This window comes from Bradyrhizobium sp. 172 (assembly GCF_023101065.1).
Lineage (GTDB): Bacteria > Pseudomonadota > Alphaproteobacteria > Rhizobiales > Xanthobacteraceae > Bradyrhizobium > Bradyrhizobium canariense_D.
The window spans coordinates 111957-166839 of sequence record NZ_CP064701.1; the positions used below are offsets into that span (position 1 = coordinate 111957).

General features: G+C 64.7%; 57 protein-coding genes (1 of these 57 running past the window's edge). 20 read left to right on the plus strand and 37 right to left on the minus strand.

Annotated features, from left to right (window positions below; translation table 11 throughout):
* Window positions 1–3: the final stretch of an argininosuccinate synthase gene (gene argG, locus IVB07_RS00545; RefSeq protein WP_018459769.1), read on the plus strand. The gene continues 1335 nt to the left of window position 1, outside the view; only the last 3 of its 1338 coding nucleotides appear in the window; its start codon lies beyond the left edge, outside the window; it ends in the stop codon at window positions 1–3.
* A 77-nt stretch (window positions 4–80) separates the two neighbouring features.
* On the opposite strand, the gene IVB07_RS00550 is transcribed toward argG, so the two are convergent.
* The 11 genes from IVB07_RS00550 to sdhC form a co-directional block, all read right to left on the minus strand.
* A complete protein-coding gene (locus IVB07_RS00550) occupies window positions 81–2129 on the minus strand; it encodes an OmpA family protein (RefSeq protein WP_247295786.1) in 2049 nt (682 codons plus the stop codon).
* A 185-nt stretch (window positions 2130–2314) separates the two neighbouring features.
* Window positions 2315–2557: a hypothetical protein gene (locus IVB07_RS00555; protein WP_018459772.1), complete on the minus strand. Its 243-nt coding sequence runs from the start codon at window positions 2555–2557 to the stop codon at window positions 2315–2317.
* Window positions 2557–3042 (minus strand): pyridoxamine 5'-phosphate oxidase family protein, encoded by a 486-nt coding sequence (locus IVB07_RS00560; RefSeq protein ID WP_018459773.1) that lies wholly within the window; start codon window positions 3040–3042, stop codon window positions 2557–2559. The genes IVB07_RS00555 and IVB07_RS00560 overlap by 1 nt, the downstream gene beginning before the upstream one ends.
* Before the next feature lie 72 nt (window positions 3043–3114).
* Window positions 3115–3501 carry a VOC family protein gene (locus tag IVB07_RS00565; protein ID WP_247767440.1) on the minus strand — a complete coding sequence of 129 codons (387 nt, stop codon included), beginning with the start codon at window positions 3499–3501 and terminating at the stop codon, window positions 3115–3117.
* 22 nt (window positions 3502–3523) lie between these two features.
* Entirely contained in the window at window positions 3524–4348 is an 825-nt protein-coding gene (locus IVB07_RS00570) for an FkbM family methyltransferase (RefSeq protein WP_018459774.1), read from the minus strand.
* Between the two features lie 127 nt (window positions 4349–4475).
* Window positions 4476–6431 carry an ABC transporter ATP-binding protein/permease gene (locus IVB07_RS00575; RefSeq protein ID WP_026233875.1) on the minus strand — a complete coding sequence of 652 codons (1956 nt, stop codon included), beginning with the start codon at window positions 6429–6431 and terminating at the stop codon, window positions 4476–4478.
* A 53-nt stretch (window positions 6432–6484) separates the two neighbouring features.
* Window positions 6485–8656: a hybrid sensor histidine kinase/response regulator gene (locus IVB07_RS00580; protein ID WP_247295784.1), complete on the minus strand. Its 2172-nt coding sequence runs from the start codon at window positions 8654–8656 to the stop codon at window positions 6485–6487.
* 189 nt (window positions 8657–8845) lie between these two features.
* Complete coding sequence (locus IVB07_RS00585; RefSeq protein WP_018459776.1) at window positions 8846–9628, minus strand: succinate dehydrogenase iron-sulfur subunit; 783 nt, start codon at window positions 9626–9628, stop codon at window positions 8846–8848.
* A gap of 42 nt (window positions 9629–9670) precedes the next feature.
* Entirely contained in the window at window positions 9671–11506 is a 1836-nt protein-coding gene (gene sdhA, locus IVB07_RS00590) for a succinate dehydrogenase flavoprotein subunit (RefSeq protein WP_018459777.1), read from the minus strand.
* A 4-nt stretch (window positions 11507–11510) separates the two neighbouring features.
* Window positions 11511–11927 carry a succinate dehydrogenase, hydrophobic membrane anchor protein gene (gene sdhD, locus IVB07_RS00595; protein ID WP_007598776.1) on the minus strand — a complete coding sequence of 139 codons (417 nt, stop codon included), beginning with the start codon at window positions 11925–11927 and terminating at the stop codon, window positions 11511–11513.
* Entirely contained in the window at window positions 11924–12322 is a 399-nt protein-coding gene (gene sdhC / locus IVB07_RS00600) for a succinate dehydrogenase, cytochrome b556 subunit (protein WP_018459778.1), read from the minus strand. The genes sdhD and sdhC overlap by 4 nt, the downstream gene beginning before the upstream one ends.
* Window positions 12323–12844: 522 nt before the next feature.
* Here sdhC and IVB07_RS00605 point away from each other — a divergent pair.
* A complete protein-coding gene (locus IVB07_RS00605) occupies window positions 12845–13705 on the plus strand; it encodes a sulfite exporter TauE/SafE family protein (RefSeq protein ID WP_018459779.1) in 861 nt (286 codons plus the stop codon).
* Here IVB07_RS00605 and IVB07_RS00610 read toward each other — a convergent pair.
* Complete coding sequence (locus tag IVB07_RS00610) at window positions 13702–14211, minus strand: hypothetical protein (RefSeq protein ID WP_204512880.1); 510 nt, start codon at window positions 14209–14211, stop codon at window positions 13702–13704. The two genes, IVB07_RS00605 and IVB07_RS00610, sit on opposite strands and share 4 nt — an antisense overlap.
* Before the next feature lie 28 nt (window positions 14212–14239).
* Complete coding sequence (locus tag IVB07_RS00615; RefSeq protein WP_018459781.1) at window positions 14240–15769, minus strand: malonyl-CoA synthase; 1530 nt, start codon at window positions 15767–15769, stop codon at window positions 14240–14242.
* Between the two features lie 110 nt (window positions 15770–15879).
* Between IVB07_RS00615 and IVB07_RS00620 the strand changes: the two genes are divergently transcribed.
* The 4 genes from IVB07_RS00620 to IVB07_RS00635 all read left to right on the plus strand — a co-directional run bounded on the left by IVB07_RS00620 (window position 15880) and on the right by IVB07_RS00635 (window position 19106).
* Window positions 15880–16641 (plus strand): SDR family NAD(P)-dependent oxidoreductase, encoded by a 762-nt coding sequence (locus IVB07_RS00620; protein ID WP_018459782.1) that lies wholly within the window; start codon window positions 15880–15882, stop codon window positions 16639–16641.
* Window positions 16642–16941: 300 nt separating this feature from the next.
* Window positions 16942–17496, plus strand: coding sequence for a fasciclin domain-containing protein (locus IVB07_RS00625; RefSeq protein ID WP_018459783.1), 555 nt, complete (start codon window positions 16942–16944; stop codon window positions 17494–17496).
* 183 nt (window positions 17497–17679) lie between these two features.
* Window positions 17680–18309: a cytochrome b/b6 domain-containing protein gene (locus tag IVB07_RS00630; RefSeq protein ID WP_018459784.1), complete on the plus strand. Its 630-nt coding sequence runs from the start codon at window positions 17680–17682 to the stop codon at window positions 18307–18309.
* Between the two features lie 14 nt (window positions 18310–18323).
* Window positions 18324–19106, plus strand: a complete 783-nt coding sequence (locus tag IVB07_RS00635; RefSeq protein WP_204512876.1) for a molybdopterin-dependent oxidoreductase — start codon at window positions 18324–18326, stop codon at window positions 19104–19106.
* Between the two features lie 138 nt (window positions 19107–19244).
* Here IVB07_RS00635 and IVB07_RS00640 read toward each other — a convergent pair whose 3' ends face one another.
* Window positions 19245–20435 carry a YbfB/YjiJ family MFS transporter gene (locus IVB07_RS00640; protein ID WP_018459786.1) on the minus strand — a complete coding sequence of 397 codons (1191 nt, stop codon included), beginning with the start codon at window positions 20433–20435 and terminating at the stop codon, window positions 19245–19247.
* Between the two features lie 132 nt (window positions 20436–20567).
* On the opposite strand from IVB07_RS00640, the gene leuB reads away from it, so the two are divergent.
* Entirely contained in the window at window positions 20568–21680 is a 1113-nt protein-coding gene (gene leuB, locus IVB07_RS00645; protein WP_018459787.1) for a 3-isopropylmalate dehydrogenase, read from the plus strand.
* 148 nt (window positions 21681–21828) lie between these two features.
* Here the strand turns inward: leuB and IVB07_RS00650 are convergent, their stop codons facing one another.
* Window positions 21829–22215 (minus strand): hypothetical protein, encoded by a 387-nt coding sequence (locus IVB07_RS00650; RefSeq protein ID WP_018459788.1) that lies wholly within the window; start codon window positions 22213–22215, stop codon window positions 21829–21831.
* Window positions 22216–22371: 156 nt separating this feature from the next.
* The gene (locus IVB07_RS00655) at window positions 22372–23160 is read right to left on the minus strand and encodes a hypothetical protein (protein ID WP_018459789.1); all 789 of its coding nucleotides are present in this window, start codon (window positions 23158–23160) and stop codon (window positions 22372–22374) included.
* Window positions 23161–23276: 116 nt separating this feature from the next.
* Between IVB07_RS00655 and IVB07_RS00660 the strand changes: the two genes are divergently transcribed.
* Complete coding sequence (locus tag IVB07_RS00660) at window positions 23277–24311, plus strand: aspartate-semialdehyde dehydrogenase (RefSeq protein WP_018459790.1); 1035 nt, start codon at window positions 23277–23279, stop codon at window positions 24309–24311.
* Between the two features lie 115 nt (window positions 24312–24426).
* On the opposite strand, the gene IVB07_RS00665 is transcribed toward IVB07_RS00660, so the two are convergent.
* On the minus strand, window positions 24427–25071 hold the full coding sequence (locus IVB07_RS00665) for a carbonic anhydrase (RefSeq protein WP_018459791.1): 645 nt from the start codon (window positions 25069–25071) through the stop codon (window positions 24427–24429).
* A gap of 110 nt (window positions 25072–25181) precedes the next feature.
* Here IVB07_RS00665 and IVB07_RS00670 point away from each other — a divergent pair, with 110 nt between their 5' ends.
* Window positions 25182–26063, plus strand: a complete 882-nt coding sequence (locus IVB07_RS00670; protein WP_018459792.1) for a CoA ester lyase — start codon at window positions 25182–25184, stop codon at window positions 26061–26063.
* 108 nt (window positions 26064–26171) lie between these two features.
* Window positions 26172–27866, plus strand: coding sequence for a caspase family protein (locus IVB07_RS00675; RefSeq protein WP_247295776.1), 1695 nt, complete (start codon window positions 26172–26174; stop codon window positions 27864–27866).
* 51 nt (window positions 27867–27917) lie between these two features.
* On the opposite strand, the gene IVB07_RS00680 is transcribed toward IVB07_RS00675, so the two are convergent.
* From IVB07_RS00680 to IVB07_RS00695, 4 genes are all read right to left on the minus strand, one after another.
* The gene (locus IVB07_RS00680) at window positions 27918–28337 is read right to left on the minus strand and encodes a hypothetical protein (protein ID WP_026233876.1); all 420 of its coding nucleotides are present in this window, start codon (window positions 28335–28337) and stop codon (window positions 27918–27920) included.
* A gap of 225 nt (window positions 28338–28562) precedes the next feature.
* Window positions 28563–29348: a hypothetical protein gene (locus IVB07_RS00685; protein ID WP_018459794.1), complete on the minus strand. Its 786-nt coding sequence runs from the start codon at window positions 29346–29348 to the stop codon at window positions 28563–28565.
* Window positions 29349–29484: 136 nt separating this feature from the next.
* Entirely contained in the window at window positions 29485–30090 is a 606-nt protein-coding gene (leuD, locus tag IVB07_RS00690) for a 3-isopropylmalate dehydratase small subunit (RefSeq protein ID WP_018459795.1), read from the minus strand.
* Window positions 30091–30196: 106 nt separating this feature from the next.
* A complete protein-coding gene (locus tag IVB07_RS00695; RefSeq protein ID WP_026233877.1) occupies window positions 30197–30598 on the minus strand; it encodes a metallopeptidase family protein in 402 nt (133 codons plus the stop codon).
* A 154-nt stretch (window positions 30599–30752) separates the two neighbouring features.
* Here IVB07_RS00695 and IVB07_RS00700 point away from each other — a divergent pair, with 154 nt between their 5' ends.
* The 3 genes from IVB07_RS00700 (at window position 30753) to IVB07_RS00710 (ending at window position 32072) form a co-directional block, all read left to right on the plus strand.
* Complete coding sequence (locus tag IVB07_RS00700; protein ID WP_018459797.1) at window positions 30753–31034, plus strand: hypothetical protein; 282 nt, start codon at window positions 30753–30755, stop codon at window positions 31032–31034.
* 57 nt (window positions 31035–31091) lie between these two features.
* On the plus strand, window positions 31092–31352 hold the full coding sequence (locus IVB07_RS00705; protein WP_026233878.1) for a hypothetical protein: 261 nt from the start codon (window positions 31092–31094) through the stop codon (window positions 31350–31352).
* A gap of 159 nt (window positions 31353–31511) precedes the next feature.
* Window positions 31512–32072: a hypothetical protein gene (locus IVB07_RS00710; RefSeq protein WP_026233879.1), complete on the plus strand. Its 561-nt coding sequence runs from the start codon at window positions 31512–31514 to the stop codon at window positions 32070–32072.
* A 53-nt stretch (window positions 32073–32125) separates the two neighbouring features.
* Here IVB07_RS00710 and IVB07_RS00715 read toward each other — a convergent pair whose 3' ends face one another.
* From IVB07_RS00715 to ffh, 7 genes are all read right to left on the minus strand, one after another.
* Entirely contained in the window at window positions 32126–32335 is a 210-nt protein-coding gene (locus IVB07_RS00715; protein ID WP_018459800.1) for a hypothetical protein, read from the minus strand.
* A 95-nt stretch (window positions 32336–32430) separates the two neighbouring features.
* Window positions 32431–33837, minus strand: a complete 1407-nt coding sequence (gene leuC / locus IVB07_RS00720; RefSeq protein ID WP_026233880.1) for a 3-isopropylmalate dehydratase large subunit — start codon at window positions 33835–33837, stop codon at window positions 32431–32433.
* A gap of 323 nt (window positions 33838–34160) precedes the next feature.
* Window positions 34161–34544, minus strand: coding sequence for a 50S ribosomal protein L19 (gene rplS, locus IVB07_RS00725; RefSeq protein ID WP_018459803.1), 384 nt, complete (start codon window positions 34542–34544; stop codon window positions 34161–34163).
* A gap of 110 nt (window positions 34545–34654) precedes the next feature.
* Window positions 34655–35410 carry a tRNA (guanosine(37)-N1)-methyltransferase TrmD gene (gene trmD / locus IVB07_RS00730; RefSeq protein ID WP_018459804.1) on the minus strand — a complete coding sequence of 252 codons (756 nt, stop codon included), beginning with the start codon at window positions 35408–35410 and terminating at the stop codon, window positions 34655–34657.
* A 118-nt stretch (window positions 35411–35528) separates the two neighbouring features.
* Window positions 35529–36074, minus strand: a complete 546-nt coding sequence (gene rimM, locus IVB07_RS00735) for a ribosome maturation factor RimM (RefSeq protein WP_018459805.1) — start codon at window positions 36072–36074, stop codon at window positions 35529–35531.
* Between the two features lie 9 nt (window positions 36075–36083).
* Window positions 36084–36416, minus strand: coding sequence for a 30S ribosomal protein S16 (gene rpsP / locus IVB07_RS00740; RefSeq protein WP_007598827.1), 333 nt, complete (start codon window positions 36414–36416; stop codon window positions 36084–36086).
* Window positions 36417–36502: 86 nt separating this feature from the next.
* On the minus strand, window positions 36503–38050 hold the full coding sequence (ffh, locus tag IVB07_RS00745) for a signal recognition particle protein (protein ID WP_018459806.1): 1548 nt from the start codon (window positions 38048–38050) through the stop codon (window positions 36503–36505).
* 330 nt (window positions 38051–38380) lie between these two features.
* On the opposite strand from ffh, the gene IVB07_RS00750 reads away from it, so the two are divergent.
* A complete protein-coding gene (locus tag IVB07_RS00750) occupies window positions 38381–39445 on the plus strand; it encodes an MBL fold metallo-hydrolase (protein ID WP_018459807.1) in 1065 nt (354 codons plus the stop codon).
* An 88-nt stretch (window positions 39446–39533) separates the two neighbouring features.
* Here IVB07_RS00750 and IVB07_RS00755 read toward each other — a convergent pair whose 3' ends face one another.
* Both IVB07_RS00755 and IVB07_RS00760 read right to left on the minus strand, forming a co-directional pair.
* Window positions 39534–40253, minus strand: coding sequence for an SIMPL domain-containing protein (locus IVB07_RS00755; RefSeq protein ID WP_018459808.1), 720 nt, complete (start codon window positions 40251–40253; stop codon window positions 39534–39536).
* Between the two features lie 5 nt (window positions 40254–40258).
* Window positions 40259–41032, minus strand: a complete 774-nt coding sequence (locus tag IVB07_RS00760; protein WP_026233881.1) for a GyrI-like domain-containing protein — start codon at window positions 41030–41032, stop codon at window positions 40259–40261.
* Between the two features lie 220 nt (window positions 41033–41252).
* Here IVB07_RS00760 and dapF point away from each other — a divergent pair, with 220 nt between their 5' ends.
* The gene (gene dapF, locus IVB07_RS00765) at window positions 41253–42128 is read left to right on the plus strand and encodes a diaminopimelate epimerase (RefSeq protein WP_018459810.1); all 876 of its coding nucleotides are present in this window, start codon (window positions 41253–41255) and stop codon (window positions 42126–42128) included.
* Window positions 42128–43381 (plus strand): tRNA (N(6)-L-threonylcarbamoyladenosine(37)-C(2))-methylthiotransferase MtaB, encoded by a 1254-nt coding sequence (gene mtaB / locus IVB07_RS00770; protein ID WP_018459811.1) that lies wholly within the window; start codon window positions 42128–42130, stop codon window positions 43379–43381. Before dapF ends, mtaB begins: the two co-directional genes overlap by 1 nt.
* 162 nt (window positions 43382–43543) lie before the next feature.
* Here the strand turns inward: mtaB and IVB07_RS00775 are convergent, their stop codons facing one another.
* Both IVB07_RS00775 and IVB07_RS00780 read right to left on the minus strand, forming a co-directional pair.
* Window positions 43544–44653, minus strand: a complete 1110-nt coding sequence (locus IVB07_RS00775; protein WP_247295774.1) for a DUF2336 domain-containing protein — start codon at window positions 44651–44653, stop codon at window positions 43544–43546.
* 136 nt (window positions 44654–44789) lie between these two features.
* Window positions 44790–45491, minus strand: a complete 702-nt coding sequence (locus IVB07_RS00780; protein ID WP_026233882.1) for an RNA pseudouridine synthase — start codon at window positions 45489–45491, stop codon at window positions 44790–44792.
* 60 nt (window positions 45492–45551) lie between these two features.
* On the opposite strand from IVB07_RS00780, the gene ftsY reads away from it, so the two are divergent.
* Window positions 45552–46499, plus strand: a complete 948-nt coding sequence (gene ftsY, locus IVB07_RS00785; RefSeq protein ID WP_018459814.1) for a signal recognition particle-docking protein FtsY — start codon at window positions 45552–45554, stop codon at window positions 46497–46499.
* A 3-nt stretch (window positions 46500–46502) separates the two neighbouring features.
* Window positions 46503–47105 carry a septation protein A gene (locus IVB07_RS00790; RefSeq protein WP_007598838.1) on the plus strand — a complete coding sequence of 201 codons (603 nt, stop codon included), beginning with the start codon at window positions 46503–46505 and terminating at the stop codon, window positions 47103–47105.
* A 179-nt stretch (window positions 47106–47284) separates the two neighbouring features.
* Here the strand turns inward: IVB07_RS00790 and IVB07_RS00795 are convergent, their stop codons facing one another.
* The 5 genes from IVB07_RS00795 to ccmA form a co-directional block, all read right to left on the minus strand.
* Window positions 47285–47881 carry a DsbE family thiol:disulfide interchange protein gene (locus IVB07_RS00795; protein ID WP_018459815.1) on the minus strand — a complete coding sequence of 199 codons (597 nt, stop codon included), beginning with the start codon at window positions 47879–47881 and terminating at the stop codon, window positions 47285–47287.
* A 24-nt stretch (window positions 47882–47905) separates the two neighbouring features.
* Window positions 47906–48091, minus strand: a complete 186-nt coding sequence (gene ccmD, locus IVB07_RS00800) for a heme exporter protein CcmD (protein WP_018459816.1) — start codon at window positions 48089–48091, stop codon at window positions 47906–47908.
* Complete coding sequence (locus tag IVB07_RS00805) at window positions 48088–48876, minus strand: heme ABC transporter permease (RefSeq protein ID WP_018459817.1); 789 nt, start codon at window positions 48874–48876, stop codon at window positions 48088–48090. The genes ccmD and IVB07_RS00805 overlap by 4 nt, the downstream gene beginning before the upstream one ends.
* A gap of 91 nt (window positions 48877–48967) precedes the next feature.
* On the minus strand, window positions 48968–49636 hold the full coding sequence (gene ccmB / locus IVB07_RS00810) for a heme exporter protein CcmB (protein ID WP_018459818.1): 669 nt from the start codon (window positions 49634–49636) through the stop codon (window positions 48968–48970).
* Window positions 49637–49910: 274 nt separating this feature from the next.
* Window positions 49911–50513 carry a heme ABC exporter ATP-binding protein CcmA gene (gene ccmA, locus IVB07_RS00815; protein WP_026233883.1) on the minus strand — a complete coding sequence of 201 codons (603 nt, stop codon included), beginning with the start codon at window positions 50511–50513 and terminating at the stop codon, window positions 49911–49913.
* A 242-nt stretch (window positions 50514–50755) separates the two neighbouring features.
* Between ccmA and acnA the strand changes: the two genes are divergently transcribed.
* On the plus strand, window positions 50756–53476 hold the full coding sequence (gene acnA, locus IVB07_RS00820; RefSeq protein WP_018459820.1) for an aconitate hydratase AcnA: 2721 nt from the start codon (window positions 50756–50758) through the stop codon (window positions 53474–53476).
* A 234-nt stretch (window positions 53477–53710) separates the two neighbouring features.
* On the plus strand, window positions 53711–54487 hold the full coding sequence (locus IVB07_RS00825) for a DUF1223 domain-containing protein (protein WP_026233884.1): 777 nt from the start codon (window positions 53711–53713) through the stop codon (window positions 54485–54487).
* Window positions 54488–54883 lie beyond the last annotated feature (396 nt).

A 54883-nucleotide genomic window follows, 5' to 3' on the forward strand; every position in this document is an offset into this window, starting at 1 on the left:
TGACACGCTCCATCCGGGCTACGAAACAAAACAAAAAATGGCCGGGATTGCTCCCGGCCATTTTGCATTTGTGTGTCGCCTCAGCGCGGCGGCGCGGTGCCGGGCGGGGGCGGCGGCAGCGAGGCCTGGCCGCCGTTGAGCAACGGCGTGATGTTGCGGACGGTGACGCGCCGGTTGATCGCGCTCGGTCCTTGCGTCTGCTCCTTCAGGTACTGCTCGCCATAGCCTTGCGACGTCAGGTTTTCAGACGGCACACCGAATTGCTGGGTCAGCAATTCGGCCGCGGACTGCGCACGACGGTCCGACAATGACAAATTGTCGACGTCGTTGCCGACCGCGTCGGTGTGACCTTCGATCAGGAACACCACGCGCGGGTTGGCCTGGATCGCACGGTTGAGACCGTCCGCGATCGACTGCAGCTTCGCCGCCTGGTCCGGTGGGATGGTCCACGATCCGGTCTCGAAGTTGATCGTGTTGAGGTCGATGCTCGGCATTTGCATGCGAACATTCGGGCTGTAGCGGATCTCGTCGAGCGTGTAGCGACGGTTGATCCGCTGCACCGGCGGCGCCACCATCGTCTCGTAGATCACGTCCGGCGAGGCCTCCTGGGCGTCGACGATATAGCGATCGTAGGGCATGTTGACGACGGGCGGCGGCGCGTCGACATAGAAACCGCCGACCGACTGCGGATCGCGGTAGCTGTTGTCGATGATGACGAGCTCGCGCCCGGCCGGGTCCCTGCGGATTCGCCGCAGCAGCCGACCGTCCTGACCTACAACGGTAATGATCTCGCTGCCGTCGGGACGGATCACCACGGTGCGGGTATCGGCGCCGACAGTTTCGGTGCGGATGTCGCGGGCGCCATAGCGGAAGCGATAGAGATCGTTGCCGCGGACGTAGGTCTGCCCACCCGGATCGCGGATGATGATGCGGTCCGGCTCGGTGTAGACGGTGCGGCCGCCTTCGACCGACTCGCGGCGCTGGTTGCGGTAGTCGGCGATGGTGGCGCCGATCACGGCACCGGCGACGACACCTGCACCGATCGCGAGCGGCGTCAGGTCACGCTGCGGCGGACGCGGCGGTGGCGGCAGGGGCGTGGTCGTCGTGGGCGCGGCGCGGAACGCCGGCGCAACCGTGGGCGCCGCGTATTGCGCCCTGTTGGGCGGCGGGGTCGCAGCCGCCGAGCCCGGCACGGTGCTCGGTGCAGCGGCGCCGGCGGGGGGAGCCGGCGGCCGGGGCGGGGCGCCTGCCTGCGGCTGGGTCGGCGGAGCTCCGGCAGCGGGTGCACCAGCAGGAGGCGCACCACCCTGGCGTCCAGGGGGCGGTGTCACGGCGCCACCGGGGGCCGGCGTCGTTGTCGGAGCCGGAGTTGCACTAGGCGCAGGAGGCGAACCTGGACGGCCGGGCGGCGGCGTCGGAGTGCCACCGGGAGTCGGCGTGGCCGTCGGCGCGGGCGTGGCGCCTGGAGCAGGTGACCCTGCAGCCGGGGGCGCACCAGGACGTCCGCCGGGAGGCGGCGTACCGGGGCGGCCAGTCGGCGGCGTGCCCGGCGTGCTGCCTGGAGCCGGCGTCGCGGTCGGCGCAGGAGTCGCCGTCGGTGACGGTGTGGCTGCAGGTGCAGCCGGAGCACCCGGTCGCGCGGTCGGAGCGGCCGGCGCAGGCGACGGTGTTGCCGTGGGCGCCGGCGCTGGGCGTCCCTGCGGAGTTGCTGCCGCAGGCGGCGTCGGTGCGTGCTGCGGAGCCGCGGCGGACGGCGGTGCTGGCGGCGGGGGAGCCGGGCGCGCGGAAGGCGGTGCCGGAGGCGGCGGTGTCGGCGCGTGCTGTTGCGGAGCCGCAGCCGGGGGCGGCGCTGCTGGGCGCGGCGGTGCCGCAGCCGGCGGAGGCGCTGCCGGCGGATGGGGAGGTGCAGCTGCGGGCGGCGGTGCGGCCGGGCGCGCGGGCGCCGCAGGCGGCGCGGCCGCTGGTGGTCCCTTCGGCGGCTGCTTCGGTTTTCCGTCAGGGCCGGTCTCTTGTGGCTGCGCCTGCGCGACGACAAGCGGCGGCGCGCCTTGTGCATGCGATGCGGAGCTTGCGAATTGCATCGCGGTCAGAGCCGTGGTGGCAAGCAGCACGAAACGAAGGTTGGTCATGTGGTGAACTTCCCCGGAAGGTTCTTTGACGAAGTGTTCGGATGAACAGCTACGCGTTAGGCCGGATTGTGGCGGACGAAGCGGACGCGGCCCGATTTATTTCTGCACGCAAATCACCTCACTATGGTGACGTTCATTGCGCATTCAGACGCAGGTTGCAATTGCCTCGGATCTGATGCGTCGCCTCATGCGCGATCCCGCGGCGGACTTGCATCCGTCGCGGGATTCGGCGTGAGCGGTCCGTTCGGTCCGCGTGATGGAATCTCTTCAGGCATGCGGCCCGGCAATTCGTCGGGCGGCGCTGGCGAGCCGGGCTCGCGCACCGGCGGTGCGATTTCAGGCTGCGGATTGCTCGGCGGAATCCCCGGCGGCGGTTCGGTGGGCGTACCGGGCGTCGACGGCGGTATCTCGGGCGGCTCGATCGGCATTACATAGAGACCTTGCGGTTGTCGCCGAGATCGGGGCGCGTGTTCGTCACCGCCGCGGCCGCCATCTTCACATAGGAAATCACGGTGCCGGGCGAGTCCCAGAACTCGGCATCGTCAGGCGTGACCTTGAGCACGCGGATGTTCGGATCTTCCGCAGAGTCCCACCACGCCTTGGCCGGCGTCGAGAACAGCTCCTTGATCTTGGCACGGTCATTGGAGATCATTGCGGTGCCCGTCAGCGACACGTATTTCTGGCTGCCGGCATCTGCGAACGACAGGTTGATGGACGGATTGCGCGCGATCTCCTCGTCCTTGTGACGCCGCGCGTCGGTGAGGAAATAAATCGTGTTCGCGTTGCGGTCGAGATAGGCGCTCATCGGCCGCGCGCGGAGCTTGTCGCCATCGCGCGTCACCAGCATCGCGAATCCGATCGTCTTCATCAGATCCCATACGCGGTCGACGTCGCGGGCATTGTCGTTGGCCATGTCGTGCTCCTTCTTGCAAGGGACGACAACGGCGCGCGCGGAACGAGGTTCCGGCCGAAGGATGGAACTTATCTATTCCGGCGCGTGGCAAACCGCCTCGATGTTGTGTCCATCAGGGTCGAGCACGAAGGCGCCGTAATAGGTCGGATGGTAATGCGCCCGGATGCCCGGCGGCCCGTTGTCGCGCCCGCCCGCTGCAATCGCCGCCTTGTAGAACGCGTCCACCGTGGCGCGGTCCTTCGCCAGAATCGCGACATGCACCGGCTTGTTCAGCGCGCCCTCGCCGCCGATCCAGAAATCCGGCTTGCCGTCGGCGCCGAAGCCGGCGGCTGGATCGTGTCCGGTCTGCTCCTGCGTGACCTCCATGATCAGGCTGCAGCCGAGCGGCGCCAATGCCTTGGCGTAGAACGCCTTGGCGCGCTCATAGTCGGAGACCGGGAAGCCCATATGGTCGATCATTCGTAACATCCGTTGTTCGTCGTCAGCGCGACAGGAACGTATTGCTCCGCGTCTTGCGCGCAACCACGAAACCGCGCGCGACCATGTCGGCGATACAATCGTCCCGCCATTCCTTTTGCGACAAATGCTCGATTACCACCGCGCGCGGCCATAGCAATTGCGGCGCGTCGCGGAAGAAGCCGATCAAAACGCGATCCTCGAAGCCCTCGACGTCGATCTTCAGCGCGTCCACCTTGGTGACGCCGGCCTCGCCGAGAATGCGCGTCAACCGCAGCGAGGGCACCTTGATCGCCTCGGCGCTGGCCGTGCCGGTGACGACATGCGTGGCACCGAGATTGTCGCCGCCGCTCTCGATCATCAGCTCGCCGTCGCTGTCGCCGGCGGCCGCCTGCACCAGGCGCACCTGCGTCGCTTTCGACGCGGCCTGGTTGAACGACAGCCGTCCAAACGTCATCGGATGCGGCTCGATGGCGATCACTTTGCCTGATGGCCCGACCTGTCGCGCCATCACCAGCGCGAAGGTGCCGACATTGGCGCCGACGTCGACGAACACGCCGCCCTCCGGGGTGTGCTGGCGCAGGAAGTCGAGCTCGTCGAGATTGTAATCGGGATTGAACAGCGCGCCGCGCTCGGTGGCGCTGCCCTGGTGATAGAAGCGGAACGATGCGCCCTGGTATTGCACGTCGATGGGACCACCGCGCAGCAGGTTCACCAATCGCGACAGCCAGGGCCGGAACGCGCCGCGCTTCAGCCCCGATTGTGTCGCGAGGCGAATGATCGCGGCCTGCGCCGCGTTCGGCGCAAACGCGCCGAACGGCGCGGACGAAGGGGCATTATCGGTCGCCAAGTCAAAGTCCTCGTTGCAAGCGGCGCATGCATAGCCGGTTTTGCCGGGGACTCCAACGCTCGATCCGGGCAACAATCTCTGGGTCGTCCCGGCCTTCGCCGGGACGACGAAGAAAAGAGACCGCCCCTCACGCCGCCTTTTTCGGCGCCTTGCGCTGGCGCAGGAAGCGGCCGAGCAGCTTGCGCTTGCCCTTGCGCGGGATCAGGTCGATATCGCTGACGAGTTTTGCGCCGCCCTTGCGGCGCTCCAGCACGATCTTGCGGCTGTGGAAGGCTTCCAGCTCGACACGATGCGCGACGCTGACGATGGTGGCCTTCGGCAGTTCGTCGGTGATCATCTTCATCATCTTGTCCTGGCTCTTCTCGTCGAGCGCCGAGGTCGCCTCGTCGAGCACGACGATATCCGGGTTGTGCAGCAACAACCGCGCGAAGGCGAGGCGCTGCTTCTCGCCGCCGGACAGCGTCTGGTCCCAGGGTGCTTCTTCCTCGATCTTCTCCTTGAGATGGTCGAGGCCGACCTTGTGCAGGGCCTCGCCGATCTCCTCGACCGTCCAGTCGTCTTCCGCGCCGGGATAGGCGACGGCACGACGCAAGGAGCCCGACGGCACGTAGGGTCGCTGTGGCAGCATGAACAGCCGCCGGTCGGGATGGAAATTGACGCTGCCGCCACCCCATGGCCAGAGCCCGGCGATGGCGCGCACCAGCGTGCTCTTGCCGGTGCCGGATTCGCCGGCCACCAGCAGCCGCTCGCCACGCTCGATCACCACCTCGGTCTCGCCGACCACGGCGGTGCCGTCATCGAGCGTGACGGAGAGATCCTTCAGCTCCAGCATGGCGTCATTGCTGGTCTCGCCGCGCTTGATGCGGCCGAAGCCGTCGCCCAGCTCGGCGCGCTCGAGGCCGTCGAGCGACATCATCAGCGAGGCGATGCGGCGAGCGCAGGCATTCCAGTCGGCGAGCCGCGGATAATTGTCGACCAACCAGCCGAACGCGCTCTGCACGATGGTGAAGGCGGAAGCCGCCTGCATCACCTGACCCAGCGTCATGCTGCCGTCGAGGAATTTCGGCGCGCACAGCAGAAGCGGCACGACCGGCGCAACGAGGCTCGATCCCTGCGACACCAGCGTGGTGCGCATGTGCTGACCCGCGAGCCGCGCCCATTGCCGCAGCACGTTGGTGAAATTGCGGTCGATGCCGTCGCGCTCCTCCTCCTCGCCGCCGAGCAGCGCGATGCTCTCGCCGTTCTCGCGCACGCGCGTCAGCGTGTAGCGGAAATCGGCCTCAGCCTGGTTCTTGTCCTCGGAGACCTGCACGAATTGGCGGCCGATCACCAGGATCGAGCCCGATGCGATTCCCGCATAGAGCATCGCGGCGATCACCAGGAAGCCGGGAATGGTCACCGACGATCCCGCAAGGGTGACGGTGAGCGCGCCGCCGATCGTCCAGAGCACGACGATGAAGGTCACGGCCGACAGCAGCGCGGACGTCACGCCGGCGAGAAAATCCACCGGAGAATCGGTCGCGACGCGCAGATCCTCCGCGATCCGGTATTCCGGATTCTTGTGGTCGCCGCTGACGAGATTGAGCTGGTAATAGCGGCCGTTGCCAAGCCAGCGCGTCAGCACGCTTGCCGTCAGCCACGCCCGCCAGCGCCGCTGGATGCCCATGCGCGCGAACACTTGTGCCACGCCGAGCACGATGCTGCCGATCGCGAGCGGGAAGAATACCGCGGTGAGATGGAAGACGGTGGACGCCTCGCGCTTCTCGATCGCGTCGAAGATCGCCCGATTCCAGACATTGATGCCGTATTGGAAGCCGACGGTGAGGACGATCAGCAGGCCGAGGCCGACGGAGTAGAGCCACGCAAGCCGGTCGCCGTTGCCGCCCCAGAAGCCGCGCGCGCTGATCCAGAAGCGGGTGAGGAGATAGTCCTTGCGGGCCTGCTCGGCCTCTTCAGGCGACAGCTCCGGGTCGGGCTCGACCAGCTCGGGCGGCGGCGGAGCCACTTCCCCGCCGGTCTCGCCGATGATTTCGACGATGGGCGGCTTCTTGCCCGATTCGCGTTTTCTGACCGGCTTTTGCATGGCCGGATAACGCAAGCTAAATCAAAAGGTTCCCGTAGGTTCCGGGCGTCAGCTCACTCGGCGGCGCCGTCGCGCACCCGGCGCCGCGCGACCCGGTGCAGCACGCGCGATAGCTGATCGATCGCGTAGGGCTTCTGCACGAGCTCGAAATCGACCTTGCCGTCCTGGGACAGCGCCTCGCTGTAGCCGGTGGTCAGCACGACCGGCACGCCGATGCCGCGGTCGCGGACCGCCTGCGCGAGATCGAGCCCGGTCATGCCGGGCATCACGATGTCCGAGAAAACGACATCGAAGCGATCGGCATCCATGACCAGCTCGGCGAGTGCATCGGTTGCGTTGTCGATCAGCGTGACGCTGTAGCCGAGCTCGGTGAGGCCGTCGGCCGCGAAATTGGCGAGTTCGATATTGTCCTCGACCAGCAGCACCGACATGCCGCTGCCGGCCACGGCCGGGGCCGTATTCGGTGCCTGCCGCTGCGGCAGCAAATCCGGCGCCACGCGCGGCAGGTAGAGCGAGAAGGTGCTGCCGTGGCCGACCTCGCTGGTGACTGTCACCTCGCCGCCGGACTGCCGGGCGAAGCCGAACACCTGCGATAGGCCGAGACCGGTGCCGTGGCCGATCTGCTTGGTGGTGAAGAACGGTTCGAAGATGCGCTCGAGCCGCGTAGCCGGAATGCCGATGCCGGTGTCGCTGACGGCAATGCCGACGAAACCGTGTTTGCCAGCAAGGTCACGGCCGCCTGAAAGATCAGGGTTGCCCGAGACGGGAGCCCGCGTGTCCGCAATGGTCGCCGCGGCCTCGACGTTGAAGACGATCCTGCCCTTGCCGTGCATGGCATCGCGCGCATTGGTCGCCATGTTGATCAACGCCGTCTCGAACTGGCTTGCATCGGCATTGACGAGGCAGGGCTCGGCCGGCAGCCGCATCGCGATTTCGATCGCGGGTCCGAGCAGCGTCGCGAGCATGTCGTGCAGCGACTGCAACCGCGCGCCGACGTCGAACACCTCCGGCTTCAAGGTCTGGCGGCGCGCGAAGGCGAGCAGCTGCGATGTCAGCTTGGCTGCGCGCCCGACCGCGTCTGCGATGGCCGTGATGTAGCGCTGGCGCCGCTCCTCGCTCAGCTGCGGCCGGTTCAGCAGGTCAACGGAGGCGCGAATCACGGTCAGGAGGTTGTTGAAGTCGTGCGCGACGCCGCCGGTGAGCTGGCCGAGCGCCTCAAGGCGCTGGCTGTGCTTGAGCGCCTCCTCGGCTTCGCGCCGCGCGGCGGCCTCGGCCTGGAGATGCTGGGTGCGCCGGAACGCGAACGCCAGCAGCAGAAACAGCAGCGCGGTGGCGGGAATGCCGAACACCAGATGCTGGCCCATGGTGGCGAACCAGCGCGCGCGGATCGCCGAGGTCTCCAACCCCGCGCTGACATAGATCGGGTATTCGGCGATGCGTCGGTAGCCGATGCGGCGCTCGACCTCGTCCCATGGCCAGGCAATGGTGATGAGGCCATGCTCGGGGTGAGCTGCGATGCTGCGGCCGACCGGCCCGTTAGGATCGAGCCTGAGGTCGCGATCCAGCCGCGGAAGATGCGCCAGCACCACGCCGTCGGTGCGTCCCATGGCGAGGAAGCTGCCAGGGTCGGAGCCGATCCGGGCATAAAAGCTCTCGAAATATTCCGGGAGGACAGAGGCCTGGATCACGCCGATGAAGCTGCCGTCGTCGGAGCCGCGGCGGCGGCTGACCCCGAAGAAGCGCGCGCCCTGATAGGGCTGGCGCGGCGTCAGGGGAACACCGATGTAGCTGCCGATGGTCTGGTCGACATGGGCGGCAAAGTAGTCGCGGTCCGCAAAGCTCTGCGCCGGCGGCGGCGAGGCCAGGCTGTTGACCAGCGACTTTCCGTCCGCATCGAAGATCCATGCCGATTTGAGCTGCGGCAGCGAATCGGAGAGTTGCTTCAGGCGGCGGTGCAGGGCCGGCTCGCGCGAGCGGATGATGTCGTCGGGCATGCCGCGCACCACCTCGTTGATCTCGGCGAGGCTGCGGTCGATGGTCTCGAACACCTTGAGCGCATGCTCATGCGCGACATCGAGGGTGCGCTCGATCTCGCGGTCGGCGATATCTTTCGTCGAGGTGTAGGAGATCGAGGCGGCGATCGCGAACAGCGCAATCGGCAGCGCCAGGGACGCAGCCATCATCCACTGCAGCAATCTCAGCGAATTGCGTTGTGCGCCCTGCACGGTCGCTCCGGTCCCACGCCGGAGAGCTTACTTGAATTTCGCGCCGGGAAGGAAGCGGCTTGTGGCGGGAACCAGAGGTTGCAACCCGCCTGCTTGCGCGCGCAGGGGTGCAGGCAAAATCTACTCGAACACCTGCCCGTCGTAGAATGCCCCGGCCGTTCCGGCCGGGGATCGCAGCATGAATGACGCCTAGATCTGGCGCTCGACCATCTTGAGCTTGAGCTCGGCGATGGCTTCCGCCGGGTTGAGGCCCTTCGGGCAGGCCTTGGCGCAGTTCATGATGGTGTGGCAGCGATAGAGGCGGAACGGGTCCTCGAGATTGTCGAGCCGCTCGCCGGTCGCCTCATCCCGCGAATCCGATACCCAGCGGTTGGCCTGGAGCAGCGCGGCGGGACCGAGGTAGCGCTCGCTGTTCCACCAATAGCTCGGGCAAGAGGTCGAGCAGCAGGCGCAGAGGATGCATTCATAGAGGCCGTCGAGCTTCTCGCGGTCTTCGTGGCTCTGCTTCCATTCCTTCTGCGGCGTCGGCGAGGTCGTCTTTAGCCACGGCTCGACCGAAGCGTATTGTGCATAGAAATTGGTGAGGTCGGGGATGAGGTCCTTCACGACAGGCTGGTGCGGCAGCGGATTGATCTTCACCGCGCCGTCCTTCACGTCGTGCATCGAGCGGGTACAGGCCAGGGTGTTCTGGCCGTCGATGTTCATCGCGCAGGAGCCGCAGACGCCTTCGCGGCAGGAGCGGCGGAAGGTCAGCGACGGGTCGATGTTGTTCTTGATCCAGATCAGGCCGTCCAGCACCATCGGCCCGCAATCATGGGTGTCGACGTAATAGGTGTCGACGCTGGGAGTCTTGCCGTCGTCCGGATTCCAGCGATAGACGCGGAATTCACGGACCTCAGTCGCGCCCGCGGGCTTCGGCCAGGTCTTGCCGCCTGATATCTTGGAGTTCTTCGGAAGTGCGAATTCAACCATTTCGATAAAGCTTTCGCTGTTCGCTCAGTACACGCGCGCCGTTTAGTAAACGCGAGCTTTGGGCGGGATGTACTGGACGTCGTTGGTCATGGTGTAGTCGTGAACGGGGCGGTACTCGATCTTGACCTTGCCGGAATCTTCCAGCCAGGCCAGCGTGTGCTTCATCCAGTTCTTGTCGTCGCGCTCGGAGAAGTCCTCGCGGGCATGCGCGCCACGGCTCTCGGTGCGGTTGGCGGCCGAGTTCATCGTCACCACCGCCTGCGAGATCAGATTGTCGAATTCGAGCGTCTCGATCAGGTCGGAATTCCACACCAGCGAGCGGTCGGATACGGCGATGTCGATGATGCCGCTATGGACCTTCTCGATCAGGTTCTGGCCTTCGCTCAGGATGTCGCCGGTGCGGAACACCGCGCAATTGTTCTGCATCACGTGCTGCATGCCTTCGCGCAGCTTCGCGGTCGGCGTGCCGCCGGAGGCGTAGCGGTAGTGGTCGAGCCGGCCGAGCGCCAGGTCGGACGAATTCGCCGGCAATTCCGGCTGGCTGGCGTTCGGCGTGAGCTTCTCGGCGAGGCGCAGCGCCGCGGCGCGTCCGAACACGACGAGGTCGATCAGCGAGTTGGAGCCGAGGCGGTTGGCGCCGTGCACGGAGACGCAGGCGGCCTCGCCGATCGCCATCAGGCCGGGGATGATGGCGTTGTCGTCGCCGTCCTTCTTGGTCAGGACTTCGCCGTGATAGTTCGTCGGGATGCCGCCCATGTTGTAATGCACGGTCGGCACAATTGGGATCGGCTCGCGCGTCACGTCGACATTGGCGAAGATCTTTGCGGATTCCGAGATGCCCGGCAGGCGTTCGGCCAGCACCGCGGGATCGAGATGGTCGAGATGAAGGAAGATGTGGTCCTTCTTCTTGCCGACACCGCGACCTTCGCGAATCTCGATGGTCATCGCGCGCGAGACGACGTCACGCGAGGCCAGATCCTTGGCGGAGGGCGCATAGCGCTCCATGAAGCGCTCGCCCTCGGAGTTGACGAGATAGCCGCCTTCGCCGCGCGCGCCTTCGGTGACGAGACAGCCCGAACCGTAGATGCCGGTCGGGTGGAACTGCACGAACTCCATGTCCTGCATCGGCAGACCGGCGCGCAGCACCATGCCGCCGCCGTCGCCGGTGCAGGTGTGCGCCGAGGTGCAGGATGCATAGGCGCGGCCATAGCCGCCGGTGGCGAGGATCACGGTCTGGGCGCGGAAGCGGTGCAGCGTGCCGTCATCGAGCTTGAGCGCGATAACGCCGCGGCAGGTGCCCTGGTCGTCCATGATCAGGTCGATGGCAAAGAACTCGATGAAGAACTCGGCCGCGTGACGCAGCGACTGGCCGTACATCGTGTGCAGCATGGCGTGGCCGGTGCGGTCGGCGGCGGCGCAGGTGCGCTGCGCCTGGCCCTTGCCGTAGTCCATGGTCATGCCGCCGAACGGGCGCTGGTAGATCTTGCCGTCTTCGGTGCGCGAGAACGGCACGCCCCAATGCTCGAGCTCGTAGACCGCCTCGGGCGCGTTGCGCACCATGTATTCGATCGCGTCCTGGTCGCCCAGCCAGTCCGACCCCTTCACGGTGTCGTACATGTGCCAGCGCCAGTCGTCCTTGTGCATGTTGCCGAGGGACGCCGAGATGCCGCCCTGCGCCGCGACGGTGTGCGAGCGGGTCGGAAACACTTTGGTGATGCAGGCGGTACGAAGACCGGCTTCGCTGCAGCCGACCACGGCGCGCAGGCCTGCGCCGCCGGCGCCGACCACGACGACATCATAGGTGTGATCTTCGATCGGATAGGCTTTGCCGTTGGTGGCGGGAGCGCCGTTGCCCTTGCCATTGGTCTCTGTGGCCATGGGTTTAGACTCCGGAGGAAAGTTTCAGGATCGCGTAGGTCGAGGCGAGCGCCACGGCGAACGAGAAGAAGTTGTTGAGCATGATCGAGATGAGCTTCAGCTTCTCGTTATGGATGTAGTCCTCGATCACGACCTGCATGCCGATCTTCATGTGCCAGGCGCTGGCGAAGATGAAGAGCAGCAGGATCACCGCGATCGGCAGCGAGCCGAGAATCTGTGCGGCGCCGGCCTGGTTGCGGCCGAGCAGCATCATCACGATCACGATCACGGGGATCATCAGCAGCGTCATGGCGACGCCGGTGATGCGCTGGCGCCAGAAATCGGAGGTGCCCGAATGCGCCGCGCCGAGATTGCGCACGCGGCCGAGCGGGGTGCGCATGGAGGAGCCCTTCGGGGCGCCGTGGGATTCGTCGAAACTCATCGTCCGCCTCCGATCGCGTAGGCGATGATCCAAATGAGGACCGTGAGCACGATGCCGCCGATCAGGGCGCCCCAGGTCAACGCTTCGCGCTCATTGGCCTTGAAGCCGTAGCCGAGGTCCCAGACGAAATGCCGGATGCCGCTGAGCATGTGGTGCATCAGCGCCCAAGTGTAGCCGAACACGATCAGGCGGCCGATGATGCTGCCGGTGAAGGCTTGGACGTGGCTATAGGCGGCGGGGCCGGAGGCCGCCGCAATCAGCCACCAGGCCAGCAGCAGCGTTCCGGCGTAGAGGGCAATTCCGGTGGCGCGATGGACGATGGAAAGCGCCATCGTCAGGGTCCAGCGGTAGGTCTGAATGTGCGGCGAAAGCGGTCGTTCGATCCGTGCGGTCATGGGCTTCAATTGCTTTATTGCGGCCCAGCATGGGGCGCGCGGGGATCGCGAAAGGTCGGCTCTATTTACGGAGTCGATTTCACCTGCGCAATCACCAAATCGCCATAAACCGAACTTGAGTTCAGCTCTAGGCCCTTGATGTAACAAGGCCAATCGGAGACTTGGTATACCAGAGGGGTGGCGCACCGGCTAAAGATAGAATATAAATTCACCTCTTGTAATGAGACCCGAGACGCATTGAAATTACTATTGGAACGGCTCCAAGCCGCTGCGGGCCGGCCAGGGTTCGAGCCAGTCAGTTCATGACGTTCGAACCGGTAGGGATGGTCGGCAAGCAATCTCCAAGTTCCGCGAAGCGCGCCGATTTTTCGCGAGACGGGCGGATATGCGCAGTCCGCATCCCACCCCGGACCGGAGATGCGGCGGTCGACCCGACAAATCAGATCGCCTAGAGCATTGCGGGCAGCCGTTTCCGAGCGATGCATCGGAGAAGTTGCGACCCATCGCCGGGGCAGGTCAGGGGTGATTGCAGGACTTGATATCAAGGAGATCGCCGAACTCGCGCTGCTGCTGATCGCAACCGGCGCGCTCTCCGGATTTTTGGCCGGCGTGTTCGGCATCGGCGGCGGCGCGATTCTGGTGCCGGTGTTCTACGAGTGCTTCCGCATCGCCGGTGTGCCGCTCGAGGTGCGCATGCCGCTCTGCATCGGCACTTCGCTCGCTGTCATCATTCCGACCTCGATCCGTTCGTTCCAGGCGCACTACAGGCGCGGCGCCGTCGATCTTGCGATCCTCCGGGTCTGGTGGCTGCCGATCCTGATCGGCGTCGTCGCCGGCAGCGTGGTCGCGCGTTACGCGCCGGAGCGACTGTTCAAGATCGTGTTCGTCGCCGTCGCTTGGTCGGCCGCGGTACGGCTGATCTTCGCGCGCGAGAGCTGGAAGCTCGGCGATGATCTGCCGAAGGGCCCCTTGATGCGAATCTACGGCTTCTGCGTCGGCATTTTGTCGACGTTGATGGGCATCGGCGGTGGCCTGTTCTCGAACCTGCTGATGACGTTCTACGGCCGCCCGATCCACCAGGCAGTGGCGACATCGTCGGCGCTCGCGGTCTTGATCTCGATCCCCGGCGCGCTCGGCTACATCTATGCCGGTTGGCCTGCGGCGGTGAGCTACCCGGCCGTTGCAGCCCTGCAGGTCCCGTTCGCGCTCGGTTACGTCTCGCTGATCGGCGCGGTCCTGGTGATGCCAATGAGCCTTGTGACGGCACCGCTCGGTGTGAAGGCTGCGCATGCAATGTCGAAGCGGACGCTGGAAGTCGCGTTCGGGTGCTATCTGTTCATCGTCGGCAGCAGGTTTGTGATGAGCCTGGTGGGTGGGCACTAATTGACGGACCGGTCCTTCAATCTCACTTCGCTGTGGCCCCACATTTGAAGATTGCCTTGCGCCTCCAGGAGGTCGGCCTCAACCAACGCCTGAATGCGGGCCGCAAAGACCTCAAAATCGACGGGAGCCGCTAGCGCTTCTTCCTTTTCGACCCTCTCAACCGCGCAGTACAGGACCATTGCGAACTTCTGCCATCGCGACTTCATGACAGAGAAAATGACGCGATCCAAATCGGTCTCCAGCACAGAGGACGGAAGTGAAACGTCTTCCCACCGGAGTGTGCTGTCGATGGTGGCAGGCCGTCCCGGCGGTTCAAGATCCGGAAATCGCTTGTAGATCAATCGCAGAAGCTTGAATTGCAAATGGAAAACCGCCGTTACGAGCGGATCTGCAAACAGCTTTCGGCCGTCATCGCCAACATCGACGATCGCGGCCTCCGCTCGCCGGAATGCTGCGGCGGCATCGAGCAGGTGCTTGTGTATCTTCTTAGCTTGCTCTCGGTTCATGTCCCCCCAGCCCGGAGCAGTTGCGCCCCTATTTCTTCGCGTAAAGATCCTTGTACGTATCCCGCAGCACGTTCTTCTGCACCTTGCCCATGGTGTTGCGCGGCAGCTCGTCGACCACGAAGACCCGCTTGGGCATCTTGAACTTGGCCAGCCGGCCGTCGAGCGCCTTCAGCACCGCGGCCTCGGTCACATCGGCGCCCTTGTTGCAGACCAGCACCGCCGTGACGCCCTCGCCGAAATCAGCGTGGGGCACGCCGATCACGGCGGATTCGATCACGCCGGGCATGGCGTCGATCTCGCTCTCGATTTCCTTCGGGTAGACATTGAAGCCGCCGGAGATCACGAGATCCTTGCCGCGGCCGAGAATATGGACGTAACCCTTGGCGTCGATCTTGCCGAGGTCGCCGGTGATGAAGAAGCCGTCGTCGCGGAATTCCGCCTTGGTCTTCTCCGGCATGCGCCAATAGCCCTTGAACACGTTCGGGCCCTTGACCTCGATCATGCCGATTTCGTCACGGGGCAGCTCCTTGCCGGTCTCGGGATCGGTGACGCGTACGGACACGCCGGGGAGCGGAAAGCCGACCGCGCCGGGCACGCGCTCGCCGTCATAGGGATTCGACGTGTTCATGTTGGTCTCGGTCATGCCGTAGCGCTCGAGCACCGCGTGCCCCGTGCGCGCCGACCATTCGCGATGGGTTTCGGCGAGCAGCGGCGCCGAGCCCGAGACGAACAGCCGCATGTGCTTTGTGGTTTCGCGCGACAGCGCAGCGTTCTGGAGCAGACGGGTATAGAACGTCGGCACGCCCATCAGCACCGTGGCACGCGCCATCAGCTTGATGATCAGATCCGGGTCGAGCTTCGGCAGGAAGATCATCGATGCCCGCGCAAACAGCGTCACGTTGGTCGCCACGAACAGGCCGTGGGTGTGGTAGATCGGCAGTGCGTGGATCAGCACGTCCTTGTCGGTGAAGCGCCAGAAGCCGACGAGCGAGAGCGAGTTCGACGCCAGATTGTCGTGGGTCAACATCGCGCCCTTGGAGCGGCCGGTGGTGCCGGACGTGTAGAGGATCGCGGCGAGATCGTCGTTTGCGCGCGCCACCGTGGTGAATTCGCTGCTCGTCTTGTCGGCGGCGTCCGTCAGCGAGCCCTTGCCGTCAGGCCCGAGCGTCTCGACTTTGGCCTTCACCTTGGCGGCGATGGGGGCGAGGCCCTCCGCCTTGGCGGGATCGCAGACCACCAGCGAGGGCTCGGCATCGCCGATGAAGTAGTCGAGCTCGTTGAGCGTATAGGCGGTGTTGAGCGGCAGATAGACTGCGCCGGCCCGCACCGTGGCCAAATACAGCACGATGTTGGTCACGGACTTCTCGACCTGCACCGCAACGCGGTCGCCGGGCTTCACGCCGCGCGCGACCAGCACATTGGCCATCTGTCCGGCCCGGGCGATCAGATCACCATAGCTGATGCGGACCCCGTCATGCGTCTCGATCGCGAGGCGCTTCGGATCGTCGAGGCCGTCGAACAGGCGGGAAAACAGATTGGCGTTGGCAGCTTGGTTCATGCAAGATTTCCTCGACCGCAAGGCTTGACCGCAACGATCGTCAGAGGCCGGTCAAAACCGAGGGCTGGATTAGCAAAAACCGCCCCGATGAAGCAACGGAGACAGTTTGCATGACCAAAAACGGGAAACGCGTGGCCTGGGTGACAGGCGGGGGCAGCGGGATCGGGGAGGCCGGCGCCGAGGCGCTGGCGGCCGACGGCTGGACGGTGGTGGTTTCGGGCCGGCGCAAGGACGCCCTGGATACCGTGGTCGCGAAGATCGCCCAGACGGGCGGGGCCGCCGAGGCCATCGCGCTGGACGTGTCGGTCGCCGCCGCGGCCCAGAAGGCGGCTGATCAAATCGTTGCGAAGCACGGCCGGATCGACCTGCTGGTGAACAATGCCGGCATCAATGTCCCTAAGCGGAGCTGGAAGGACATGGAACTGGAGGGCTGGGACCAGCTGGTCCAGGTCAATCTCAACGGCGTGCTCTATTGCATGCGCGCGGTGCTGCCGACGATGCGCAAGCAGCAGGACGGCTCCATCATCAACGTCTCGTCCTGGGCCGGCCGCCACGTCTCGAAAATGCCGGGCCCGGCCTACACCACGACCAAGCATGCGGTGCTGGCGCTGACGCATTCCTTCAACATGGACGAATGCGTCAACGGCTTGCGCGCCTGCTGCCTGATGCCGGGCGAGGTGGCGACCCCGATCCTGAAGCTGCGCCCGGTGGTACCGAGCGAGGAGGAGCAGGCCAGGATGCTGCAATCCGAAGATCTCGGCCGCACCATCGCGTTCATCGCGAGCATGCCGGCGCGGGTGTGCATCAATGAACTGCTGATCAGCCCGACGCATAATCGCGGGTTTATCCAGACGCCGCACAACAGGGATTGAGCGGCAGGTAGATCGTCGAGGCGCGTCATTGCGAGCGAAGCGAAGCAATCCAGCGGTGCATCCGCGGTGGCAGCCTGGATCGCTTCGTCGCTTCGCTCCTCGCAATGACGCCCCCCACGGAGAACCACGCACTTAGTTTCACCCATCACAAAGAAGTTTTGTTCGAAACCGCTTCGCAAACGCTCCCGTAGTTCGAGCCAACGACGGCGCTGCTGCTTCACACTCGCAGGTCGCAGCCACTGTTGTTGCCCAACTCGAACGCCGGCAATCGCCGGTCACAATCCAATCGGGAGACCCTCCATGTCGAAGCGTATTGCCTATCTCACCGCTGCGGCCTTCAGCGCGCTGGCCATCACCGCGACCGTCGTCGCGCCCGCCCGCGCCGAGGAAAAGACCGTCATGGTCGGCGGCGCCGCGATGTTCCCGTCCAAGAACATCGTCCAGAACGCCGTCAACTCGAAGGACCACACCACGCTGGTGGCGGCGGTGAAGGCGGCCGGCCTGGTGCCGACGCTGGAAGGCAAGGGTCCGTTCACGGTGTTCGCGCCGACCAACGCCGCCTTCGGCAAGCTGCCGGCCGGCACCGTCGACACTCTGGTGAAGCCCGAGAACAAGGCGACGCTGACCAAGATCCTCACCTACCATGTCGTGCCCGGCAAGCTCGAGGCGTCCGACCTCACCGACGGCAAGAAGATGAAGACCGCCGAAGGCGAGGAGCTGACGGTGAAGAAGCAGGACGGCAAGGTCTGGATCCTCGACGCCAAGGGCGGTACCTCGATGGTGACGATCTCCAATGTCAACCAGTCGAACGGTGTAATCCATGTGGTCGACACCGTGCTGATGCCGGCGACGTAAACACCGCGCCGTCCGGCTTCATCCCCGAACCGGATGCGACGAAATGGCGAGCCGGGGGTACCCGGCTCGCTTTATTGTGACCACGATAGCCAGCCGACATGGATTCGATGCCGAACAGGGCGTAACGAAAGCGGAAGCATCGGCGTATAATTGCTGTCAGACGATGTTCAGGACGGAACCGCCATGTCGAGCCTCACAGTCACCGACGAGCAGGTCAGCGCCACCCCGGCCAAAGTGATCCAGCCGGCCTGGGTCCGGGTCATGCACTGGATCAACGCTTTCGCCATGATCCTGATGATCCTGTCGGGTTGGCAGATCTACAACGCCTCGCCGCTGTTCGGTTTCAGCTTTCCGCGCGAGTACACGCTCGGCGGCTGGCTCGGTGGCGGCCTGCTCTGGCACTTTGCGGCGATGTGGCTGTTGATGATCAACGGCCTTGCCTATCTCGTCACCGGCCTTGCCACCGGCCGCTTCCGGAAAAAACTGCTGCCGATCACCCCATCCGGCGTGCTCCACGACGTCAGGGCTGCGCTGACCTTCAAGCTCGGCCATGCCGATCTCTCCGTCTACAATTACGTCCAGCGCGTGCTCTATGCCGGCATCATATTGATCGGCGTGATCATCGTGCTGTCGGGGCTGGGAATGTGGAAACCGGTGCAACTGCACTGGCTCGTGTCCCTGTTCGGCGACTATCCGACCGCGCGCTACATCCATTTCTTCTGCATGGCCGCGATCTGCGCCTTCCTGGTCATTCATGTTTTACTCGCGCTGCTGGTGCCGAAGAGCCTGCGCGCGATGATCATCGGCCGTTGAGTGGAGAGAGAGTCATGGCGAAGCGCTCATTCCTGATCCCGGGCGTCGACAAGCGGCTGCTGATCAAGGATTCCATCAAGACGATGCCAGAGGTCAGCCGCCGCCGCTTCATCGCGGGCGGCGCAAGCCTCGGGGCGCTGACGCTGCTCACCGGCTGCGACGTGATCGACTCGTCCTCCGCGGAGGAGATGCTGAAGTCGGTTTCGAAATTCAACGATGCCGTGCAGGATTTCATCTTCAATCCCGACGCGCTGGCGCCGACGTTTCCCGAGAGCGCGATCACAAAACCGTTTCCGTTCAACGCCTATTACGATCTCGACGACGCGCCCGATGTCGACGGTGCCGACTGGAAGCTCGAAGTCCGCGGTCTCGTCGAGAACAAGAAGTCGTGGACGCTTCCCGAGCTGTACAAGCTGCCGCAGGCTACGCAGATCACCCGTCACATCTGCGTCGAGGGCTGGAGCGCGATCGGCAGCTGGACCGGTACACCCATGCGCGACTTCCTTAAGCTGATCGGCGCCGACACCCGCGCAAAGTATGTCTGGTTCCAGTGCGCCGACAAGGACGGCTACAATTCTCCGCTCGACATGCGCACCGCGCTGCATCCGCAGACCCAGATGACGTTCAAATATGCGGGCGAAATCCTGCCGCGCGCCTACGGCTTCCCGATGAAGATCCGCGTGCCGACCAAGCTCGGCTTCAAGAACCCGAAATACGTGGTGTCGATGGAAGTCACCAACGACTACAAGGGCGGCTATTGGGAAGACCAGGGGTACAATTCGTTCAGCGGAAGCTAGCTGTTGTCGTCCCGGCGAAGGCCGGGGCCCATACCGCGAGGTCTATCGATTTTCGCTAGATGCCAATCCCGAACGACCAGTCTTCCCCAAAATGCTCCCTGTGGTTATGGGTCCCGGCCTTCGCCGGGACGACACTTGTTATGAGGCCGGCTCCACTTTCCGCTGGCACAGCGCGGCAACCGCGCCCAGCGCCAGCAGCGCCGCCGACACATTCAGCGCGTAACTCAAGCTCCCCAGCGCGTCCGTGATCGCGCCGACCACGATCGGGCCCAGCGTCTGGCCGACGCCGAACGAGATCGTCATCGCCGCGATCGCGGTCGGCCACACCTCGGGCGGATAGTTGAAGCGCACGAAGGCGGTGGTCGAGCCGACTACGGCGAAGAAGGCGACGCCGAACACGATCGCCGAGACCGCGAGCCATGCCGGCGAATGCCCGAGCATCGGCAGGGCGGCGCCGAGCGCGTTGGTGCCGAGGATGATGGCGGTGGCAAGACCACCGCGATCGAGCGCGAGCACGCGGCGCCAGGCCCACGGCGTGACGAAGGCGCTCAAGCCAATCAGGCTCCAGAACGCGGCCTGCGCTGCGGCCCCGCCGCCGCCGTCGCGCACATAGGCGATCATGAAGGTCATGTAGGCGATGTAACCCGCGCCAAACAGGAAGTAGCCGGCGAGGTAGATCAGCACCGGAAAAATGGCGAAGGCGCCGTGGCCGCCTTGCGAGAAACGCACGCCGCTCTCGATGCGGACCAGGAACAGCGGCACGGTCATGACGACAGACAGCAGCGTCATCGCCCACCACACGATCCACCACGAGCCCGGCCCGAAATATTGCAGCGTGAACGGGGCGATCAGGCCCGAGGCGAGAATGCCGATGCCGGGTCCGGCATAGAACAGGCTCAGCAGGAAATTGGCCCGCTCCGGGCGCGACTGCGCAATGGAAGCGGCCAGCGCGCCGCCGGCGACGAAACCGGCCGCGGCGCCAACGCCCAGCACGAGACGGGCCAGGCTCAGCGCAACGAAGTTCCCGGTCAGCGCGCAAGTCGCAAGCGCGGCGACGCAGGCCAGGGTTCCGCCACGGATCGCGGCCGACCAGCCGACCCGTTCGATCAACCGGGATGCCACAAGCGCGCCCGCGAGGTAGCCGACGGCGTTGATGGTGTTCATGAAACCGGCCGCCGAGTAGGACCAGCCGAGGTCCTCCCGCATGTCGGGCAGCACCAGCGAATAGGCGAAGCGGCCGATACCCAGCCCAACCGTCGCAGCCAGCGACAGGGTCAGGATCAGCCGCGCGGGATGGGCGTCGGGCGGGGGACGTTCAGGGGCGTGCAAATGGGTACTCCGGCATGCGCAGTGTGGCAGGCCCTGCCCGCGTTGCACAGAACCGAAGCGGCAATGGTGTCTTGCCAAGCACGCAACGCCGCTCTAGCACTCCGGCCGAAATCGACCTCAGAGGAAACGACCATGGCGACCCACAAACTGCTGCTGCTTCCCGGCGACGGTATCGGCCCCGAGGTGATGGGCGAGGTGAAGCGGCTGATCGACTGGCTCAGTTCGGCGGGGATCGCCAAGTTCGAGACCGACACCGGCCTCGTTGGCGGTTCGGCCTATGACGCACACAAGGTGTCGATCTCGGAAGGCGACATGGCCAAGGCCAAGGAGGCCGACGCCATCATCTTCGGTGCGGTCGGCGGTCCCAAATGGGACGCGGTGCCCTACGAGGTGCGCCCCGAAGCCGGCCTACTGCGCCTGCGCAAGGATCTCGGTCTGTTCGCCAACCTCCGTCCCGCGGTCTGCTACCCGGCGCTGGCGGAGGCCTCCAGCCTGAAGCGCGAGGCGGTCGAGGGCCTCGACATCATGATCGTGCGCGAACTCACCGGCGGCGTCTATTTCGGCGAGCCCAAGACCATCACCGATCTCGGCAACGGCCAGAAGCGCGCCATCGATACCCAGGTCTACGACACCTATGAGATCGAGCGCATCGGCCGCGTCGCCTTCGAGCTTGCGAAGAAGCGCAAGAACAAGGTGACGTCGATGGAGAAGCGCAACGTCATGAAGTCGGGCGTGCTCTGGAATGAGGTCATGACCCAGGTCCACAAGCGCGAATATCCCGACGTCACGCTCGAGCATCAGCTCGCCGATTCCGGCGGCATGATGCTGGTGAAATGGCCGAAGCAGTTCGACGTCATCGTCACCGACAATCTGTTCGGCGACATGCTGTCCGACATTGCTGCGATGTTGACGGGATCGCTCGGCATGCTGCCCTCGGCCTCGCTCGGCGAGGTCGACGTCAAGAGCAAGAAGCGCAAGGCGCTGTACGAGCCCGTGCACGGCTCGGCGCCTGATATCGCAGGCCAGGGCCTCGCCAATCCGATCGCGATGATCTCGTCCTTCGGCATGGCGCTGCGCTACTCCTTCGACATGGGCGCGCTCGCCGACAAGGTCGACGCCGCGATCGCCGCGGTGCTGGCCAGCGGCCTGCGCACCGCCGACATCAAGTCGGAAGGCACCACTGCCGCCTCGACCACGCAGATGGGCGAAGCGATCTTGAAGGAATTGCAGAAGCTGCACGCTTAGAGCCGTAGCCCGGATGGAGCGAAGCGAAATCCGGCGTTCTTCCCGCGTGTCGAAAATCCCGGATTGCGCTTCGCTCCATCCGGGCTACACGACAAACAAAAATGGCCGGGCGCGAGCCCGGCCATTTGATTCGGTCGATATGTCCGCCTCAGTACAGCGGGAAATTCTGCGGATAGCCGCCAACATCCTGCGGCGTGCTCAGCGGCTGGCGATCGATCGGGCGGTTGAGATTTTCGCGCGCGAAGGTCGGATAGCCTACCGCCGGCGGGAAGGCGTAGTCGGAGAACTTGCGGTCGCCCGGATTGACCTCGGTGCCGCCGTCGAGCCAGGAGCGCTTGCTCACATAGATGCGGGTGCGGCCCTGCTGATAGCTCGAATTGGGGCCGCTCGGGCCGTAATAGTGACGGCCGCTGTCATAGCGCTGCTTCTTGGTGTCGGCCGAGGCGGGTGTCGCGAAGGCTGAGGACATGGCAATCACGGCGCCGGCCGTAAGCCACATCGCCAGTTTGTTCGCGGCAGAGAAATTCGAGCTCATCACGTCCCCTTCAGGCGGCAAGCCGCCAATCAATTTCACGCTCATACTAACCCGGCCGGGGCGGCTGCAACTAGGTCTATTGGGTCACACCAGCGCTGAATAATCGTGCGCGCCGGCAAAAGTTGCATGGATACAGCCACTTGAGCTTGATGCCGATCAGAGCGCGCCGCGCAACTGCGCATTGGCGGCGCCGAGCAGCCAGTCCGACGCGCCCGGGGGCGCGCAGGGGCGGCGCTTCAGCTCCGCATGGGCGAACAATTCGGCCAGCTTCGGCTCGTTGCCCGAGGTCAGCAGCGTTAGCCGGTTCAGCGTGCAGGCGATCGCGGCGCGCCGCGCAGGCAGGCTGTCGCCCTGGCAGGAGAATCCGGAGATCTGGAGCGCCGGCTCCTCGCTGCGCTTGAGGTAGCCGAGGCAGGCCCGCGCGCCCTCCGCCGGACCGGTCGGCTGGAATAGGGCGACGGGGCCGAATTTCGTGTCGATCAGGCCGGCTTGCTCCAGCGGGGTCGCGGTGCCCAGTCCCATCCGGACGGCCAGATCCATTGTTGCTGGACGCGTCACGTCGAATTCGCCGCCTTCCCGGTAAATCTCGAGCTCGGCCACGGTCCTGTCTGCCTCGCTGGCCCAGCGCATCACGTCCCTGCGGCCGCCTTCGGGATGCCTGAAGATCGCGTAAGAAGCTGTTTTTTCTGACGAATCGAGCCGGCTAAGGGCGAAGGCCGGAGGCGACCGGTCGGCCACGCTCCAATCGGGCTTCAGCGCCGGATCATCGTCGCGCAAGTTGGGCAGCTGGCCGAGTGCGGCAAGGCCGAGGATGGCAAACAGTACCAAAATCCCCACATAGGCGAACAGGCGCGCCAGCGTGCCGACGACCTCGTCGGCGAAGGCTGCAAGCGCCAGATGGATCTGGGTGGGGTTTGCGGCCGTGCTGGCCTCGGGCGAGTGCATCCACGTCCCTAAGGCATGGTCCAACGTTGTCTTGAGGCCGGTTCTCGCATAGAAGCGCTGCTCTTCCTGTTTAAGCCTCAGCTTCAGGAAAGAGCTTTTTCGTCGGAGAGTGAACGATGGGTTACAAAGTCGCAGTCGTCGGCGCGACCGGCAATGTCGGACGGGAAATGCTCAACATCCTCGACGAGCGCAAATTCCCTGCGGACGAGGTGGTGGCCCTGGCGTCACGCCGCAGCATGGGCGTCGAGGTCTCCTACGGCGACCGCACGCTGAAGGTCAAAGCGCTGGAGCATTACGACTTCTCCGACGTCGACATCTGCCTGATGTCGGCCGGCGGAGAGGTGTCGAAGGAATGGTCGCCGAAGATCGGCGCCGCCGGCACGGTCGTGATCGACAATTCCTCGGCCTGGCGCATGGACCCGGACGTGCCGTTGATCGTGCCGGAAGTGAATGCGGACGCGACTGCGGGCTTCAAGAAGAAGAACATCATCGCCAACCCGAACTGCTCGACCGCGCAGCTCGTGGTCGCGCTCAAGCCCCTGCACGACAAGGCGACGATCAAGCGCGTCGTGGTCTCGACCTATCAATCGGTGTCGGGCGCCGGCAAGGACGCGATGGACGAACTGTTCTCGCAGACCAAGGCCGTCTACACCAACCAGGAGCTGATCAATAACAAGTTTCCGGCGCGCATCGCCTTCAACGTCATCCCCCAGATCGACGTCTTCATGGAGGACGGCTACACCAAGGAAGAGTGGAAGATGATGGCGGAGACCAAGAAGATTCTTGATCCCAAGATCAAGCTCTCCGCGACCTGCGTGCGCGTGCCAGTTTTCGTCGGCCATTCCGAGGCCGTCAACATCGAGTTCGAGAACCCGATCAGCGCGGACGAAGCACGCGACATCCTGCGCAAGGCGCCGGGTTGTCTCGTCATCGACAAGCATGAGCCCGGCGGCTACGCCACGCCGTATGAAGCCGCCGGCGAGGACGCCACCTATATCAGCCGTATCCGCGAGGACGCGACGGTGGAGAACGGTCTCGTGCTGTGGTGCGTCTCGGATAATCTACGCAAGGGCGCCGCGCTCAACGCGATCCAGATCGCGGAAGTCCTGATCAACCGCAAGCTGATCAGCGCGAAGAAGAAGGCGGCGTAAGCCGTGCTGCCGTAGGGTGGGCAAAGACGCGAAGCGCCGTGCCCACCATCTTTCCACAATTGCTAGAAAAGTGGTGAGCACGCTTCGCTTTGCCCACCCCACAAGAGCTGCGGACCTACGCCATCTCGCGCGCGTTCCTGAATTCCTTCGCCGCCTTGTCCAGCACGAACAGTGATCCCTCCGCGACGCCGAAATAGGCGCCGTGGGTCTGCATCTGGCCGCTCTCGACCGCCTTCTGCACGAACGGGAAGGTCATCAGGTTTTCCAGGCTGCGGAACACCGCGGCCTTCTCGATGCGCTCGACGAATTGCGCCATGGTCTCGTGGTCGCGCTGCTCCACCACTTCGCCCGGCTTGATGAACATCTGCATCCATTTGCCGATGAAGTCGCCCGGCGTGAGCGGCTCGATCTTGTCGACGAAGGCGCGGATGCCGCCGCACTGGGCGTGCCCGAGCACCACGATGTGCTTCACCTTCAGCACCGTCACGGCATATTCCAGCGCCGCCGAGACGCCATGCGCGTTGCCGTCGGGCTGATACACCGGCACCAGATTGGCGATGTTGCGGACGACGAAGAGTTCGCCCGGCCCGACGTCGAAGATCACTTCGGGCGAGACGCGGCTGTCGCAGCAGCCGATCACCATCACTTCAGGGAACTGCCCCTTCACCGACAGCTCGCGGTAGCGGGTCTGCTCGGTCGGCAGCCGCTGGGTGGCGAAGGCCTTGTAGCCTTCCAGCAAATGCTCTGGGAATGTGGTCATGGCCTATGCCTAATCATATACCGCTGGGACGAACAAGCCTTTCGAATAGGCAGGCCAGATGCTATCGGCTTCGGTCGGAATGAGATGAGGAAACCGGAAGGAACGCTTGCATGACCCGCCCGCGCCGCAGCCATCTGTTCATGCCCGGCTCCAACCCCCGCGCGCTGGAAAAGGCGCGCAATCTCGCCGCCGACGGCCTGATCCTCGACCTGGAAGACTCCGTCGCGCCCGATGCCAAGGCAGTGGCACGCGATGGCATCGCGGCCGCGATCGCGGCCAAAGGGTTCGGCAAGCGCGAGATCCTGATCCGGACCAACGGCCTCGACACGCCCTGGTGGGCCGACGATGTCGCGATGGCGGCGAATGCCTCGCCCGACGGCATCCTGGTTCCAAAGGTTTCACGCGTGGAGGAGCTCGACACGATCGGCCGCCGTCTCGCCGAACTCGGCGCGGCGCCGACCGTAAAGGTCTGGGCCATGATCGAGACCGCGCGCGCGGTACTGCATGCCGAAGAACTCGCTGCCGCCGGGCGCGATCCAGCGCGGCGCCTGTCAGGCTTCGTGTTCGGGCCCAACGACATCTCGCGCGAGACGCGCATCAAGATGCTGCCGGGCCGCGCGGCGATGATCCCGATGATCTCCCATTGCATCCTGGCGACGCGCGCCCATGGCCTCGAAATCCTCGACGGCCCCTATAGCGACATCGCCAACTCCGATGGTTTCGCCACCGAATGCGCGCAAGGCCGCGATCTCGGTTTCGACGGCAAGACGCTGATTCACCCCTCGCAGATCGAAGCCTGCAACGCGATCTTCACCCCGCCGGAGGAGGAAGTCGCGCGCGCGCGAAAGATCATCGCCGCGTTCGAGCTGCCGGAGAACGTCTCGCGCGGCGCGATCCGTCTCGACGGCGCCATGGTGGAGCGGCTGCACGCCGACATGGCGCGGCGCACGATCGAGATCGCGGACGCGATTGCGGCGATGGGGAAGGGCTGAGGGCAGGCGGTTGCGCTCAAGCCGAACGAACATTGACGCGGTTACCGGTATGCTCGGGGAGCCGCGGTTCTCTGAACGACCACGATCCCGGCTTTTCCCGTTGCGGTGGTGAAAGACAATGCTACCCTCACGCTCGATATTGATCCGGGCAAGCATTTGATGCGCATTTTTTTCCTAGCAGTCCTTCTCGTTACGTCATTTCCATTCGCCACGCCGGCGCTTGCGCAGCAGGTTCGGGTTGCGCTCGTCATCGGTAACGGCGCCTATGAGAAGGTAGCCGAGTTGCCGAACCCGACGCGCGATGCGGCCGACATCGGCCGCGCGCTGGAGCGGCTCGACTTCAAAGTCACCCAGGTCAAGAACGCGACTGCGCAAGAGATGAGGAAGTCTGTCGTCGAGTTCGGCCGCTCTGCGGAGGGAGCAGACCTTGCGGTCGTTTTCTATGCCGGACACGGCATGGAGGTCAGCGGCGAGAACTGGCTGATTCCGGTCGGCGCAGAGCTGCGCAGCGATACCGACATCGAAAGCGAGGCCATCAGCCTGCGCTCGGTGAGCCTTCAGGTTTCGAAGGCACGAAAGTTGGGCCTTGTGATACTGGACGCATGCCGCAACAATCCTTTTGCCGCAAAGATGAGACGCTCGCTGAGCACCCGGGCCGTGGCTCGCGGACTCGCTCCGACGGAGCCATCCGATAACGTTCTGATTGCGTACGCCGCCCGGGACGGTACTACGGCAAGCGACGGGGATGGCCGGAACAGCCCATTCACGGCATCGCTCCTTCGCCACATTGAAACGCCGGGGCTGGAGATATCGTTTCTGTTTCGTCGTGTTCGTGACGACGTGATGGCGGCCACCAGACGCGAGCAGCAGCCTTTCGTATACGGCTCTTTGTCGAAGGAAGAGATTTACCTGAGAGCTCCGGTGGCGAGCGCTCAAGCGCCAGTCGCGTCGGCTCCCGCGCCTGCAGATGCCGCGGAGGACGAGAAGTTTTGGCTGGCTATCCAGACGTCCACGGTGGCAGGCCTCTACGAGGAGTTTCTGACCAGGTACCCCCGCAGCAGCCACGCCGCAGAAGCGCGCCAGCGGGTGAAGAATTTCAAGGCCAACGAAGTTGCGGTGCTCTCATCCCCAGCTGCCCCTCCGAAACCGGACGCAAAAACCGTCGTCCGAAATCTATTTGCGCCCGAAGATAACCAGAAAGTTGCAGCCATCGCGGCAGCTCAGCAACTCAAACTGCCAAGCTACGCTATATCGCCTGATCAGAATGATCCGCTCAATGCTAACTCCAGATTTGTCGGCGTGTGGTCCAACAAACGTGGATGGACGAATGGCAAAGGACGGTATGCCATGCTGATCGTTACGGAAGTCTCTGCCACCGGGTTAGCCAAGGGACACTACCTCTGGGGACCGCCGACAAAGGCATCGTGGGTGAAGGATGAGGCGGGGTACCGGTCGTTTGCCGAATACATTGTGAACGACAAATTTTCCATCAGCGGAACACCCGTCACCGTCAGGATGGACAAGAACGTCCTTACGCTGTCGTCCGTCAACAAGGAAAATCCAACTGAGAAGGCGAACATAGAGCTCCGCCCTGTCTGGAAGCTCGTGCCAGCGCCGGAGGATGCTTCAAGCAAGCGCGAGAAAACCTCGCAGCCTCGTGCCGCCAAAAAGGAAAGCGCGGCCGAACCGAGCCCGTCAGGCAATGTCAGTGGGACGAGCATGGAAGAGCGCTATCGTGCTTGCAGAAAACTCGTCAAAGGATTTGCCCGGCGCGAGGCTTGTGCCCGTACGGGCGTGATCTAGCACCGGCGGGACATCCTGCCGCTAAACTAATCCTTTGATAAGGGCAACGCCTTAGCGATGCGCGTGATCCGCACGGTCGAGCGACTCCAGTGTCGAGGCATTGGCGCAGAAGCCGTGATAGTTCTCCGCGGCGGTGCCGTCGGCCAGCTCGCGATCGCACTGGCCCTTGTGGCTGCAAAGCGCGCACACCCGCTCCATGTCGCGCAGCAGCAGCGGATGCGCGCGGCCGAGCCCTTCGGCACTGATGCCGAGCTGCTCCAGCATCTTCGGCAGCTCGTCGGCGGCGTGCTTGCCGTGACGGACCAGATCTTCCAGATCGTCAGGCGCGATCCGCAGGTCTTGCGCGATCCGGTCGAAATCGGCGCGGTCGAGCTGCCGGATCTCGTTCAGCTCGCGGCGATGCTTCAGCCAGCTTGCAAAGGACTCGATGAGGTCCTGGACAATGGGATAAGGCCTGGTTGCGGTGCTCATGCGAAGCTCCATTCGAACGACGGAATTGGAGCGAGATTAGGCACAATGGTGCAGGTGCGCGTTGCGCTGGATCAAATACAGCTCTCGTGTCCCGGACGCGCTGCAGCGTGAAGCGCTGCTCGCAGAGCCGGAGCCATCTCGCCGCATCGCTGGGCCCCGGCTCAGCAACGCACCGCTTCGCGCTGCGCTGCGTCCGGGCGCGAGAGCGCCGCACAGCGGAGAAAATTATGCGAACCGCTCCGCCGCCCACGCATACAGGCTGCCCGGGATCGGCTTCTCACCGCCGCGGCCCTTGGGCGAGATATGCAGGCCGATGATGTCGCGGTCGGTGACGAGGCCGAGATAGCTCGAGGGATCGAAGAACAGTTTTGGCTCGGCATGCACGGCGTAGAACGATTGCTTCGGCAAGGCGCAGTGCAGCTCGCCGGTGCGGCGCGCGAGCGCGGTGAGTGCCGCCGGCCCGAAGATCGCGACGCGGATGTCGGAGAGGCGGTTCGAGCCGCCGCGCAGGCGGCGCATCGCAAACGTGACGCGATGGCGCAGCGACAGCCAGTTCGGCGTCAGCTCCTCCTGCTCCATCAGCTCTTCGAAAGCGGCAACGATGCCGTGTTCAGGTGGAAGGTAAATCACGGAGTTGCCGAGCTGGCGCGGCCGCTCCCACGCGAAATAGGGCTTTGCCGGATCGATCTCGACGGGCCTGAGCAGCAGCACGTCGGCGTCGAGCCAGAGGCCGAGGTCCTTCGCCATCAGCTTCATGCGGAAGAAGTCGCTGAACTGAAGCGTGGTCCAGTCGCGCCAGCTGCCGTCCGGCTGCGGCGGTCGCAATCGTTCGGAGAACGCATGTGGCAGGATAGCTTCGGCATCGGCATTCTCGACGCCTGCGGGCAGGCCGGGAATGGTGTCAAAACTGTAGACCGTGACCTTGTGGCCGGCAGCCAGCTGCGAGCGCAGACAGGTCTGGCGCAAGGCGTCCATCGGGCCGTGCCAGAAGGTGACGATGTCGGGCAGCATGCGCGGAGCTTAGAGCATGATCCGGAAAAGTGTGCAGCGGTTTTCCGACAAGATCATGCTCGAAAGATACGGGATAATCAGAACAAAGAAAAAGCCCCGGCGCTTGTAGCACCGGGGCTTGAACAAAAACTTGAGATCAGGCCCAGGCGCGTTCGCGCTTTAGCTTGTCCTCATAGGTGTCGATCGAGGCCTTCTTCTCCATCGTCAGGCCGATGTCGTCGAGGCCGTTGATCAGGCAGTGCTTGCGGAACGGGTCGATCTCGAACTTGACCTTGCCGCCGTCGGGACCGCGGATCTCCTGGTTCGGCAGGTCGATCGTCAGCGTCGCGTTGGCGCCGCGCTCGGCGTCGTCGAACAGCTTGTCGAGGTCTTCCTGGGCCACGCGGATCGGCAGAATGCCGTTCTTGAAGCAGTTGTTGTAGAAGATGTCGCCGAACGAGGTCGAGATCACGCAGCGGATGCCGAAGTCGAGCAGCGCCCAGGGCGCGTGCTCGCGGCTCGAGCCGCAGCCGAAATTGTCGCCGGCGACCAGCACCTTCGCGTTGCGATAGGCGGGCTGGTTGAGGACGAAATCGGGGTTCTCGCTGCCGTCGTCCTTGTAGCGCTGCTCGGAGAAGAGCCCCTTGCCAAGGCCGGTGCGCTTGATGGTCTTGAGGTACTGCTTCGGAATGATCATGTCGGTGTCGACATTGATGATCTTCAGCGGCGCCGCGACGCCTTCCAGCGTGGTGAACTTGTCCATGGTTGCGCTTTCCCGGGATGGTCTAGGGAACCGGTATTTATCGCGATCGGGGCGGAAATCCTAGGCCGAATTCGGCAGATCTCGTCTGCCTAACCGGGCTCTCTGCTCAACCCGGCTCTTGAGCCTCGATCGCGGACATATCGTCGTCCGACAGGCCGAAATGATGGCCAATCTCGTGGATCAGGACGTGGCGAACGATATGGCCGAGGCTTTCGTCGTGCTCGGCCCAGTAATCCAGGATCGGCCGGCGGTAGAGCCAGACCATGTTGGGCAGCCGCGCCACGTCGGCAAAACTCTGCTGCGGCAGGCCGACGCCCTGGAACAGGCCGAGCAGGTCGAACTCGCTCTCGCATGCCATCTCGTCCAGGACTTCCTCGGTGGGGAAGTCGTCGACGCGGATGATCACGCCCTCGCACAGCCTACGAAACTCCGCCGGCAGGCGTTCGAACACTTCATGCGCCATCGCTTCCATCTCGGCCAGCGAGGGCGCTTTCAATTCCGTCCACATGGGCTTCTCATAGCGTGGGTTTCGCGGCGATGCATCCGGCTTTATAAGCGCGGCGAGGTTGACGAGCGCCGTCAAAACGGGGAGCGTAGGCCTCGAAGTGGACGTTCAGGTGGGCAGAAAAATGCGAGCGAAAACAGCGCTGACGCTACTGTGCATGGGGTTGTTTTCGCAGTTTTGCGTTGGCGCGGAGGCCCAGACCGCGGCTCCCGGGATCAGGCTGGCCCAAGCGGCCTCGCGAGACGATCTGCCGCCGCCGCGCAAGCGGACCCCGGCGCGCCTGCGCGTCACGCCCTATTACAGTCCGGATGGCGTCTATCCCCGCTACAATCCCGGTCCCGATGCGGTCCGCGAGTGCAACGCCACCTATGTGCAGGAATATCGCCCGAGCGGCACGGTGATCGTGCCGCATATGAGCTGCTACTGGCGCCGGGGCTGATACGAGCGCGATGCCGTCGCGCGCCGATGAAGCGCCATGTTGCAGGCAGAGGCCGTCATGATGAGATGGATCGCGTTGGCCGTCGCTGCCGGACTTGCCGCAGGCCTGCCTCACGCTTTTGCAGCGCATAGGGTGACGAAGCTGCCGGATGCCTCGGCAGGGCGCGCGGCGTTCGACGGAGGGCGACATGTGCGGCCCGACATCATGCATTACGCTCCGCGTCCTGATCCGCATTATTACGCGCGGCCGGTCTTCTACCGCCCCTATCCCTATGCCGTGCCGGCGCCATTCGTGTTCGGCTATGGACCGTGGCGGTGATGCACTAGCCTGCAGGCGCTTCCGCGGAATGCCGTTCATTCATGATGGGTTCACGTCGCTGTCCGTAATTTAATCTCGGGAGCGACCGCCAATGAACACGGATGACGCGAGCCGGGAGCGAGCGTCGCAACTCCGCTGTCCAGATTCAGGGAGAAGTCGATGCTGAGGATATTGGGTCTCAAGGCAAGCCGGATGCGCTTGCTCGGAATTGCGGCCGCCGCGACGCTGATGTTGTCGGCCGGCACGACGCGCCGCGCTGAAGCGATGACACCAGTCAATCCGACCGCGTTGCCTGCGGCGAAGGCCGCAAGTGACGACATGATCCAGGTTCGCCACGGCGGCGGCGGTGGTGGTGGACATGGCGGCGGCTTTCATGGCGGCGGCGGTTTCCACGGTGGAGGCGGCTTCCACGGTGGCGGAGGACATATCGGTGGCTTCCGCGGCGGTGGTTTCCACGCTGGTGGCTTCCGGGCCGCACCCGCCTTTCATGGCGGCGGCTATCGTTACGGCGGAGTTCGCCACTATGGCGGAGGCGGATTCCATCGCTACGGCATCTATCGTCCCGCCTATTACGGCCATCGCCATTTCCACCGGCGCTACTATGGCGGCTACTATCCCTATTACAGCCATCCGCGCCGCTGCCGGGTCATCTGGACCTATTACGGCCCGCGCCGCGTCTGCCGCTGGCATCGCTGGCACCATCCGTATCGCTATTGGTAAGCACGACCGAAATGAAAAGGGCGCCTCGACGGCGCCCTTGTTCATCCGGTGGCCTAAAGCCAATCCTTCAGTTTCCACGTCGCCGACGTCCAGCGCGTGAGGTTCTCCAGCTTCCATTGCTTGAACATCGCCGGCGGCCAGCGGCTGAGCTTCGAGGCCTCCTCGACCTCGGGCTTGGCGACCATGCGCAGCGGTGCCGCGCGCCGCCGGTGCTGGGGCGTCGCCGCGCTGATCAGATCGACATATTCAGGCTTGCTGGCCATGAGCTGGTGTCCTCGCGAAACGCTCGCGAGGACACAGTGTCGGCGCTGCCGATTAACGGCGGTTTGCCGCAATCACTCAAATTGCAGGGAGCAGCTTACCGCCACTCCCTGATGTCGACGAAGTGACCCGCGATCGCAGCGGCTGCGGCCATCGCCGGCGACACCAGATGGGTGCGGCCCTTGAAGCCCTGGCGGCCCTCGAAGTTGCGGTTCGAGGTCGAGGCGCAGCGCTCTTCCGGAGCCAGCTTGTCGGGGTTCATCGCGAGGCACATCGAGCAACCGGGCTCGCGCCATTCGAAGCCGGCCTTGATGAAGATCTTGTCCAGACCTTCAGCCTCGGCCTGCTCCTTCACGAGGCCGGAGCCCGGCACGACCATGGCGTTGACGCCGCCTGCGACCTGCTTGCCTTCCGCGATCTTGGCGGCGGCGCGCAGATCCTCGATCCGGCCGTTGGTGCAGGAGCCGATGAAGATGCGGTCGAGCTTGATGTCGGTGATCTTCGTCCCCGCGGTCAGGCCCATGTATTTCAGCGCGCGGTGCTTCGACAGGCGCTTGGCCTCGTCCGCGATCTTGTCGGGATCGGGCACGCTGCCGGTGACCGAGATCACGTCTTCAGGGCTCGTGCCCCAGGTCACGATCGGCGGCAGCTTCGCGGCATCGAGCCGCAGCTCGTGGTCGAAATGCGCGCCCTCGTCCGAGCGCAGCTTCTCCCAGTAACGCATCGCCGCGTCCCAGTCGGCGCCCTTCGGTGCCTTCGGGCGGCCGCGCAGGAAGTCGAACGCCTTCTGGTCCGGCGCGACCAGTCCGGCGCGTGCACCGCCTTCGATCGACATGTTGCAGACCGTCATGCGGCCTTCCATGCTGAGCGCACGGATCGCGTCGCCGGCGTATTCGAGCACGTAGCCGGTACCGCCCGCGGTGCCGATCTCGCCGATGATGGCGAGGATGATGTCCTTGCCCGTCACGCCATCCGGCAATTTGCCGTCGACAGTGACGCGCATGTTCTTCGCCTTCTTCTGGATCAGCGTCTGCGTCGCCAGCACATGTTCGACTTCCGACGTGCCGATGCCGTGCGCGAGCGCGCCGAACGCACCATGCGTCGAGGTGTGGCTGTCACCGCAGACGATGGTGGTGCCGGGCAGCGTAAAGCCCTGCTCGGGGCCGATGACATGGACGACGCCCTGACGCTTGTCGAACTCGTCGTAATATTCGATGCCGAATTCCCGGGCGTTGTCGGCCAGTGCCTTGATCTGCTCGATGCTTTCAGGGTCGGGGTTCGGCTTGGTGCGGTCGGTGGTCGGCACGTTGTGGTCGACGACGGCCAGCGTCTTCTCCGGCGCGCGCACCTTGCGTCCGGTGGCGCGCAAGCCTTCGAACGCCTGCGGTGAAGTGACCTCGTGCACCAGATGGCGATCGATATAGAGCAGGCAGGTGCCGTCCTCGGCTTCGTGCACCAGATGGTCGTTCCAGATCTTGTCGTACAATGTGGTCGGCTTGGACATGAGCGTCAGCTCCAGGAATGTTGTGTAGAGCGGGTTGCGCGGATAGCGCGCGGGCAACAAAATCGTCAGCGCAGCTTTTAGGCTGCGCGCGTAAGCTCTGACGTTGCCGAGGTCGCGAAGCGTCCGAAGAACCGGCCAGGCAGCCGCGAGCGATCGTCGATGACGACGCGCTTGACGGGCGAGAGGCTGGTCAAATCTGGAAACATTCCAAGAATATATAGCAGGCCGAACCGGAATCGCGAGGGCTTTGACGCGCACGGCTGACGCAACAAAAAAGCGCGGGGTTGGCCCCGCGCTTTTGGAAACTCGCCTGTAAGCGGAGCTTACTCGTTGACGGCAGCCGGACGGTCCTGCTTCTTCTCGACGATGCGGGCCGACTTGCCGCGAAGGTTGCGGAGATAATAGAGCTTGGCGCGACGCACCTTGCCGCGGCGCACCACCTTGATCGAGTCGATCATCGGCGACATCACCGGGAACACGCGCTCCACGCCTTCGCCGTACGAAATCTTGCGCACCGTGAAGCTCTCGTTGAGACCGCCGCCGGAACGGCCGATGCAAACGCCTTCATAGGCCTGCACGCGGGTGCGGTCGCCTTCGACGACCTTCACGTTGACGATCACGGTATCGCCGGGGCCGAATTCCGGAATCTCCTTGTTGGCGGAGAGCTTGTCGAATTGCTCTTTTTCGAGCTGTTGGATCAGGTTCATGGGTAAATCTCCATCGGCGCGCCCAGCCTTGGAAAACGGGGGCTGCGCGAAATTCGTTTATCCAGCCATTGCGGATGTGGCCGCTGCTATAAGGCAAGCCGGAGCGTTTGTCACCCGTCTGTCTTGTTTTTTGGCGTTTTTTGGCGTCCGCCCCGATTCGGGACTTTGCTCGGGATCCGGGCCCACAAATCCGGTCGCCGGGCCGCGGTCAGGGCCTCGGATTCCTCCCGCCGCCAGCTGGCGACCTTGGCATGGTCACCGGAGGTCAGGATCTCCGGAATCGGGGTTCCCTCGAACCGCTGCGGCCGGGTGTATTGGGGGTATTCGAGCAGGCCGTCCGAGAAGCTTTCCTCGGTTCCCGAGGCCTCCTTGCCCATCACGCCCGGAAGCAGCCGAACACAGGCGTCGATCAGGGCCAAGGCCGCGATTTCGCCGCCGGAGAGGACGTAATCCCCAATCGAGACCTCCTCCAGGCCCCGCCCGTCGATCACGCGCTGGTCCACCCCCTCGAACCGCCCGCAGACGATCAGAGGACCCGGGCCCTTGGCGAGTTCGAGAACCCGGGCCTGGGTCAATGGCCGACCCCTCGGGCTCATCAGCAGTTTCGGCCGGTCCGGCCCGATCCCGGCGGCATCGATCGCGGCCGCCAGAACATCGGCCCGAAGCACCATGCCCGGTCCGCCGCCGGCCGGGGTGTCATCGACACTGCGGTGGCGGTCGGTGGCCGAGGCCCGGATGTCCCGCGCCTCCAGCTCCCAGAGCCCGCCAGCCAGCGCCCGGCCGGCCAGGCTCACGCCCAGCGGCCCCGGAAACATCTCCGGAAACAGCGTCAGCACCGTCGCGCGCCAGGGTGAGGGGTTGGTCATCGGATCTCAGTTATTGTCGTCCCGGACAAGCGGAGCGCAGATCCGGGACCCAGAACCACCGCACTTCGTTTGGCGACGGCTGGCGCGATCAGCTTAGCTAAAAATTCTGGCACTGTGGTTATGGGTCTCGGCCTTCGCCGGGACGACCCGGGGAGGGATCCTCGCCCGCGATCTCCTGCGGCAGCGCGATCACGACGCGGCCGCCGGCGATGTCGACCTCCGGCACCACCGCATCGGTGAACGGCAGCAGCATCGTGGTGCCTGTGGGCGGCGCAATCTCGATGATGTCACCGGCGCCGAAATTGTGGATCGCGAGCACGCGGCCGAGCGCATCGCCGGCCATGGTGACGGCGGCGAGCCCGATCAGATCGGTGTGGTAATATTCGCCCTCGTCCGTCGCGGGCAGCTTTTCGCGCGCGACGTAGAGCTCGATGCCGTTGAGGCGCTCGGCCTCATCGCGAGTCGTGACGCCCTTGAACGTTGCAACCAGATGATCCTTGGCCGCGCGCGCCGTTGCGACCTCGAACTGGCGCTTGCCGTCCTTGGACGAAAGCAGACCGTAGCTCCGCACGGCAAACGGATCTTCCGTGAAGGTCCACAGTTTGACCGCGCCGCGCACACCATGCGCGGCGCCGATCCGCGCGACGCAGACCAGCGCCGGCATGATCTGGCCTTAACCCTTCGCGGCGGCTTCGGCCTGCGCCTTGCGCTCCTTGCGCGGCACGGCCTTCTCGGGGTTGTTGCGCACTTCGCGCTTCTTGACGCCGGCGGCGTCGAGGAAGCGCGATACACGGTCCGACGGCTGCGCGCCCTTGGCGAGCCAGGCCTTCACCTTGTCCATGTCGAGCTTCAGCCGGGTCTCGTTGTCCTTCGGCAGCAGCGGGTTGAAATAGCCGAGACGCTCGATGAAGCGGCCATCGCGCGGAAAGCGCGAATCGGCGACGACGACGTGATAGACGGGACGCTTCTTGGTGCCAGCGCGGGCGAGACGGATAACGACGGACATCTAAGTTCTCCTTCAAAGTACGTTTTGTTCGGTTGATTGGTATTCCGCGTTGCGCGAGACCGCTGCGATCTCCCGCGACGAATTCCTCATTTCTTCTTGCCAGGGAAACCGCCGAGACCCGGCAGCATCGGCTTGCCGCTCAGCCCGGTCAGGCCCGGAACGTTCGGCAGACCCTGGCGCAGCCCGGCAGGTAGATCCTTCGGCAGGCTGGGCAGACCCTGTCCGCCGCCACCCTGCATCTTCTCCTGCAGCGCCTTCATCTCTTCCGGCGAAGGCGGCTTCATGCCGCCGCCAAAGCCCATCGCCTGCGCTATGCCCGCGAGCGGACCGCGCTTGCCGGAGCCCATGGCCTTCATCATATCGGCCATGTTCCGGTGCATCTTGAGCAGCTTGTTGACCTGCTCGACGCTCTGGCCGGAACCTGCGGCGATGCGCTTCTTGCGGCTGGCCTTGAGCAAATCGGGATGACGGCGCTCGTCGCGCGTCATCGAATCAATCACCGCGACCTGGCGCTTCAAAATCTTGTCGTCGATGCCGGCGGCCGCGATCTGGTTCTTCATCTTGGCGATGCCGGGCATCATGCCCATCAGGCCGCTGATGCCGCCCATATTGGCCATCTGCAACAGCTGCTCGCGCATGTCGTTGAGGTCGAACTGACCCTTGCGCATGCGCTCGGCGGTGCGCGCGGCCTTTTCGGCATCGATGTTGGCGGCAGCGCGTTCGACCAGCGAGACCACGTCGCCCATGCCGAGGATGCGGCCGGCGATACGATCAGGATGGAAATCCTCCAGCGCATCGGTCTTTTCGCCGGTGCCGAGCAGCTTGATCGGCTTGCCGGTGACCGCGCGCATCGACAGCGCGGCGCCGCCGCGGCCGTCGCCGTCCACGCGCGTCAGCACGATACCGGTGAGGCCGACGCGCTCGTCGAAGGCGCGAGCGAGATTGACGGCGTCCTGGCCGGTGAGGCTGTCCGCCACCAGCAGCACTTCATGCGGATTGGCGGCGGCTTTGATCGCTGCCGCTTCCGCCATCATCTCTTCGTCGAGCGTGGTACGGCCGGCAGTGTCGAGCAGCACGACGTCGTAGCCGCCGAGCTTGCCGGCCTCGAGCGCGCGCTTCGCGATCTGCGCCGGCTGCTGGCCGGCGACGATCGGCAGCGTCGGAATGTCGAGATCGCGGCCCAGGACGGCCAGCTGCTCCATCGCCGCGGGACGGTAGATGTCGAGCGACGCCATCAGCACCTTGCGCTTGTCGCGCTGGACCATGCGACGGGCGAGCTTTGCGGTGGTGGTGGTCTTGCCGGAGCCTTGCAGACCGACCATCATGATCGGCACCGGCGGCACGGAATTGATGTCGATGGTCTGGCTTTCGGCGCCGAGCGTGTTGATCAGCTCGTCATGGACGATCTTGACCACCATCTGGCCTGGCGTCACCGACTTGACGACGGTGGCGCCGATCGCCTGCTCGCGGACCCGCTCGGTGAAGCTGCGCACCACCTCTAACGCGACGTCGGCTTCCAGCAGTGCGCGGCGCACTTCGCGCATCGCGGCGTCGACGTCCTTTTCGGTCAGCGCACCGCGCCCCGTCAGACGATCGAGAATGCCGCCAAGCCGTTCCGACAGATTGTCGAACAATGCCGTTGTCCTTTTTTCACCTCTCCCCGCAAGCGCGGGGCGAGGGAGCAGAAATCCAAACACCTTCACGCCCGAGGGCGCATCGCGCTGTCGGGCGTTGGCCTCTGGCCTCTGGGACCAGTCGGCGGGTCGAAAAGAAAGCCTTTCCGAGAAGTGCCGGGGTTAAACGCCGCTGACGCCCGAAAGTCAAGGAAAGTTAGGGTGGCCGGGGCTGCTTTGGAAGGCAAAGCCTTGAAAAGATGAACTTTCCGGCGGCGGGTTCCTTTTCCGCAGACCCCGCCCATATAGCGGTGATGTCCTCCCCCTCCGACCATCTTTGAAGCCAGTTCCGTGCCGATCACCCGCCGCCGCCTTTTCGGACTGCTCGCCGGTGCCGGCGCATTGGTCGGCGTGCCCTCCCTTTGGATGTCCCGCATGAAAACCTATGACGGCCCGGTCTCCGACCATTTCGACGGCCTGAACTTCTTCGATCCGGACGGCGTGCCGCCGAAATCGCTTCGTGAGGTCCTGCGCTGGCAATTCGGCGGCAAGCGGCAGCGCGCGACTTGGCCGGATTGGGCGCCGAGCCCCCATGCCGACGCCCCGCCCGACCGCGTCCACGGCGACAAGGTGCGGCTCTCTTTCGTCGGCCACGCCAGCTGGCTGATCCAGACCGGCGGCCTCAATATTCTCGTCGATCCCGTCTGGTCGACGCGGGTCTCGCCCGTCAGCTTCGCCGGGCCGAAACGGCACAACGATCCCGGCATTGCGTTCGACAAGCTGCCGAAGATCGATGTCGTGCTGGTCTCGCACGGCCATTACGATCATCTCGACATGGCGACGCTGTCGCGGCTCGCCAAGAATTTTGCGCCGCGTGTGGTGACCCCGCTCGGCAATGACGTCACGATGCGCAGCACCGATGCGACGATCAAGGTGGAAGCGTTCGACTGGCATGATCGCGTCGAGCTCGGCGGCGGTATCGCCGTGACCCTGGTGCCGACCCGGCACTGGTCGGCGCGCGGCATGTTCGATCGCAACAAGGCGCTGTGGGCGAGTTTCGTGCTGGAGACGCCTGCGGGGAAAATCTACGTCGTCTGCGATTCCGGCTACGGCGATGGCGGGCATTTCCGCCGCGTCGCCGAGAGGCACGGGCCGCTCCGCCTGGCGATCCTCCCGATCGGCGCCTATGAGCCGCGCTGGTTCATGCACGACCAGCACATGAACCCGGAAGACGCGGTGAAGGCGCTCGCGGATTGCGGCGCGCAAGCCGCACTCGGGCATCACCACGGCACGTTTCAGCTGACCGATGAAGCAATCGATGCGCCGGCGAAAGCGCTGGTCGAGGCGCTCGATGCCGCGAAGGTTCCGCAGGAAAGATTTGTGGCGATGAAGCCGGGGCAGGTGGTGGAGATCTAGCTTCGCCGTCGCTTCGAACCCGCTGTCGTCCCGGCCTAGTGCGCAATTGCGGCCGGGACGACAATGGAGTCTGTAGCGGCAGCTGCCCCTACTGCTCTTTCGCCTTGATCGCCCAGCTCACATTCACCGTCACCGCTAGCGTTTCCTCGCCCGGCGCGACCGCGGCCTGCGGTACGGCCATGGGAGCTGCGGCCATGCGTCCCTTGAACAGCGGCATCGGGGCGCCGCCTTCGGAGACGCTGAGCGGTGCACCCAGCGTGACGCCGGTCGCCTTGGCGTAGATCTCCGCTTTGCGGCGGGCGTCTGCGACAGCTTTCTCGCGGGCATCGTCGAGCAGTTTCGAGGCCTGCGTAACCTCGAAGGAGATGTTGCCGATATCATTGGCGCCGGCGCCGACCAGCGTGTCGATGATGGCGGCGACCTTGGTCACGTCGCGGATCTTCACGGTGACGCGGTTTGAGGCGCGGAAGCCGACCACGGGCGAGGCGCCGGTGGATTTGTTCTGGCCGTATTGCGGCTGCAGCGACAGCCGCGAGGTCTGGTAGTCCTTCTCGTCAATGCCTGCGCCCTTCAGCGCCAGCAGCACCTTGCCCATCGCGGCGTTGTTGGCGTCGGAGGCTTCCTTCGCAGACTTGGCGTCGTTGGCGACGCCGGCGTCGATCTGCGCCAGATCAGGCGCGGCGGAGATCGTGGCTTCGCCGCTCACCGAAATCGCGGACGGAAAATCGTCGGCGAGCGCAGGCGTTGCCAGCATCGTGGCGGCAAAGGACGCAACAAGGGAGGTCAAAAGGATGGCAGGCTTTTTCATCGGTTTCACTTCAGCGGCACGAAAACATTGATCACGAGCTTGTCCTCCGCCGTCTTCAGGGGATCGGTGAGGTATTCCTCGATGAAGGTGTCCTTGGCTTCCAGCTTCTTGTCGTCGAGATGATTGGTGATCGCCTCATAGGTGTTGTCCATGTTGTCGTAGGAGCCGCGATGAACGAATTTCAGCGCCTTGCCCTCCGGCGATTTGCCGACGCTCATGTCCTTGGGCAGGTTCTTCGGGTCCTGCTCGACCGGGATCTCGGCTAGGAAGGTGAAGCCGGTGTCGTCGGTCGAGGTGTAGACGATCATCGAATTGCCGGCGTGCTTGATGCCCTGCTTGTCCAGCAGCGTGTTCAGCGCCTTGAAGGCGTCAATCAGCGTGTCGAAGGCCGAGTCCCAATTGGCAGTGCCCTTGACCATCAAAACCTTCTTGGACTCGAGCGTGGTCTCCTGGCCGAAAGGATCGGCCGTCTGCACGGGAGCCGGCGTCGCGGCGGCAGCCGGGGGCGGAGTGGCCGGGCTGGGTGACGCACTGGCGGCTGGCGAGGGCGAGGTTGCAGGGGACGTTGCAGGGCTTGGCGTGGCGCTGGCCGCCGGCGAGGGCGTGGCGACGGGGGCAGCGCTCGCGGCCGGGGCGGGCGAAGCCGACGGGGCCGGCGAGGGGCTCGCTGATGCGGCCGGTGCCGGGCTCGGCGTTTGGGCCAGCGTGGCGGACAGACTAAACGACAAGGCCGCTGCCGGGATCAGCGCGGCCAAAACGAGACGACGAAACCTGAACATTTTTATTCTCCCCAATAGCTTATCCGCCAAGGCCTTACGTCCCCGAAGCCTTAGCCCGGCCGCATGTCCCGGATCGCGCGAATTGCGCCGTTCTAACACGCGAGCGCCGAATTCGTCCCATGACAGATGCGTCATGGCAGCGTCCTGGCTCTTGTCGGCAAATCACTGGCCAAGAGGGCCAAGGATCGCCATATAAGGCAGGCGAAATTCGGGAATTTTCATGAGCGCGCTGGCCAACCACGCATTTGCCAAGATGAACGGCATCGGCAACGAGATCGTCGTTGTCGACATGCGCGATTCCACCTCAAAGGTCACCCCGGACGATGCCCGCGCGGTGGCATCGCCGCGAGGCGGCGTGCCCTACGACCAACTCATGGTGCTGCAGAAGCCGCGCTTCGACGGCACCGAAGCGTTCATCAGCATCTACAACAGAGACGGCTCCGAGGCCGGCGCCTGCGGCAACGGCATGCGCTGCGTCGTGCGGCGCATCTTCGAAAAGACCGGCCAGAGCACGGCAACGTTCGAGACGGCCGCGGGCCTGCTCAATGCCTGGCAGGGTCCGGCGCCGGATCTTTATACGGTGGACATGGGCGCGCCGAAGTTCGGCTGGCAGGACATTCCGCTCGACCAGGAATTTCGTGACACCCGCTACATCGAATTGCAGATCGGCCCGATCGACAATCCGATCCTGCATTCGCCCTCGGTGGTCAGCATGGGCAATCCGCATGCGATCTTCTGGGTCGATGACGTCAACGCCTACGACCTCGAGCGTTTCGGTCCGCTGCTGGAGAACCATCCGATCTTCCCGGAGCGCGCCAACATCACGCTAGCCCATATCGTCGATCCCCAGCACATCACGATCCGCACCTGGGAGCGCGGCGCCGGCCTGACCAGGGCCTGCGGCTCGGCCGCATGTGCCACGGCGGTCGCGGCGGCGCGGCTGAAGCGCGCCGAGCGCAATGTCGAGATCACGCTGCCCGGCGGCAAGCTCGGGATCGAATGGCGCGAGCGCGACGATCACGTGCTGATGACGGGCACGGCGACCTTCGAATATGAAGGCCGTTTCGATCCGGCGCTGTTCGCGCCGGTCGGGTGATGAGCGTCGACATCGTCACCTTCGGATGCCGCCTCAATGCTTTCGAGGCCGAGGTGATCCGCCGCGAGGCCGAGGGCGCGGGCCTTTCAGATGCCATCGTCATCAACAGCTGCGCCGTCACCAACGAAGCGGTGGCGCAGGCGAGGCAGTCGATCCGCAAATTGAAGCGCGAGCGGCCGGGAGCGCGCATCGTCGTCACCGGTTGCGCGGCGCAGACGCAAAGCGGCATGTTCGCCGAGATGGCCGAGGTCGATCGCGTCGTCGGCAATGACGACAAGATGCGGTCGTCTGCGTGGCGCGAGGCGCGTACGGCGTTCGATCTCGGTACGAGCGAAAAAATCGCCGTCAGCGACATCATGGCGGTGAAGGAGATGGCGCCGCATCTCATCGACGGCTTTGCGAGCGGGCTGCCCCGCGTGTTCGTGCAGGTGCAGAACGGCTGCGACCATCGCTGCACCTTTTGCATCATTCCGTTCGGGCGCGGCAATTCGCGCTCGGTGCCGATGGGCGCCGTGGTCGATCAGGTCCGGGCATTGGCCGAGCGCGGCCATGCCGAGATCGTGCTGACGGGCGTCGACCTCACCAGCTACGGCACTGACCTGCCGGGCACGCCCAAGCTCGGCATGCTGACGAAGCAGATTTTGCGGCATGTGCCGGAGCTGAGGCGCCTGCGCATCTCCTCTATCGATTCGATCGAGGCGGACAGCGATCTGTTGGATGCAATTGCTGAGGATTCGCGGCTGATGCCGCATCTGCACCTGTCGCTGCAGTCCGGCGACGACATGATCTTGAAGCGCATGAAGCGGCGGCATACGCGCGGCGACGCCATCGCGTTCTGCGACCAGGTCCGCCGGCTGCGCCCGGATATCGCGCTGGGGGCCGACATCATCGCGGGCTTTCCGACCGAGACCGAGGAGATGTTCTCGCGCTCGCTCGATCTGGTCGAGCAATGCGGCCTGACGTTCCTCCACGTCTTCCCCTATTCGCCGCGTCCCGGCACGCCGGCCGCGCGGATGCCACAGGTGGCGGGCGGTGCAATCAAGGAGCGTGCGAAGCGGCTGCGCTCGGCCGGTGAGACCGCGCTCCTGCAGCGGCTGCAAGCCGAGATAGGCGCCACGCGTGAGGTGCTGATCGAGAGCGACGGTCAGGGACGGACGGAGCATTATCTGCCGGTGGCGATTGCGGGCGAGCGTGTGGGGAGTGTGGTGTCGCTGCGGATTGCCGGTCGCGATGGCGCGCGGCTGACGGTGTGATGCTTCCTTCCCTTCTCCCCTTGTGGGAGAAGGTGGCGCGAAGCGCCGGATGAGGGGTTGCTTCCGCGTACTCAACTCAATGTGGACTCGCGGAGAGAGACCCCTCACCCGTCTCGCCGCTGCGCGGCGAGCCACCCTCTCCCACAAGGGGAGAGGGAAAAACTACAACGCCCGCACCTGCCAGAAGCGCAGCGTCCGCCGCGCATTCTCCGGGGTCATGCGCGCGTAATGGCTTTGAGCCCTTGCGATATCGGCCGGCTTCATCGCGCCGCTCGCAAAGCGGCTTTCGAGCACGGCGGCGGTGGTTTCCCAGCTGAGCTGCGCTGCCTTGCACGGCACCAGCAGGCCGTCCTCGCGCAGGCTTTGCATCAGCGGGCGGATGACTTCGACAGTCGATCCCGACAATGCCGCCAATGCGGCCACCGCTTCTTCATAACGGCGCTGTGTTGCGAAGCCGAGCAGCGTCGCTTCGCTGAGCTGGCCGGTCGCCCTGAGACCTGCGACGGCGCGCTTGGCGCCTTCGAAATCGCGGACACCCGACATCTCGCGCTCGACACCGACGGTGACTGCGGCGATCGCGCTCTGGATCTCCTCGAACAGATGCGGCGGCGCGCGCGACAACAGGCGGGTCCGCACGGCCTCGCTCGCCGAGCGCAGCAATTGACGGCGCAGGTCTGACGGCAAATCGACGCGGACGCCGACGCTGACAGCGAGCTCGGGATCGGCCTCCGCCTGTCCGACGATGACGGCAAATCCGCTTCCGGAGACGCGCGCGCCGGGATTGGCGGCGAGCCGCCGGCTGACGCTGGGATAACGTCGCGCCAGCAATGCATCGGTGACGATCTCCTTCAGCCACCAGCGTCCGGCGACCGCGAGCAGATGCGGCTCGCCCTTGGATGATGCGATCTGCACCAGCGCGCCGTCGTCGAGGCGCGCGGATTCCTGCAGCACGGGACCAGCGATGCGGATTTCGTCATTGTTGGCGAGGCGGCGAATGACCGATGGCGGCGCCTGCGCGATCGGCGCGAGCTGCGCGCTGATCTCGGCGAGCGCTACGCGCGCGCCCATGTCGGCGATGGCGCGGAGCTCGATGGTGCCGATCAGGCGATCGAGCACGTCGTCAAACAGTGCGATCTGCTCGTCGTCGAAACTGCCGGCGGAGGACAGGAACAGGTCGGTGACGCGGCGGGCTGTTGCCAGGCCCTTTTCCGCCGAGCCAGTCCGAAGCGCGGACTCGACCTCGTCGATGATCGATAACTCGGCCGTGGACATGACGCGCAGCTCGTCCTGAGCAGATTGACGGAAGCTTGTTCTAAGCAACCGCTATCATTAGAGACGAGCACTGAACGTTTCGTAAACTATAGGGGGCGCTGCGCGGCCTCCTCACCATGAGGGGCGAGCAGTCGGGCTACTCCCCGTTCCACCCGCAGGCGCGGAGCCGCTCGTGCATGTGGGGCGGGGCAGGCGCCACCACGCGGACCGGCTCCTTGTTGCGGGAGATCGGTACCACGATCTCGCGGGAATGCAGGTGCAGCTTCGGCTCGCCGAAGCGCGGGCCGTTGCCGTAAATGTTGTCGCCGAAGATCGGCCAGCCGGTCGCCGACGAATGCACCCGCAATTGATGGGTCCGCCCGGTCACCGGTTCCATGGCGAGCCAGGTCAGGCCATCGCCCCGGCCCATCACCTTCCAGTTGGTGATGGCCTTCTGGCCCTCGGGATCGGGCTTCTGCCACCAGCCTCGCTCGGCGTTCAGCCGTCCGAGCGGCATGTCGATGGTGCCTTCGTCCTCGGTGGGGCCGCTCTCGACGATGGTCCAGTAGGTCTTGCCGATCTTGCCATGCTTGAACAGCAGGCCGAGCGACGCCGTCGCCTTGCGATGGCGGCCGAGCACGAGGCAACCCGAGGTGTCCTTGTCCAGCCGGTGGGCCAGCACCGGCGGCCGCGGCAGGCCGAAACGAAGCGCCTCGAAGGAGGTTTCCAGATTGGCACCGCCCTTGGGTCCGCGATGCACCGGCAGGCCGGCCGGCTTGTCGATGACCAGCATCAATCCGTCGCGATGGAGCACGCGCGCCAGGATTTCGTCGGCCGTCAATTCGGGAACATCGAGCAATTGCAGGACTTTCGGTCAAGACTTTCGTTTGCGAGCCGGAACGGCTAACACACCGCCACCATGAACGATACCACCCCCGAGACCCCCAAGCTGAGCTGGTGGCGCCGCCTGTCCGACGGGCTGAAGCGCACCTCGTCCTCGCTCGGGACCGCGGTCGCCGACCTCGTCACCAAGCGCAAGCTCGACCGCGCCATGCTCGACGATATCGAGGACGTGCTGCTGCGCGCCGACCTCGGCACCTCGGTCGCGGTGCGGATCGCGGATGCGGTTGGCACGGGACGCTACGACAAGGCGATCTCGGCGGACGAGGTCAAGGACGTCGTCGCGACCGAGGTCGAGAAGGTGCTGGCGGCGGTGGCGAAGCCGCTCGAGATCGACGCCGGCAAGAAGCCGTTCGTCATCCTCGTGGTCGGCGTCAACGGCTCCGGCAAGACCACCACCATCGGAAAACTCTCGCAAAAATTCGCGTCCGAAGGCCGCAAGGTGATGCTGGCCGCCGGCGACACCTTTCGCGCGGCGGCGATCGAACAGCTCAAGGTCTGGGGCGAGCGCACCAGGACGCCCGTCATATCAGGCGCGCAAGGCTCGGATTCGGCGAGCCTCGCCTTCAACGCGCTGACGGCGGCGAAGGAGCAGGCCGTCGACCTGCTCCTGATCGACACCGCCGGGCGGCTTCAGAACAAGGCCGAGCTGATGAACGAGCTCGAAAAGGTCGTGCGCGTCATCCGCAAGGTGGACGCGACTGCACCGCATGCGGTGCTGCTTGTGCTGGACGCCACTGTCGGCCAGAACGCGCTGTCGCAGGTCGAGGCCTTCCATCGCACCGCAGGGGTCACCGGTCTCGTGATGACGAAGCTCGACGGCACCGCCCGCGGCGGCATTCTGGTGGCGCTCGCGGAGAAATTCAAACTGCCGGTGCATTTCATCGGCGTCGGCGAAGGCGTCGACGATCTCGCGCCGTTCACCGCGCGTGATTTCGCCCGCGCCATTGCCGGAATCGAAAGCTGAAGAATGGACAAGACCCAGCCGCATCCGCTGTTCAAGCTTGCGACCGAGCTCGGCCCGCTGCTCGTGTTCTTCTTCGTCAATGCGAAGTTCAATCTGTTCGCAGCGACCGGCGCCTTCATGGTCGCGATCGTCGCGGCGATGATCGCCTCCTATGTGGTGACGCGCCACATTCCGATCATGGCGATCGTGACGGGCGTCATCGTGCTGGTGTTCGGCACGCTGACCTTGGTGCTCCACGACGAGACCTTCATCAAGCTCAAGCCGACCATCATCTACGCTTTGTTCGCCGCGATCCTCGGCGGCGGCCTGTTGTTCGGCCGCTCCTTCATCGCCGTCATGTTCGACCAGATGTTCAATTTGACGCCGCAGGGCTGGCGCATCCTGACGCTGCGCTGGGCGCTGTTCTTCGCCGGCATGGCGGTGTTGAACGAGATCGTCTGGCGCACCCAGAGCACCGACTTCTGGGTCAACTTCAAGGTGTTCGGCGTCACCCCGATCACCATGATCTTCGCCATCGCCCAGATGCCGCTGACCAAGCGCTATCACCTCGAGCCGGCGTCGCTGGAAGCGAGCGAGGCCGAGGCGGGCGATGTGAGGAAGGGTTGAGCTCTCAACTCATCATTGCCGGTTGCGGCCACACACTCAACTGTCATCGCCGGGGCGATCCAGTATTCCAGAGACGGTTGTGAGATACGGAGAGGCCGCGGCTTACTGGATGCCCCGGTCAAGCCGGGGCATGACAGCGGTGTTTGGGGTTGGGTCCTTCGCTCACACTGACGACAGAGCTAGCTCCCCGCCGCCTTCAACGCGTTCTCCATCTGCGGCAACAGCACCGTCCGCAAATTCTCCGGCGTGATCGGTCCCACCAGCTTGTAGACGATGGTGCCTTCGCGACCGACGACAAAGGTCTCCGGCACGCCATAGACACCCCATTCGATCGAGGCGCGGCCGTTGGCATCGACGCCGACGTGGCCGAACGGGTTGCCGTAGCGCCCCAGGAAGCGCCGCGCATTGTCGGCGGCATCCTTGTAGTTGATACCGACGAGCTGGAAGCGCTTGTCTTTTGCCAATTCGGTCAGCAGCGGCGCCTCGTCGTGGCACGGCACGCACCAGGACGCCCAGACATTGACGAGGCTGACCTTGCCCTTGAACGCGGCGGGATCGAGGCCGGGGATCTGCACATTGTCAGCCTGCAATCCCTCGAGCGGCGGCAGCGTGGTTTGCGGCGCGGGGCGTCCGATCAGCGCAGACGGAATTCGCGAGGGATCGCCGCTGCCGAGCCGGAACCAGAACAGCAGCGCCAAGCCGATGAAGGCGATCAGCGGCAGCACCATCAGGAAGGTGCGGCGCTGCGGCGGAGCGGACGTCGATTGCTCGCTCATGATTGATCTCTCATGCTCGATCTCTCATGGCCGATCCGTCGCGCTACGGCCGGAGCGGCGGGTCACGCCGCTGCGCTCGAGCTCGCGCAGGCGCTGTGTCTGGCTACGATGATCGAGCACGATCCAGCCGATCAGGATCACGACCACAAGGGCGGCCGCGGCATAGGATGTCACGATGAAAGACGCATAGGGACCGAGCGACATGATCATGCAGCCCCAGCTTCTTTTGACGTGCTGCCTTCACGCGAGCCGGTGCCGACTTCTGCAAACGCCACACGGCTCGCCTGCATCATCTGCAGGGACCGCACGCGCCGTCGCAAAATCTCGTTGCGCATCGCAGCCAGATGCAGCGTGACGAACAGCAGGGTAAACGCGACCGCCATCACCAGCAACGGAATCAGGAATGATCTGTCGAGCGACGAGCCGCCCATCCGCATCACCGAGGCCGGCTGGTGCAGCGTGTTCCACCAGTCGACCGAGAACTTGATGATGGGCAGGTTGATGGCGCCGACTAGGGTCAGCACGGCGGCGGCGCGCGCCGCGCGGGAGGGCTCGTCGACCGCGCGCCACAGCGCCATCAGGCCGAGATACATCAGGAACAGGATCAGCACCGAGGTCAGCCGCGCGTCCCATTCCCAATAGGTGCCCCACATCGGCCGGCCCCACAGCGAGCCCGTGAGCAGCGCAAGGAAGGTGAAGCTGGCGCCGATCGGGGCGGCCGCTTTGGCGGCGACGTCGGCAAGCGGATGCCGCCACACCAGCGTGCCGAGCGAGGCAATGCTCATCACGCCCCATACGAACATCGACAGCCAGGCATTAGGCACGTGGATGAACATGATCTTTACCGTCGCGCCCTGCTGATAGTCGTCGGGTGCGGTGGCAGACTGATAGAGCCCGATCGCGAGCAGGATGATGGTCGCGGCCGCAAGCCATGGCAGCAGCCGCGCCGTCAGCGCGAGGAACCGTGTGGGGTTGGCGAGGTCGATCAGCGTCATGGTATCCTGATAATCACCGGTAAGCGCTCACGCAATCAGCACGAAAGTCCGCAGCGAAAGTTGATCGGGGTCAAGGTCAGTCCAGCCCATCTCAATCCAGCCCATGCTTCAGGCTCGCCGCAGCCGCGAAGGGGCCGATCACGAGACTGACCAGCGACAGCGCGCACAGGATCGAGAACGGCGCGCCGAACGTCATGGGTCCGACGATCGCCGCCTGCGAGGCTGCGACGCCGAAGATCAGCACCGGTATCGACAGCGGCAGCACCAGGACAGCTATCAGCAAGCCGCCACGATGCAGCGTCACCGCCAGCGCCGCACCGACCATCCCGGTAAATGTCAGCGCCGGGGTGCCGGCGAGCAGTGTCAGCGCCACAGCACCGGTTGCGACCATGTCGAGGTTGAGCAGCAGGCCGAGCACGGGGGTTGCGACGATCAGCGGCAGGCCGGCGGCCAGCCAATGCGCCAGCGCTTTCGACGCGCAGGCGAGTTCCAGCGGGGTCCGGCTCATCGTGATCAGGTCGAGCGAGCCGTCCTCGTGGTCGGCCATGAACAGCCGGTCCAGGGTCAGCAGGCTCGCCAGCAGCGCCCCCAGCCACAGGATGGCGGGTCCGAGCCGCGACAGCAGTGCCAGGTCCGGCCCCACAGCAAACGGCATCAGCACCACCACGGTCAGAAAGAACAGCACGCCAATCAACGCCCCGCCCCCGACGCGGAGCGCGATCCGGATATCCCGGCGGATGAGGGCAGACAGGGCGGTCATGCCACTGCTCCCAGAGGTGAGGAGGCAGCGTCGGCCGGTTGCGCCGGGCGAGCTGCGCTCCCTCCCCCCTTGTGGGGGAGGGCGGGGGAGGGGGGTAGCCCCGAGGAAGATGGTTCTTGGGTGCGGGCTGCTAGCAACGGAGCGCCCGCCTGCCGAACGCGAGAACCGAGAGAGTGCGCCGTGTGGCACCCCCCTCCCTGACCCTCCCCCACAAGGGGGGAGGGAACGGAGAGGGCGGAGTTCGGCCGCTTGGAAACCTGAGGGTTTACCCGAATCACGCCGCACCCCCGATCCGCAGCTCCCGCGAATCGATCCCGAGCGGGGCATGGGTGGCGGCGACGATCAGGCCGCCGCGCGCCAAGTGCCCGCGCATCAATCCGGAAAACATGTCCTGTCCCGCGACATCGAGCGCCGTGGTCGGCTCGTCCAACAGCCAGACGGGGCGGCGGACGGTGAGCAGGCGGGCCAGCGACAGCCGGCGGCGCTGGCCGGCGGACAGGAAGGCGGCGGGCAGATCGGCGGCATGGTCGAGCCCGACGGTGGCGAGTCCCTTGCCGGTGTCGAAACGCTCGCCGCCGAGAAAATCGGCCCAGAACGTCAGATTCTCCGCCACGCTCAGGGCTGGCTTCAGGGCGTCGCGATGACCCAGATAGTGGCATTGCTCCGGCAACGTCAGCTCGGCGTCACCCCCGTCCAGCGCGATCGTGCCGCTCGCCGGAATGAGCAGGCCCGCGATCAGCCTCAGCAGCGAGGTCTTGCCCGATCCGTTGCGGCCGACGACCGCCACGGCTTCGCCGGAGCCGGCCTCGAAATCGAGCGCGGAAAACACCTCGCGCCCGCCCCGCACGCAACTGACCCCGCGTCCGGAAAGCTGCATCTTGCCTCGTATCGATCCGCTCAAAGCCAGGCCTCAGGAAAACTTGGGGTAGCGTATGGGAATTTTTGGCTCGCGGATTGCCGCGGCACGATTGTGGCTGTGGCGGCGCGGTTAGAAAGCTTCTATAAGCCCGGAACTACTTGATGCGGCAACTCAACCTGCCCCTGCAAGTGACTCAGCCTGCCTACGCTGACGGTGTTAAAATACCCTGCCGGGTATAACTGACAATTGGGATTTCCTACATGACCTCGCTCGACAGCTTCAAATGCAAAAAGACCCTCAAGGTCGGCGCCAAGACCTATGTCTATTACAGCCTGCCCACGGCCGAGAAGAATGGTCTGAAGGGAATTTCGAAACTCCCCTACTCGATGAAGGTTTTGCTCGAGAACCTGCTCCGCAACGAGGACGGCCGCTCGGTCAAGAAGGAAGACATCGTCGCGGTGTCGAAGTGGCTGCGCAAGAAGTCGCTGGAGCATGAGATCGCCTTCCGCCCGGCGCGCGTGCTGATGCAGGACTTCACCGGCGTGCCCGCCGTGGTCGATCTCGCCGCGATGCGCAACGCGATGCAGAAGCTCGGGGGCGACGCCGAGAAGATCAATCCGCTGGTGCCGGTCGATCTCGTCATCGACCACTCCGTGATCGTGAACTTCTTCGGGGACAACAAGGCCTTCGGCAAGAACGTCACCGAGGAATACAAGCAGAACCAGGAGCGCTACGAGTTCCTGAAATGGGGCCAGAAGGCGTTCTCGAACTTCTCCGTCGTGCCGCCCGGCACCGGCATCTGCCACCAGGTCAATCTCGAATATCTCTCCCAGACGGTGTGGACCAAGAAGGAGAAGATGACGGTCGGCAAGAAGACCGGCACCTTCGAGGTCGCGTATCCCGACTCGCTGGTTGGCACCGATTCCCACACCACCATGGTCAACGGCCTTGCCGTGCTCGGCTGGGGTGTCGGCGGCATCGAGGCGGAAGCCTGCATGCTCGGCCAGCCGCTGTCGATGCTGCTGCCCAACGTCGTCGGCTTCAAGCTGAAGGGCGCGATGAAGGAAGGCGTCACCGCGACCGACCTGGTGCTGACGGTGACGCAGATGCTGCGCAAGCTCGGCGTCGTCGGCAAGTTCGTGGAGTTCTTCGGCCCCGGCCTCGACCATCTCTCGGTCGCAGACAAGGCAACCATCGCCAACATGGCGCCCGAATATGGCGCGACCTGCGGCTTCTTCCCGGTCGATGCCGCCGCACTGGATTATCTCAAGACCTCCGGCCGCGCCTCGGCGCGCGTCGCGCTGGTGCAGGCCTATGCGAAGGCGCAAGGGCTGTTCCGTACCGCCAAGTCGCCCGATCCGGTGTTCACGGAAACGCTGACGCTCGACCTCGGTGATGTCGTGCCCTCGATGGCCGGCCCGAAGCGCCCCGAAGGCCGCATTGCGCTGCCGTCCGTGGCCGAGGGCTTTTCGCTCGCGCTCGCCAGCGAATACAAGAAGGCCGAGGAGCCGGGGAAGCGCTTCGCCGTCGACGGCAAGAACTTCGACATCGGCCATGGCGACGTCGTGATCGCCGCGATCACCTCCTGCACCAACACCTCGAACCCGAGCGTGCTGATCGGCGCCGGTCTTCTGGCGCGCAACGCCGCCGCGAAGGGCCTCAAGGCAAAGCCGTGGGTGAAGACCTCGCTCGCCCCGGGCAGCCAGGTGGTGGCGGCCTATCTTGCCGATTCCGGTCTCCAGGCCGATCTCGACAAGGTCGGCTTCAACCTGGTCGGTTTCGGCTGCACCACCTGCATCGGTAATTCAGGTCCGCTGCCCGAGGAGATCTCGAAGTCGATCAACGACAACGGCATCGTCGCGGCTGCGGTGCTCTCCGGCAATCGCAACTTCGAAGGCCGCGTCTCACCGGACGTGCAGGCGAACTATCTGGCTTCGCCGCCGCTCGTGGTCGCCCACGCGCTCGCGGGCACCGTCACCAAGAACCTCGCCGTCGAGCCGCTCGGTGAAGGCAAGGACGGCAAGCCGGTCTACCTCAAGGACATCTGGCCGACGACCAAGGAGATCAACGCCTTCATGAAGAAGTTCGTGACCGCGTCGATCTTCAAGAAGAAGTATGCCGACGTGTTCAAGGGCGACACCAACTGGCGCAAGATCAAGACGGTCGAGAGCGAAACCTATCGCTGGAACATGAGTTCGACCTATGTGCAGAACCCGCCCTATTTCGAAGGCATGAAGAAGGAGCCGGAGCCGGTCACCGACATCGTCGAGGCCCGCATCCTCGCCATGTTCGGCGACAAGATCACCACCGACCACATCTCGCCGGCCGGTTCGATCAAGCTCACCTCGCCCGCCGGCAAATATCTCAGCGAGCACCAGGTGCGTCCGGCCGACTTCAACCAGTACGGCACGCGGCGCGGCAACCACGAAGTCATGATGCGCGGCACCTTCGCCAATATCCGCATCAAGAACTTCATGCTGAAGGGCGCCGACGGCAATATTCCGGAAGGCGGTCTCACCAAGCACTGGCCCGACGGCGAGCAGATGTCGATCTACGACGCCGCGATGAAGTACCAGCAGGAGCAGGTGCCGCTGGTGGTGTTCGCCGGCGCCGAATACGGCAACGGCTCCTCGCGCGACTGGGCCGCGAAGGGCACCCGTCTGCTCGGCGTGCGCGCCGTGATCTGCCAGAGCTTCGAGCGCATCCACCGCTCCAATTTGGTCGGTATGGGCGTGCTGCCGCTGACCTTCGAGGACGGCACCTCCTGGTCGTCGCTCGGTCTGAAGGGCGACGAGAAGGTCACGCTGCGCGGCCTCGTTGGCGACCTCAAGCCGCGCCAGAAGCTGACCGCGGAGATCGTCTCCGGCGACGGTTCGCTGCAGCGCGTTTCGCTGCTCTGCCGCATCGATACGCTGGACGAACTCGAATACTACCGCAACGGCGGCATCCTGCACTACGTGCTACGCAAGCTCGCGGCGTAAGCGCGGATTTGTGAACGGTGGCTCACTGCGAAGTGAGTAGTAGGTTACACGAAGGCGGCCTATCACAAGGCCGCCTTCACGCGTTTGCGGCAGGCTTCAGATGGGCCCGCCCGGCACAGAACCTCCCCTTGTACGGTTCTTGGACGGACAACAAATGTGTGAGGCCCGTAAGATTACGGTGACCATCCGGCGGTAAGATTTCCCTCTCACGAGCAATGGTGTGCGGCGTTCGACATGACAACAATGACGGCTTCTCATCTGGTTTCACGCTGGTCCGGTGCCCTCTGGTCGGGAGCTCTTGGTCTCTGTGCAATCGTCGCCGTCATCCGCCCTGCCGAGGCTGATCCCCGCGCCGTTGTCGAGTTGTTTACCTCGCAGGGCTGCTCCTCCTGCCCGCCGGCCGACAAGATCATCGGCGACCTCGCCCGCGATCCCTCGATCATCGCGCTGAGCATGCCGATCGACTATTGGGACTATCTCGGCTGGAAGGACACATTGGCCGATTCGCGCTTCTCTGCACGGCAGCGTGCGTATTCGCGCATGCGCGGCGACCGCGAAGTCTACACGCCGCAGGTCGTGGTCAACGGCTCCACGCATGTCGTCGGCAGCGACCGCACCGGCATCGAAAGCGCCATCGGCAAAACCGAGACGGGCACTGGTGTGATGAGCGTGCCGGTGACGATGTCGCTCGCGGGCAAGCAGATCAACGTCTCGGTGGCCGCGAGCAAGGAGCCGACGGCGTCCCACGGCGAGGTCTGGATCTGCTCGATTGCGAGGTCGGTGCCGATCGCGATCAGTCGCGGCGAAAATCGCGGACAGCAAGTGATCTATCACAACGTGGTGCGCAACCTGCTGAAGGTCGGCGACTGGACCGGCCGCCCGGAAAGCTGGACGGTGCCGATCGAGAACCTCACGCGTGACGGCGTCGACGGTGCCGTGGTCTATGTCCAGGACGGCAGCCGGGAGAGACCGGGCCCGATGCTGGGCGCGGCGTACACGTCGCTGCACTGACGCGCACTTCGAATCGTCCGACTCAAGCACACTCTCAATCCTCATGGTGAGGAGGCGCGTCAGCGCCGTCTCGAACCATGCAGGCCCTGCTGAGGCAGCTCGGCCTCGATCCTTCGAGACGCCGCTTCGCGGCTCCTCAGGATGAGGGGAAAGGGTTTTTGCTGAGATGCTGAGATATCCGTCGAGGCAGAAACATCCCGACCCAAACAATTCGACTCAAACAAAAAAGGACCAACTCGCGTTGGCCCTCCTTGTCGTGCGAACAGACCCGATCCTGACGGCCCCGGGGGGCTGGGGGCTGAGGAATCCGGAACCGAAAGGACCGGGTCAACGCACATAGGTCTTTTCGCAACGCAGGGCGGCAGTCGCTTGGCGGAAAAGCGGCGACACTATGAT

What these genes read in the sequence shown, in the direction of transcription:
- IVB07_RS00550 (WP_247295786.1), bottom strand. Translation starts at nt 2,129, where the DNA reads ATGACCAACCTTCGTTTCGTGCTGCTTGCCACCACGGCTCTGACCGCG.
- IVB07_RS00555 (WP_018459772.1), bottom strand. Translation starts at nt 2,557, where the DNA reads ATGCCGATCGAGCCGCCCGAGATACCGCCGTCGACGCCCGGTACGCCC.
- IVB07_RS00560 (WP_018459773.1), bottom strand. Translation starts at nt 3,042, where the DNA reads ATGGCCAACGACAATGCCCGCGACGTCGACCGCGTATGGGATCTGATG.
- IVB07_RS00565 (WP_247767440.1), bottom strand. Translation starts at nt 3,501, where the DNA reads ATGATCGACCATATGGGCTTCCCGGTCTCCGACTATGAGCGCGCCAAG.
- IVB07_RS00575 (WP_026233875.1), bottom strand. Translation starts at nt 6,431, where the DNA reads ATGCAAAAGCCGGTCAGAAAACGCGAATCGGGCAAGAAGCCGCCCATC.
- IVB07_RS00585 (WP_018459776.1), bottom strand. Translation starts at nt 9,628, where the DNA reads ATGGTTGAATTCGCACTTCCGAAGAACTCCAAGATATCAGGCGGCAAG.
- sdhA (WP_018459777.1), bottom strand. Translation starts at nt 11,506, where the DNA reads ATGGCCACAGAGACCAATGGCAAGGGCAACGGCGCTCCCGCCACCAAC.
- sdhD (WP_007598776.1), bottom strand. Translation starts at nt 11,927, where the DNA reads ATGAGTTTCGACGAATCCCACGGCGCCCCGAAGGGCTCCTCCATGCGC.
- sdhC (WP_018459778.1), bottom strand. Translation starts at nt 12,322, where the DNA reads ATGACCGCACGGATCGAACGACCGCTTTCGCCGCACATTCAGACCTAC.
- IVB07_RS00610 (WP_204512880.1), bottom strand. Translation starts at nt 14,211, where the DNA reads ATGAACCGAGAGCAAGCTAAGAAGATACACAAGCACCTGCTCGATGCC.
- IVB07_RS00615 (WP_018459781.1), bottom strand. Translation starts at nt 15,769, where the DNA reads ATGAACCAAGCTGCCAACGCCAATCTGTTTTCCCGCCTGTTCGACGGC.
- IVB07_RS00620 (WP_018459782.1), top strand. Translation starts at nt 15,880, where the DNA reads ATGACCAAAAACGGGAAACGCGTGGCCTGGGTGACAGGCGGGGGCAGC.
- IVB07_RS00625 (WP_018459783.1), top strand. Translation starts at nt 16,942, where the DNA reads ATGTCGAAGCGTATTGCCTATCTCACCGCTGCGGCCTTCAGCGCGCTG.
- IVB07_RS00630 (WP_018459784.1), top strand. Translation starts at nt 17,680, where the DNA reads ATGTCGAGCCTCACAGTCACCGACGAGCAGGTCAGCGCCACCCCGGCC.
- IVB07_RS00635 (WP_204512876.1), top strand. Translation starts at nt 18,324, where the DNA reads ATGGCGAAGCGCTCATTCCTGATCCCGGGCGTCGACAAGCGGCTGCTG.
- leuB (WP_018459787.1), top strand. Translation starts at nt 20,568, where the DNA reads ATGGCGACCCACAAACTGCTGCTGCTTCCCGGCGACGGTATCGGCCCC.
- IVB07_RS00650 (WP_018459788.1), bottom strand. Translation starts at nt 22,215, where the DNA reads ATGAGCTCGAATTTCTCTGCCGCGAACAAACTGGCGATGTGGCTTACG.
- IVB07_RS00655 (WP_018459789.1), bottom strand. Translation starts at nt 23,160, where the DNA reads ATGCACTCGCCCGAGGCCAGCACGGCCGCAAACCCCACCCAGATCCAT.
- IVB07_RS00660 (WP_018459790.1), top strand. Translation starts at nt 23,277, where the DNA reads ATGGGTTACAAAGTCGCAGTCGTCGGCGCGACCGGCAATGTCGGACGG.
- IVB07_RS00665 (WP_018459791.1), bottom strand. Translation starts at nt 25,071, where the DNA reads ATGACCACATTCCCAGAGCATTTGCTGGAAGGCTACAAGGCCTTCGCC.
- IVB07_RS00670 (WP_018459792.1), top strand. Translation starts at nt 25,182, where the DNA reads ATGACCCGCCCGCGCCGCAGCCATCTGTTCATGCCCGGCTCCAACCCC.
- IVB07_RS00680 (WP_026233876.1), bottom strand. Translation starts at nt 28,337, where the DNA reads ATGAGCACCGCAACCAGGCCTTATCCCATTGTCCAGGACCTCATCGAG.
- IVB07_RS00685 (WP_018459794.1), bottom strand. Translation starts at nt 29,348, where the DNA reads ATGCTGCCCGACATCGTCACCTTCTGGCACGGCCCGATGGACGCCTTG.
- leuD (WP_018459795.1), bottom strand. Translation starts at nt 30,090, where the DNA reads ATGGACAAGTTCACCACGCTGGAAGGCGTCGCGGCGCCGCTGAAGATC.
- IVB07_RS00695 (WP_026233877.1), bottom strand. Translation starts at nt 30,598, where the DNA reads ATGTGGACGGAATTGAAAGCGCCCTCGCTGGCCGAGATGGAAGCGATG.
- IVB07_RS00700 (WP_018459797.1), top strand. Translation starts at nt 30,753, where the DNA reads ATGGGGTTGTTTTCGCAGTTTTGCGTTGGCGCGGAGGCCCAGACCGCG.
- IVB07_RS00705 (WP_026233878.1), top strand. Translation starts at nt 31,092, where the DNA reads ATGATGAGATGGATCGCGTTGGCCGTCGCTGCCGGACTTGCCGCAGGC.
- IVB07_RS00710 (WP_026233879.1), top strand. Translation starts at nt 31,512, where the DNA reads ATGCTGAGGATATTGGGTCTCAAGGCAAGCCGGATGCGCTTGCTCGGA.
- IVB07_RS00715 (WP_018459800.1), bottom strand. Translation starts at nt 32,335, where the DNA reads ATGGCCAGCAAGCCTGAATATGTCGATCTGATCAGCGCGGCGACGCCC.
- leuC (WP_026233880.1), bottom strand. Translation starts at nt 33,837, where the DNA reads ATGTCCAAGCCGACCACATTGTACGACAAGATCTGGAACGACCATCTG.
- rplS (WP_018459803.1), bottom strand. Translation starts at nt 34,544, where the DNA reads ATGAACCTGATCCAACAGCTCGAAAAAGAGCAATTCGACAAGCTCTCC.
- trmD (WP_018459804.1), bottom strand. Translation starts at nt 35,410, where the DNA reads ATGACCAACCCCTCACCCTGGCGCGCGACGGTGCTGACGCTGTTTCCG.
- rimM (WP_018459805.1), bottom strand. Translation starts at nt 36,074, where the DNA reads ATGCCGGCGCTGGTCTGCGTCGCGCGGATCGGCGCCGCGCATGGTGTG.
- rpsP (WP_007598827.1), bottom strand. Translation starts at nt 36,416, where the DNA reads ATGTCCGTCGTTATCCGTCTCGCCCGCGCTGGCACCAAGAAGCGTCCC.
- IVB07_RS00755 (WP_018459808.1), bottom strand. Translation starts at nt 40,253, where the DNA reads ATGAAAAAGCCTGCCATCCTTTTGACCTCCCTTGTTGCGTCCTTTGCC.
- IVB07_RS00760 (WP_026233881.1), bottom strand. Translation starts at nt 41,032, where the DNA reads ATGTTCAGGTTTCGTCGTCTCGTTTTGGCCGCGCTGATCCCGGCAGCG.
- dapF (WP_018459810.1), top strand. Translation starts at nt 41,253, where the DNA reads ATGAGCGCGCTGGCCAACCACGCATTTGCCAAGATGAACGGCATCGGC.
- mtaB (WP_018459811.1), top strand. Translation starts at nt 42,128, where the DNA reads ATGAGCGTCGACATCGTCACCTTCGGATGCCGCCTCAATGCTTTCGAG.
- IVB07_RS00775 (WP_247295774.1), bottom strand. Translation starts at nt 44,653, where the DNA reads ATGTCCACGGCCGAGTTATCGATCATCGACGAGGTCGAGTCCGCGCTT.
- ftsY (WP_018459814.1), top strand. Translation starts at nt 45,552, where the DNA reads ATGAACGATACCACCCCCGAGACCCCCAAGCTGAGCTGGTGGCGCCGC.
- IVB07_RS00790 (WP_007598838.1), top strand. Translation starts at nt 46,503, where the DNA reads ATGGACAAGACCCAGCCGCATCCGCTGTTCAAGCTTGCGACCGAGCTC.
- IVB07_RS00795 (WP_018459815.1), bottom strand. Translation starts at nt 47,881, where the DNA reads ATGAGCGAGCAATCGACGTCCGCTCCGCCGCAGCGCCGCACCTTCCTG.
- ccmD (WP_018459816.1), bottom strand. Translation starts at nt 48,091, where the DNA reads ATGATCATGTCGCTCGGTCCCTATGCGTCTTTCATCGTGACATCCTAT.
- IVB07_RS00805 (WP_018459817.1), bottom strand. Translation starts at nt 48,876, where the DNA reads ATGACGCTGATCGACCTCGCCAACCCCACACGGTTCCTCGCGCTGACG.
- ccmB (WP_018459818.1), bottom strand. Translation starts at nt 49,636, where the DNA reads ATGACCGCCCTGTCTGCCCTCATCCGCCGGGATATCCGGATCGCGCTC.
- ccmA (WP_026233883.1), bottom strand. Translation starts at nt 50,513, where the DNA reads ATGCAGCTTTCCGGACGCGGGGTCAGTTGCGTGCGGGGCGGGCGCGAG.
- acnA (WP_018459820.1), top strand. Translation starts at nt 50,756, where the DNA reads ATGACCTCGCTCGACAGCTTCAAATGCAAAAAGACCCTCAAGGTCGGC.
- IVB07_RS00825 (WP_026233884.1), top strand. Translation starts at nt 53,711, where the DNA reads ATGACAACAATGACGGCTTCTCATCTGGTTTCACGCTGGTCCGGTGCC.